Source organism: Alteromonas sp. W12 (assembly GCF_001924945.1).
Taxonomy (GTDB): domain Bacteria; phylum Pseudomonadota; class Gammaproteobacteria; order Enterobacterales; family Alteromonadaceae; genus Alteromonas; species Alteromonas macleodii.
Genome location: NZ_LQXH01000014.1, coordinates 56,893 through 114,563, shown reverse-complemented (window position 1 = coordinate 114,563; position 57,671 = coordinate 56,893). Strand labels below are relative to the sequence as shown.

Here is a 57,671-nt window from a genome sequence, read left to right as displayed (position 1 = left end):
CAAAAAACGGTTTATCTTTACGCTTTACTGCGTCTCAAACGATTTCAGTTTGATATCGCCCTGTTCATCGCCTTCTTTGAACTGTTGCAGACGAACTAACGTGTAGTTAAGTGATGGCGCAAACCAGGCAAACGTCTCACGCTTATTTGAGTCGCGAATAAGCTTAACTTTTACAGTTTCAATTTTACCGAAAGGTAAAGACAATACCTCTTCATCCACCACTTGAACGCCGTAGTGACGAAGTTCACCACGATAATTCACGAAGTGGTATTCTAGCGATGTCTTACCTTCCGCTAACTGTTTTGCAAGGTCAATACGATAAATTTGGTTATCAAATTCACCGTTCCAATCAAATGTTTCGCCATTCTCGACTGCAATTTTGCGTTGTCCCTGATGACTAAACGTTACCTTAAGCTCTTTATCAGGTCCTGTGCCAGAACGATTATAGTAGTACTCAGAGGGTACGACGGTATTATCATTAACAGTAAAAATAGAATGTTCACTGCGTTTGTCAGACAAGAAAAACTTAGACACTTTTGACGTGTAAATTAGAGAATACTGTTGGTCACCTAATTTCGAGAGCTCAATATTCGCTTCGCCTACGTCGTCACCCCATTTGTATGCGGTATAGGTTGCCTTGTAGGGCTGAAGCGGTAGCTCTGCACTATCCGTTTTTTCTGTACTAGGGTTTGCTTGCGCGGCCACTGAAAGCGATGCTGCTAACAGTGCGCCTAAAGCAAAAGGCTTAGTCGCTTGCATAACCAGATTCTGGTAATTCTTGCTCATCTAAAACTGCCTTATTGTTTCGCATCGATAATCGGCCTGCGCTAAACCAAGATAGCACAAGCGGATAGATACGACGTTCTTGTTCTTGAACACGCTCGGCCAGGTCGCTTGCTGTGTCGTCTTCAAACACAGGTACGCGGCTTTGAATGATAACAGGGCCGCCGTCGAGCTCAGGTGTAACAAAGTGCACGCTAACGCCGTGCTCCTTGTCTCCATTGTCGATAGCTCGCTGATGCGTATTCAAACCTTTGTACTTCGGCAACAAAGATGGATGAATGTTCACTAATTTTCCAGCAAAGCTGTCGACGAACTCCGGTGTTAAGATACGCATAAAGCCCGCAAGAACAACACAGTCTGCGCCAAAAGCCTCAATTTGTGCTTTGAGCGCCCCGTCATAAGACTCTCGTGAATCGAAGCCTGTATGATCTAAGCAAACCGCATTGATCCCAGCTTCCTTAGCACGTTCCAGACCATAAGCAGTAGGGCGATTACTGATCACGCCGCTGATTTCCGCGTTCAGACGACCTGCTTTTATTTCATCGATAATGGCTTGTAAATTGCTGCCATTACCTGAAATAAGTACGCATAGTTTGGTTACACTGTTACTCACGCGTTGATCTCTACTTGCTCTTCGCCATCTTTTGCTGCGATATCACCAATAACCCAAGCATTTTCACCGTGTTGTTTAAGAATGTTCAGCGCAGCATCGGTATCGCTTTCGTCAACAACGATTACAAGGCCAACACCACAGTTAAACGTGCGGTACATTTCGTGGCGAGTCACGTTACCGTTTTCTTGTAACCAAGAGAAGATTGCAGGCCATTCCCAGGTGCTTTCGTCAATAACCACTTTCGCATCTTCAGGTAGCACGCGAGGGATGTTCTCCCAAAAACCACCGCCCGTGATGTGAGAAATAGCGCTCACTTGCACTTCTTCAAGCAATGCCAATACCGATTTAACATAGATGCGAGTAGGCTCAAGAAGTTGGTCGATGATAGGCTTGCCGTTTAGGTCGGCGTTTACATCTGCACCACTAACTTCAATAATCTTCCTAACTAATGAGTAACCGTTTGAGTGAGGGCCCGATGAACCAAGTGCAATTAGTTTTTGACCTGGTTTAACGTTAGTGCCGTCAATAACCTTATCAGCTTCAACCACGCCTACGCAGAAGCCTGCAATATCGTAGTCGCCATCGTGATACATTCCAGGCATTTCGGCTGTTTCACCACCAATTAATGCACAACCTGCTTGCTCACAGCCGGCGCCAATGCCGGTAACAACCGACGCGGCTACATCAACGTCAAGCTTGCCAGTTGCGTAGTAATCTAGAAAGAATAGGGGCTCAGCACCTTGCACAATTAGGTCGTTTACGCACATTGCTACTAAGTCGATACCAACACCGTCATGACGGTTAGCATCCATAGCAACTCTTAGTTTTGTACCCACGCCGTCAGTACCTGAAACAAGTAGCGGCTTTTTATATTTAGTAGGCAGTTCACAAAGTGCACCAAAACCACCCAAGTTACCTTTTACTTCTGGTCTATGGGTTTTCTTGGTAACAGATTTAATGCGTTCAACAAGTTGATTACCTGCATCGATATCTACGCCTGCATCTTTGTAACTTAAAGAGGTTTTATTTTCGCTCACGGTTGGGCCCTGAAACTAAGAGGTAGAAAACCGCGGATTCTACCAGCAAGTCGTCACAAGTCCAATTTGTGAAGGCTATTTTATGCGCTTTTTGATCTTTTTTATTTTAGGGGTGAAATTAAACCCAATATAAAAGACAATAGAAGGCTATCTTTTGGTGAACATCTTGCTTGATAAAATGTCTCGCTCTAAAAAGTAGAGTGAATTGCGCGCGGGTTAGTCCAAGTTTACCGTATATAGGTAAGCGAGATTAACTGACGATTCGATAGGTAAGGAATTGATTTTAAGAGAGTACGGAGTGTCAATGTTAACGGCAGTAAAGCGTAACACCAATGGAACTAATTTAACGAGAGTTAGCTTGAAAGGCATTCTGGGCATTTCATTTCTTGCTGCGCTGACTTACGCCCCCTTTATAAATGCGGCTCAACGCGTTGTGGTCAACGAAGCGCAGATTCAAGTTGAAGATCAAACTCAGCGTACCCAACAAAACGCGCTTAAAAAAGCATTAAGGCAGGTTTTTGTGAAGATGTCGGGCAGCACAAGCGTGCTCGATAATGCCGGTGTTAGAGCAGCCTTATCGTCGCCTCAATCGCTACTTCGCTCCTATCGATTTGCTTTTGACAAAGGCAGGACGTATTACGTTGCGGAGTTCGATCAAGCAAAACTCAATGAACTTCTTCAGCGTGAAATGCTTCCGCTCTGGGGAGATAGACGCCCTGAAACGATAGTGTGGCTTGCGCAGGAAGACGAAAACGAAACTCGCATCATCTTAGACGAATCTCTCAATACAGAATTACAACATACGCTCAAACAAACGGCGAAAGAACGAGGCGTTCCATTAAGTTTGCCTTTAATGGACCTTACCGACAATGTAAATATTTCTACTTATGATGTGTGGGGACGATTTGTTGAGCCTTTGCGCAAAGCATCTACACGCTATAGCGTCGACAACATTATTGGTGCCAGAGTTTATCGTAATGACGCGAGTGCAATTCCTGATTTGCCGGAAAATGTTGTGCCTTCTGGCACAGTAGAATCTCTTGATAGCGTGCTAGATGAAGAAGCACAGTTTAGAGCACAAACTGATGAACAAAGTTTCGATGAGCGAAATCCGCGTGTAGATAATACGGACGCACAGCGCACTTTTTCAGATAACGTTGAGTCTGGTGCGATGAATAACGGTGTTGATGCTCAGTTAAACGACGGTTATGACGCTACAAACCAAAACTTAAATAATGCTGACGGAACCTCGGCGAAGGAGCTGGCGCAGGAAGAGAGCACAACGATGCCGTTCACCATGAACGAGTTTGCCAACTATGCGAAGCGTGCCGATGAAGGTGACTATGCACTAGACTGGGTGTTCGTTGGTGGCGGTAAGGTTAGCTATGGCAGCATATACGGTGATTCGCCCGAAGCTCTTGGCAATCAGTTAATCGATGCCTACTCAAATTACTTATCGTCGCTTTATGCCATCGTAGGAATCGAAGCGTCTGAGCGAGAAGTTATCAAGGTATCGATTGCCAATATTGGCTCGGTAAAAAGTTACGCCAGCGCTACTGACTATTTAAATAGTTTAAGTGTGATTGAAAACGCTACACTAGTAGAGCAATCTGGTTCTGTTGCCACGTACTCACTTACATTAATTGGAACGGTGGACGATTTACTTAACAGTATAAAACTAGAAAGCAAATTACGCCCCGTAACCGATTCGTACGGACAAACCGTGAAAGGACACAGTTTCTATTGGAGCAATTAATTTAGCATGCAGCTGCCTTTGCCTGTCACGCTACCTGTTGACGAAAACTTCGATAGTTTTGTCAATACGGGTAACGAAGAAGTAGTTTCAGTCCTTGAGCAGATTGCAGATGCGCTGCCACACTGGCGCGAGGCTCCTGAATTGGGGCCTTTAGCATCGCTTCAGCTGCCTTTGCTTACTTTACTAGGCAGTACCGCTATCGGTAAAAGTCACTTATTGTTTGCCACTTGTCATCAACTAGCCGAAAAATCGGTTAGTCACCTTTATTTAAATCTTAATAATTACGAAGCGTGGTCGCTCGATATTTTCGAAGGCCTAGAGAATCTTTCGTTAATCGCATTAGACAACATTCACGCGATAGCGGGCGATTTACGTTGGGAAGAAGCGTTGTTCGATTTGTTAAACCGAGTGATTGAGACTAAACAAACCATGGTACTTTGTTCTAGTCACCTAGGCCCATCTAACCCGGCTTTTGTTTTACCTGACTTGCGTTCTCGCTTGGCGTGGGGGGTTATTTATCACGTAAACCAACTGGATGACAATGGTCGTGAAGAAGCCGTGCGCTTACGTGCAGCGGAACGTGGGTTAAAGCTATCAAACCAAGCACTACAGTTTCTTTTGCACCATAGTGAACGAGACCTAAAAAGCCTCATGTCACTATTAGCCCGTTTAGACACACGCTCACTCCAAGAACAAAAACGCTTATCGGTGGGCATGGTTAAGCGCGAGCTTAACCTAAATTAGCCAAAGCGCGAGCTTAACCTAAGATAGCCAAAGCGCGAGCTTAACCTAAGTTAGCCAAAGCGCGAGCTTAACCTAAATTAGTCACAGCGTTGCTGTGTTGCCGTTTATTGTTCTTTTCTTAAACTATGAGCGCTTGATGTGGTGCTAAATTCTTCTGCTACCGTCATTAGAGTTCCATCGGAAGTAACTGAATTGTTTCCGCCGTTCTGTAGCATTAACTTATCGCTCGCAGACTGTACGTTTGGATTTGTACTAGACGCAGAGTCCCGCCAGGAAATATCGTTCGGAAGCAGATAAGGGCTTGGAAGTGACGCTTGAATAGCAGGTACATCGAGTTCGGGTAAAATTCTACTTAATACGTAATCTACGCGCATAGTAACGTTATCATCATTAACACGGTTTCTCTGAGCCCAAGTGGGAATGAAACTGCCGTCTTCCAGTGTCTCTCTTGTAAATACGCCTACATCCGCTTCTGCCTCAAGCCGGTAAAGCATCATGAAGCGCTCGAATAACATGGCGAGATCTTCTCGTTCCGTAAAGTAAGAATAGAAAGCAACCGCACCATCATCCTCAAACCAATTTGCCACTTGTAGCGCGGTATAATTTTGCTGCGTGCTTGAAGCGGTTGCACCGCCGTATCGAACTTCGGCCAAAGCATGGAGTTGTGACGACGTAAGAGGCAATGAAGTTGTTAGCCCCGTAGAAATGGGAGAGCTGTCATCATAAGACGACAGTGGGCTCGCGCTATTGCTGAGTTGTTGCCATTCGGTGTAGTCGAAAAAGTCATTGGCGTGAGCTAGCTCGTGGTATAGCAAATAGCTTAATGCTGCTTCTACGTCGCTCACGTCACGTGGAAGTCTATCTGCTACGTTCGCTGTGCTGATATTAGGGAAATAATAGGCCCCGTTTTTCACGTAGCGCCATGACGTCGTAAAATCGAGCTCACTACCAAAAACACTTCTATAATCTGGGCGAGTATTTAGCGTGTCTCGCTCTTGCGGTGTGCGCCAAAAGTTGTTGGCATCTAAGTAAATGGCACCAGTGGCAACCCAATAAAATGACGGGCGGATATCGTAAGAAATCACAATCGCGTTAGTTGCGCGTAGTAACTTAAGCATGTCATCACGGGTTGCTGAAGTTTCTAAATACGTTCTAAATGCATCGCCCATCCACGGATGCGAGACGTATGTTCTATCTAAAATATCGTCGATAGTGGGGCTTTCGGTGACTTGGCCAATCAGTGGTAGCTGAGAGAATGTACAGCTGTTTGAAACCTTATTGTTATAAACACAATCAACAAGTGCCGACGCGTAAGGGCTGTCGGCTCTATAGGGCTGCATATGCGCGCTTACCGTTTCGGGAATACTTGTCTCGTCATCTACAAAAAAGCCGCTATTGTTAATGTCGATGTTTTTCACTAGAACTTGCGCGCTATCGGTTAACACCTCGCCATTTGAGAGTGTAACGGTACTTTCTATTTCAATGATTGTGTCGTTGCTGACTCGAGGCGCTTGAAAATATATCGAATGAGAATAATCGCCTTCATCAAAGTTGAAGTTATTGACGATTGGTCCAGACGTTTGTTGCCACGTGATATTTGAGATTGTTAACCCTTGCGAGTTAACGGTGTCGACGCGAAGAGAAACTCTGCCACCTTCGGATGCCTCATGACCCAATCGTAATGCGGCAAGCGGCGCGGTACTTTCGTTCGTTTGTAACGTTATGGTGTCTGTAAGCGTTGTGCCATTTTCTAAGCTAACGTTTACGGCGATATCGAAGCTACCTGAAGAGGTAACATCAAAGCCTATAGCCTGCGTGTGAGCACTGAGAGGCTGCTGTGATATGCCTGAGACTTGCCAATCGATATCTACAATAGCGTGGCCAGTAGGCGAGGCGACAGCAAAGTCGACCGCATCGCCTACAACGGCGTTTGTAGGGCCTGAAATGCTAATGGTTGGAGGAATGGAAGGAGTGCTTGGGGCTGAACTATCGCCTGAACCAGAACCTCCACATGCTGCAAGTAACGATAATGATGCGATTACTAATGTAAATTCAGGCAAATGGCGTGTCATATTAACCCCTTGGCAGCACGTGTTTTCGCTGTGTATTACATGATCATTGTTGACCTTGCTCAAAGCGTGCTTTTTCTTCTTGCATCTCTTCTTTGAGCTTTTTAAGGCCCAAACCCAATTCACGACCACGTTTTCTAGCAAACGCACTACAGCCGACAAACATACCCGTGCATAGAATAATCTCTACCACTGCATACCAACGTTCATCAGGTACCGCGTATGCCACAGTGCATCCGTGAATGAGGTAAAACAAAACGACAAAATTGGCCCATGCGTGAGTATATGGCTTGCCTTTTAATATACCCCAGTAAGGTAACAATAAAGGTAAAATATAAAACAAGGCAATAAACAAAGGAGAGTAAGTATGCTCTTTAGTAAATGTAAATTGCCACAGTGTTATCCATACGATTAACCCGGTGTGGCTTATAAGTGCGAGATAGCGATAAAAACGCGTATCTGGTGCCATGGTAATGTCTCCGAAACAATTTGTTTTTTAATGTTCTTTATAAGGTCTACGTTTTATGCGCCAAATAACGTAACTGTTAGGCGTTGTCTGCTAGTTTTTTAGCGAACATTGCAAGTCGCTTACCCTGAGCAATGCATAGCGCTTTTTCATCTGCACTCAATTGCTCTGGTGCGCTCAAACTGTGATGAGCGACGTGTGTTACACCGTAAGGGCTGCCACCCATTGTGGTGTTGTGTAGCGCAGGCTCACTGTAAGGTAGCCCGCAAATCACCATGCCGTGATGGATAAGCGGAACCATCATGGAAAGTAATGTGGATTCCTGGCCGCCGTGCATGGAAGAAGAAGATGTAAATACACACGCAGGCTTGTCAATCAACGCGCCTTTTAACCATTGACTGCTTGTAGAATCCAGAAAGTGTTTTACTGGCGCTGCCATATTGCCGAAACGCGTAGGACTACCTAACGCTAGGGCACTGCACTGTTCGAGTTCCTGAAGGGAAACCTCGGGTACAACAGTAGATGCCGCGTCATTAGCTGCATCGCTGATACTCTTGACTGTACGTACTATCACAGGAACATCTAATGACGATACTCCTTGGGCGATGGCATCAGCTAATCGCTTTGTGCTGCCGTTGCGGCTGTAATAAAGTACGAGAACAGGTTGCACTATACAATTTCCAAAACAGATTCTGGCGGACGACCAATTCTGGCTTTCTCGCCATTTATAACAATGGGACGCTCTATCAACTTAGGCGTGTGAGCCATAGCTTCAAAAAGCGCATTATCAGACAGTGCGCTGTCACCTAAGTTAGCATCTTTATATTCTGCTTCTTTAGTACGCATCATATCTCTAACCGATCCAAGGTTAAGTTTTTTAAATATCTCTTTCAGTTCTTTTGCGTCAAGAGGGTGCTTTAGGTACTCAACAATAACAGGCGCTACACCTTGCTCTTCAAGTAGTGCTAGGGTTTGTCTGCTCTTTGAACAGCGAGGATTGTGAATAATGGTAATGTCTGTCATAAATACTCTTGTTCATGATTATATGAATTGGCGCGAACTATTGCGTTTTTGCCATAGAATATCAAGCAGTTTACCGATAACGGGTAATAAATTCGTACTATTCTTTGTTTACAGCATCGTTTCTGGAAAACGGTGCTTAAAAAGCGTGGTTGAATTTATGTTAGTGCGCGAAGTAAGAATCTGGCACTATGAAAAAATAGTCAAAGTTAGAAGGTTATATGTTGTTGTCACAGCCAAAAAGCAATGCAGGAAAAATAAAGCCTATACTCTTTCTAGTGCTGTTAGCGCTTGTTGCGTTTGCCGGTGCATATACGTATCAGCGTCTTCAACATGACTTTGAAACATTAGATGGAACTGCTTACCTTTGGCAAGATCTTGAGGGGAAGTGGGTTGTGGTAAATTACTTTGCGCCATGGTGTGCACCATGTCTACGAGAAATGCCTGAGCTCGTCACATTTAATCAGTCGCTACCTGACGATACCCGTCTTTTTGCTATTAACTACGACCTTAAAACGAAGCCTGAACTCAAAGCCATGGCTGAGAAGTTTGATATTGATTTGCCTGTTATTATAAGTTCGCCAGACACTAAACTGCCCATGCAAAAACCCCCTTATTTACCAGCAACGTTTATTCTTGGACCTGATGGGAAAATAAAGGATACGATAATGGGAGAAATTACGGCAGCGCATCTGCGTCAGCGCCTAGCTGAATTGAAAGACGCTGACGAATAGCAGGGAAGTGCGATGGTCTAGAGTCGTTGTAAACGCTCTTCTTGGTCGCGAAATTGTTTTATTCTCGCTCTGATTCTTTGTTTTTCAAGGTGATCATCGCCTGCGAAATTATACGCATATTGAAGTTCGTCAACCGCGCGGTTATAAGCACCATACAATGCATATACTTCCGCTTTGCTCTGATGCATTTGCGAGAAACGTTTCGACTTTTGATACGCCTCACTCATCAACTGATGTGCCAATTGATAATCTTTTTTAACCAGCAGGAAATCCTTAAGTAGAGACACCGCTTCTTCATATTTGTTTGCGCTTATGTAAGCATTGGCCTGGTTTAGTGCCAATACTTGATTTCTAGGGTTATGCGTAACGTGAGGTCTTAGCATTTCAACGGCTTTTAAAGGCTCACCTTGAGAAATATAGATATCTGTCATAGCGTCGAGATAAAAGAGGTTTCCTCTATCTTTTGCTATTAACTCATCCATAATGTCTTTGGCTTTTTCAATTTTTTCGGCGCGCATATAAGCAAGCGCTAAACCATATAATGACGCTTCTTTACTGCGCTGTACGTCTTGAGCCACGGCCGCTTCGAAATATTCTACAGCGTAATCAGCTTTAAACGAGTAGCGTGCCTTTATACGTGCTTTAGCCAACTCGAATTGCTTGTTAATGGGTAAGTAGCGTCTAGGATAGTCACCAGCGCGATTTCTCGCATCAGCAATACGGGTTTCGGTTAAAGGGTGAGTGAGCAGCCTTGCGGGTGGACGAGAAACCATGCGGTACTCTTCCGCCATGGTAGAAAAGAATGAAGCAGCCGCACTCGGATCGAAGCCCGCACGAGCAAGCATTGCGATACCAATTCTATCGGCTTCTTGTTCATTTGAACGGGTATAGTCGATTTGCAATTGTGCAGAGGCTGCGGTTCCCGCCTGCATGGCCGCAATTCCCGCTTCTGGGTTGGCCATAGCAATTAGCACCCCGCCGATAAGTGACGCCAAGGCTAGGGGAGATGAGCGCTGCTGCGCCTGCATACGTCGCGCTATGTGGCGTTGAGTTACGTGAGAAATTTCGTGCGCTAGCACCGAAGCCAGTTCACTTTCATTTTCAGCACGACGCATTAAACCCGTGTGAACACCAATGTGACCGCCAAAAAACGCAAATGCGTTAATGGCATCATTATTTACCCAGAAAAATTCAAAAGGAAATTTGGCGTTGTCAGCATGGACAACCAATCGGTTGCCTACATCCTGTAAATATTCATCCAGCACTGGATCTGAGATTACAGGACTTTGACCGCGCATTTGCCGCATTACGGCATCGCCTACAATCATCTCCTTATCAAGCGATATGGCGTCTGACGCAACAACACCTATTTCAGGTAACGCATTTTTATTGCTGTAATTGGCATCTTGTGCAACAGCCGTGAGACTCGATGTGAGCACGAAGGAAAGGGCAACCAAAGATGCTGAAAACTTTTTTCTCATGAACCTACAATCATTGTATACGGTTAATACTGCTTAATCCTTAGAGCGCTAAGTTGCTAAACAGTTTCAAATTTTATTTTTTTCTTATATGCATCATTTTCGAAGACACAAGGCAATATCGCCTATGCCATCTCGTTTATGACACGTCAGTTATACCAATGCGACACAAACGCATCCAGTTTATTTTTTACTGTTGTAACAACCACTCTACACATTAATGCTTATACTGTAAAAACATCATACCAGTTTGATTTTGAAAGATTCTTAAGTGCTACTTATTGCTAAGTGCTAGCGCTATCAACTATGATGCGTGTCCTATTCTTAGTAATTTCTAGGCGTTTATATGATTAGCGTTTTTGGTCGTTGGTACCGACGCAAATTTTCTGATCCTGATGCAGCAATGTTGCTTATCTTGATCCTTTTAACCACGGCAGTGTTGCTATTGTGGGGCGGGCTAATTATGCCTGTGTTGGTTGCAGCAGTGATTGCGTATTTACTCGATTGGCCAGTCTGTCGCTTGGTAAATGTCGGCGTAAGTAGAACGCTCGCCTGCGTCGTTGTAATGCTCGGCTTTATCACTATAACCATATTAACCTTAATTGGCCTTGTTCCAATTATTTCAAAGCAAAGCGTTAACTTGATTCAAGAGACGCCGCTAATATGGCAGAAAGCACAAGAATGGATATTAACGCTTCCGGACAAATATCCAGATTACGTTCAGGTATATCAAATCCATCAAATGATGGAAGGTTTAAATGACAAATTGGTTGAGGTGGGTGAAACCCTTATTTCTGCTTCGTTTAGTAATATCGCCAACTTAGCTGCGTTGCTCGTTTACGTGATCCTCGTACCGCTTATGGTGTTTTTCATGCTAAAAGATAAGCTTTTCTTTTTAGACAGCATATCTCGCTTGCTGCCTAAGGAGCGACGCTTAATTACGCAAGTTGGTCACGAAATGAACTCTCAAATTGCCAACTATATTCGCGGCAAAGTGATCGAGATTATAATTGTGGGCGCGGTGAGCTGCGTAACGTTTGTATTGATGGATTTACGTTATGCTATTTTGCTTGGCGTATTGGTGGGATTTTCAGTACTTATTCCATACATTGGTGCAGCAGTGGTTACTATACCCGTGGCCGTTGTCGCCATGTTTCAGTGGGGTATTTCACCAGAATTTTGGTATTTAATGATAGCGTACGGCATTATTCAAGCGTTAGACGGTAACTTGTTGGTACCGCTGCTATTCTCGGAAGCGGTTAGCTTGCATCCGCTTTATATAATCGTTGCAGTATTAGTGTTTGGAGGTCTTTGGGGTTTCTGGGGCGTATTTTTCGCTATTCCTCTCGCTACCCTCGTGAAGGCGGTAATTACAGCGTGGTCTAGTAACCCCGTTATTGTTCCCGAAGAGGCAAAGTAGTTATTCCCATTTGGCGAACCAGTCAGCGCCATCCAGTACGAGATTCAAAACGAGTACTGATTCAAGTAGGCGTTACAGGTAAACACTGATACGAATTGAGCAAGTATAAAAAAGCCCCGCAAACATAATGTTATCGGGGCTTTTTGAATTCTATACCGGTTTAGCTGTTTAGATAATCAAGTACTACGGTGTGGTGTTCTTTTGTTTTGAACTTGTTGAAAACGTGCTCAATAACACCGTTTTCATCCACGAGGAATGTTTGGCGATGAATGCCATCATACTCTTTACCCATGAACTTTTTAGGTCCCCACACACCAAAAGCATCGGCAACGGCGTGGTCTTCATCAGAAAGCAACGTAAAGTTTAGGTTTTCTTTTTCGATGAATTTAGGCAGGCGTTTAACTGCATCTGGGCTAATTCCTAGCACAACCACATTTTTCGCCGTTAGTTCTTCGTTTACGTCGCGTAAGCCCTGGGCTTGTACTGTGCAACCTGGCGTCATCGCTTTAGGGTAAAAATAAACCAGTACTTTTTTACCTGCGAAATCAGCTAAAGATACGGTTTCATCATTTTGGTTCTGCAATGAGAATTGTGGGGCTTTATCACCAGCTTGTAACGTTTTCATTGGGATCCTTTTTTTGTTTGTCTACAACTTTGCCTGTCACATTTAACGAAGTGAACAGGGACATTAGATCAGATTCTAGTGCGTCTACGTTTTCGTTAGAGGGGAGTGAAACAACAAATTTACAGCGCATATTGTCTTTCCCCGAAGCCTTATCTTTGAATGTGCGCTGTCTGAAAGCACTAATCATTGCATGACGTTCTGCAAAAAAACCAGTTACAGCTTTAATCAGGCCAGCTGCATCTTCACCGCTGAACTCGACATTAAAAAGATGGGCAAGGTTTTGCTTTTCGTGATGGCTAGTGCGCTTCATCATAGAAAGCAGGTCAAGGCGCTGAAATAGCGCAGGTAAAATACATTCAGCTTTTGTGATAGCGCTTTGCGTTCCTTCTATGATCATGGTCAGCGAGAACTCTTTGCCGTAAATGGCTTGCCTGCTATCTAGAATATTGCACTGAGCTTCTGATACCGTCGTTGCAATTTCGCTTAAAATGCCACTTTTGTCTGTCCCCAAGATGGTGACGATAAGTTGGTGTTTCGACATCTACTTCACTTCAATGTTAATAATGTCGGGATGTTAGCACAGAGTTTTTTTATAAGTCAGCGCCTTTTTCTTGCCTTTGAATAAGATATTGTCAAATTCTTGTCATTTTACTTGCGCTATTACTTGTGTTTAAGCACCGACATATTTACCATGTGCGCTCACATTTTTCGGAGAGATTATGTTTACTGGTAGTTACGTAGCACTCGTCACGCCGATGTTCGAAAACGGCGATATTGATTACAAGTCTTTAGAGAAACTTGTGAAGTTTCATGTAGAGCAGGGCACCCACGGTATAGTGTCGGTTGGAACTACTGGTGAGTCAGCAACGCTACCTTTTGATGAACACATCAATGTGGTCAAAGAAACCGTTGCTATGGCATCGGGAGCGATTCCGGTTATTGCCGGCAGTGGCGCAAACTCTACGGCAGAGGCTATTTTTCTTACAGAGCAATTAGGCTCTACAGGTATAGACGGTTTCCTAAGCGTAGTACCTTATTACAATAAGCCTCAACAGGCGGGTATGGTCGCGCACTTTAATGCAATTGCAGACGCTAGTGACTTACCTGTTATTCTTTACAATGTGCCAGGCCGCACCGTAGCCGACATGCTGCCTGAAACGGTGGCTAAATTAGCAACGCACAAAAATATCGTTGGTCTTAAAGACGCGACTGGCAATATTGCACGCCTTAAGGCTACTCAGCCATTGGTTCCCGATGACTTCGTTTTACTTAGCGGCGATGACGGTTCAAGCTGCGAGTTTATGTGTGAAGGCGGTCATGGCGTTATCTCCGTAACGGCTAACATAGTGCCTAAAGCAATCGCACAAATGTGTGAAGCTGCGCTAGAAAATAATTTTGATAAATGTCGCGATATCGATGAAACCATTAAGTTGCTTCATAGCGAGCTATTTATTGAACCAAATCCAGTAATGCCGAAGTGGGCATTGTATAAAATGGGCATGATGGAAAGCGCAGTTATGCGATTACCTATGGTTTTACCGGAACTATCAAGCCAAAAACGTATCGAAGAACTACTAAAAAAATACGCATTGATTTCTGGTTAATAAGGAACACAGATGAAAAGAACGCTGGCTATAGCAAGTTCAGTAGCAATGGTTGCACTTGCAGGTTGTTCAAGCCAAATAGATAGAAAGACCGCGTCTGGCAGCTACGAATACTTAAAAACTAAAGAACAAGAATCGCTAAAAGTACCTTCTGATTTAGATGCACCTGCTTTTTCTCGTGATTTTGCATTACCTGAATTAGGCCAAGAGGCCGACCCGAAGCTAGTGGGCAAATCTTTGATGATTCGTTCGCCTGCGCTTGTTTTACCATTAGTAACTGGCTCCCACATTGAAGAGGGTAAAAGCTCAGCGACTATCTGGTTTGACCAGGTTGACGATAGCCAACCGTTGAGTAGAGCAATTTGGAACTCGCTTTTAAGCTTCTTAGATGAACAAGGTATCGGTGTAGATAGCTTTAGCCCAGAAGAGAAAGTGCTGGTTACTGACTGGATGGTGATAACTAAAGAAATCGAAGGCCCATGGTATAGCTTTACAGATGAAGAAAGCGAAATCGGTCGACGTTTTGAATTCAGCTTAGACGTTAAACCTCACGGCCGTAGTGCTGCGCTTACTGTTGAATTAAAGGACTATATGCAAACATTGGGCAACGATGTGGTTGCAGAAGTCTCTTCAATGGAAGAGCGTCGCGAAGAAGTTGAGGTGTTGAACCAAGTTGTTGGTCACTATGAGTACCAAATTCAGCTAGCAGAGACACGAAGAATTGCTCGTATACGTCAGGGGATCAATACCGAGATGGGCTTTAATGCCGATGGTAATGCGGCGTATATCGTAGAAGCTAAGTATGATGTAGCGTGGCCAAGAATGCTGTTAGTACTGCGTAAGCTTGGTTTTGACGTTAAAGATTTAGATAAATCAAACGGCCTATTATTTGTCACTTACAATGGTGATCAAGGTAGTTGGTGGGATGGTTTATTCTCAAGCGATAAAGAGTTGCTAAAGAAAGGTGACTATCGTTTGAAAGTTGCAAGAGCGGGTGCAGATCGCACGTCAGTTACCTTCATGAATAATGAAAGTGTACCGTTTGAAGCAAATCAGGTTTCCGACCTTTACAGTGCATTTGCTGAGGTCATGTCAGAAGATAACCTTGATATATAACTGAGACTGAGAATGGAAAAACGCGACGAGCTTTACCGCGGTAAAGCAAAAACTGTTTATTACACTGATGATAGCGATAAACTTATTCTTCACTTTAGAAACGACACATCGGCGTTTGATGGTGAGAAGATTGAACAGCTAGAACGCAAAGGTGAAGTAAACAACAAGTTTAATCACTTTATTATGACAAAGCTTGAAGAAGCAGGCATTGCAACGCAAGTTGAGGCGCTGGTTTCTGACACTGAGTCTTTGGTTAAGAAGCTCGACATGATCCCTGTTGAGTGTGTGGTGAGAAACTTGTCTGCTGGCTCTTTAGTTCGCAGACTGGGTGTGGAAGAGGGCAAAGAGCTTAACCCACCTATTTTCGAGTTTTTCTTAAAGAATGATGCACTTCACGACCCAATGGTAAATGACTACCATATTTTATCATTTGGTTGGGCAACCGAAGCGCAAATTGCTGAAATGAAAGCATTGACCTTCAAGGTTAACAGTGTTTTGAAAGCACTCTTTGATGACGCGGGTATGTTGCTTGTAGACTATAAACTAGAGTTTGGTGTCGACAAAGATGGCAATATCGTACTAGGTGATGAGTTCACACCAGATGGCTGTCGCTTGTGGGATAAAGAAACACGTAAAAAGATGGACAAAGACCGCTTTAGACAAGGTTTGGGCTCTGTAGTCGAGACCTATATTGAAGTGGCTGAGCGCTTAGGCTTATCGCTTTAAAACTCTCATAAAGCAATAACTAATTTAAAGAGGACCTTTCGGTCCTCTTTTTCGTTTTTGGCAGTTTGACCTGTCTACGTCGTTGTAAAATATTGTCTCTTGCGTTTAAGCATTTACTTTTCGATGCATTACGGGATAAGTTAGTGTACTGCTGAGCATTTTTGCGTTTAAAACTAGGGAGATTCGGTTTGTTGAAAACCTTTGTATTGGTCGCTATTGCCATGATTGCATTTGCTGCTAATTCGCTACTTTGCCGCATGGCTCTCGCTAACACCGATATAGACCCTGCTAGTTTTACTATCATACGCTTAGCGAGCGGGGCGATAGCGTTGTTACTTTTGTCTTCTTATTTCCAACGTCGCAAAAGTGAGAGCGTGCCTTCTCAAGGCCTTTTTCATGGCCTAAAAACCAACGCCAGCGTACTCGGTGGCATTTCGTTGTTCGTTTACGCTATCTGCTTTTCATATGCCTATATTTCAATGTCCACGGGAACGGGGGCACTTTTATTATTTGGTGCCGTGCAACTCACTATGATTTCTGTAGGGTTGTTCAATGGCGAGCGATTTAAAAAATGGCAGTGGTTGGGGTTTGTGTTGGCATTTTTAGGCCTTGTTATCTTACTGTTGCCTAGCGCGGCAGCACCGCCTCTTTTAGCTGGCGCGGTTATGGTTTTGGCGGGTATGGCTTGGGGCGTCTATTCGCTTTTGGGTAAAAAAAGTAGCTCAGCCCTTTTATCTACATCGGGTAATTTTGTCTATGCCGCGTTTTTCTGTGTTCCTTTGGTTGGTGTGGTTTGCTTCGTGGGCGCAGATAATTTTGTATTAGATAGCGAGGGTGTTTATTACGCGCTTGCATCAGGGGTGTTTGCATCGGGTTGCGGATACGCTATTTGGTACAGCGCGCTTCCCCTTATCAAATCAACCACCGCCGCGACAGTGCAACTGAGCGTGCCTGTCATAGCATCGCTGATGGGGTGGATAGCGCTTGGTGAGCCACTCACAATGCAGATCCTGGTTGCTTCAATAGCTACGTTGGGTGGCATCTACTTGGTTATAAAAAAATAGCGTTTTATACGCTACGTTTAAAACAGAAAAAGCGTTATTTTCCGCCGTGGCGAAATAGTTCTATAAAGTTTAATGGGGGAGCGTTAACGCATATTTCTAGACTAAAGAGCAATATTTGAATTTTCCAACAGTGCTAACGTAGTAGATCACTAAATAATGGGAACGCAGTTATGAACGCAGAAGATCCAATAACGATAAGAAATCCAGGCAGATTGTTAACGCTAACTTATGTTATTTCGCTTTCAGTGATTGCGGTACTGTCTCTGGTTGTTCACTTCATGTTAGATGAAGTCATTTCAGAGCAGAACAATACTGGCAAAATTGTTAACGTAAGTGGTCAGCAACGCATGCTTTCGCAAAGAGCCAGTATGTTTGCGGTCGATTACTTGCAAACTGGCGCTCAAAAATCAAAAAGACTCTCTATAGCTGCGATTGAGAAAATGAAGCAAAACCATCAGTTTCTGCTAGCACCACATTTTGAAGCATTATCAAAAGGTCAACCCAGCCCACTTTCTGAAGAACTGTATAACCTCTATTTTATGCCTCCCTCTGATGTAGATAAGAAAATAAAGTTATTTGAAGGCGAGATAAGGGCCGCACTTTCAGAAAATGGTAATGTTGGCGCTGTCCAGTTTTCTAACGGAAGTTTGATGTTTTTACAACTCGCAGAAAGCGACCTGCTAACACCGTTACACAACATAGTTGGGCAATATGAAAAAGAGAGTTTGGAAAAAGTAAACGACCTTAGAAATGCACAAAACGTAGTGTTGGGCATCATTATTCTCACCATATTAGTTGAAGCGTTTTTCATATTTCGTCCAATGGTGGCAAAGGTAAGTCGTTTTGCCACTAAGCTCCAGCGAGACGCTAATTTTGATTACCTATCTGGTTTGCTAAATCGACGGGCATTTCAGATTGTTTCCCAACAAGCAATAGCGGCTAGTCACCGCTACAAGCGTTCGCTGTCGGTGGTGATGATCGATATCGATTTTTTTAAACGTATCAACGACACTCACGGCCACGACATGGGTGATAAAGCGATTAAGCACGTAGCAAAAATTTTAAAAATGTCTTCGCGTAATGCAGATTGCGTAGCGCGCATTGGCGGTGAGGAATTCGTACTTTTATTGCCTGATACCGACCGCGCAGGCGCCTTCAAGTTAGCTGAAAAGTTAAGAGATCGAATAAGTAAAAACCCTCTAGATGTGAACGGGAAGTTTATTGATATCACTGTTAGTGCGGGTGTATCTTATGTAAAAGAACATCATGACACTATTGAGTCAGCACTATCGGAAGCCGATGACGCATTATATAAAGCCAAAGAGAGCGGCAGAAATAATGTCCAACTGGCTTAACCACGCTATTGAAAGCGTGTTGCACAATGTGCGCAATTCGACCGTGTTGGATTTAGGAGTGAGTTGTGCGCACACCCCCGACTATTGTAAATGAACATGAGAGGCTAGCCGCACTCAACAAACTGAGAGTGCTCGATACCCCACCAGAAGAGCGCTTTGACCGTATTACTCGACTAGCGAGTAGCATTTTTGATTGTAGATTCGCATCGGTCACATTTGTCGATGACAGTAGGCAGTGGTTTAAGTCGGCTATTAATCTCGATATGACTGAAACAGAAAGGGATGTCGCCTTTTGTGCCCATGCTATAGCGCAGGACAAAACCTTAGTCGTTCCAGATACTCAAGAGGACCCTCGCTTCAAAAGCAATCCTTTTGTGGTTGGTCATCCTCACATTCGTTTTTACGCGGGTGTTAGGCTGATGATAGAGGGGTTTGCGGTGGGAACACTATGTGTGTCGGATAATAATCCAAAAATATTCAATTGCGTTCAAATACAGCAATTAGAGCAGCTTGCAAAACTTGTAGAGTCGGAACTACAGCGACAAGAATTCAATGATCTCTCAACTCAGTTGGAAGAGTACCAATTTAAGCTAGCTCAAACACAAAAAATCACCCGTGTGAGAAGCGCTATTTTAGAGAAAGTGGTAAATGCAGAGTCATTGCATACCGTGCTCCACGACATTGTGAATGCTATAGAGGCCGAATACACAGATCAAATTTGCAGTATCCTGCTATTAGAAGATGGCAAGCTGAAAAAGGGTGCTGCGCCTTCTTTACCCGACTTTTATAACGACGCTATCGATGGCGTTGAGTTTGGTGTAGGCAGGGGATCATGTGGAAATACAGCCGCGACGAACTTACCGACCATTGTTGAAGATATCAGTACGCACCCGTTTTGGACCGATTGGAAAGATTTAGCATTGCGCGCTGGTGTATGCTCTTGTTGGTCACAGCCAATACAAGGAGCTAATGGTGACGCTATTGGTACTTTTGCAATTTATCATAGAGAAAGAGCAGTACCGACAGCGGACGAAATGCACTTAATCGAACAGTTCGCGCATATCGCTAGCATCGCTATTGAAAGAGAGCTGGCGAATCAACTTATATGGAAGCAAGCCAACTTTGATTCTTTGACAGGACTCCCTAACCGAAACCTTATGTTGGATCACTTACAGTTAGCCATTAAGGCTGCCGATAGAGAGAGCGATAAGGTAGCGGTGATATTCTTGGACCTTGATAATTTCAAAGATATTAATGACACGCTTGGTCACGATATAGGTGATAAGCTTTTAATTGAGTGCGCCAGAAGAATAAAGCAGTGTTTGCGTTCAGATGACACCGTTTCCCGATTAGGCGGTGACGAATTTGTCATTATCCTAAACGGCATTAAAGGCCTAAGTTCTATAGAACTGGTCGTACAAAAGCTACTTGGCGAGATCGTAAAACCTTATAGTTTAGAGCTGGAACGTGTGCATACTAGCGCGAGCCTAGGTGTCACCTTATACCCGGACGACGCGAAAGATGTCAAAGGCCTGTTAAAGAATGCCGACCAAGCGATGTACGGTGCTAAAGATCTCGGTAAAAACAACTATCAGTATTATACCCACGACATGCAAACTGCAGCAATCAAGAGAATGACCTTGTTGAATGATTTGCGTTATGCAGTTAAGAACAAAGAATTGTTTATTGAGTACCAGCCAATTGCATGTTTCAGTAGCCAGAAAGTGATGAAAGCTGAAGCGTTACTTCGATGGCAGCATCCCACGAAGGGGAGAATTACACCTGATGAATTTATTCCACTTGCTGAAGAATCTGGACTTATCATTGATATCAGTAATTGGGTATTTAATGAAGTCTGTGCCAATATCAAACAATGGAAAGCCCAAAACCGTCAAGAGCTGCAGGTGAGTATTAATACGTCACCTAGCCACTACTTCAATTTAGAATCTAATATAACTCAATGGTTAAACCTGCTTTTAGACCAGAAGATCTCTGCGCGTTCTATACTTCTTGAAGTCACGGAAAACTTATTAATGGAAGCCAATGAGATGGTGTCCAAGAAGCTTTTCCAGTTTAGGCAAGCAGGCGTTGATATCGCGTTGGATGATTTTGGTACAGGTTACAGCTCTATTTCTTATTTAAAGCGCTTTCCTACAGACTTTATCAAGATTGACAGGAGCTTTGTGAAGTCGATGACTGACGTTAGCAATGATAAGGTGCTGTGCGAAGCCATTATTGTGATGGCGAATAAACTCGGAATAAAGGTAGTAGCGGAAGGTGTCGAGACACAAGAACAATACGATATTCTAAAAAGCATGGGCTGTGATTATGCGCAGGGTTATTTCATTGCAAAACCGCTCAGCAAATCAGACTTTGAGTCCTTTTGGGAGAGGCACTAGCGCAACTTTGCCGCGCTAGTGCTTAATTTAATAGGGCTTAAGACAGCGTTGCTAACGCTTTACCAGAGTATTGCTCTAGTTCGTTGGTGCGGTTTTCTTTTATTTTGTTTGCCCAGTTCGGATCTTGTAGTAGCGCTCTTCCTACAGCAACCAGATCAAATTCGCCAGCGTCTAAACGTTCAAGTAAATCATCGACTGAGCGAGTGCTGGAATCTTGCCCTTTGAATGCGCCGAAGAAGTCGTCATTGAGCCCAACTGACCCTACCGTTATGGTGGGCTTGCCAGTTAATTTTTTCGTCCAGCCTGCAAGGTTTAAATCACTGCCTTCAAATTCGTTTTCCCAATAGCGGCGCTGAGAACAATGAAAAACATCTACTCCAGCTTCACTTAGCGGCAGAAGAAACTGTTCTAGTTCTTGGGGCGTGTGCGCTAAACGAGCGGTGTAATCTTGTTGTTTCCACTGCGAATAGCGCAGTACGATCGGAAAATCGGGACCGGTTGCATCACGTATGGCTTTAATTATTTCAACCGCAAATCGTCCACGATTTTCCATGTTACCGCCCCAACTGTCAGTTCGCTGGTTTGTGCCTTCCCAGAAGAACTGGTCGATTAGATAACCATGAGCACCGTGAATCTCAATTCCATCCATACCAATAGTTTTGGCATCTGCTGCTGCTTGTGCAAAGGCAGTAATCACGGATTCAATGTGTTCAACGGTCATAGGTTCAGCGCCCTGTTTTCCTGGTTTGAATAAACCTGAAGGCCCTGCACTTGGAAGTTCAGGATAAGGCGCTTTTTCCGCTACCCTCGCCATACCCACGTGCCATAGTTGAGGCATAATTTTCCCACCGACACTGTGAACTTCATCTACCACATTTTTCCAACCGGCTAGCGCTTCATCGCCATGGAATTGAGGGATATTTGCATCCATCGTAGCTACTTTATCGTTTACTGTAGTGCCCTCGGTGATAATCAAACCTGTGCCACCTTGAGCTCGGCGTTTATAGTAACCAGCTACATCGTTGGTAGGTACGCCGTTAGGCGAAAATTGACGAGTCATGGGGGCCATAACAATTCGGTTGGTTAACGATAAGTTGCCCTTTGAGTAAGGCTTAAACAGTGCGTTAGCTGCCATTTTTTGTTCCTGATTTCTTTATTGCAATTGGAGCAGTTTGTATTTTCATCATAGAAAATGAAACGCCGCCATTATTATAGAAGTGTTAAACAAGTCATTAAGTTGGGGATTGTTGAGTCTTGATGTACAACAAAGAATAACTGGCTCTAGTATATCCTGCGTGATGTGTTGCAGGAATAACATGATGGCTACCCAACTAAAAAACTATGGTTGATTCCAGATACTACTGTCGAGTGAGGGCAAGTCAATTTTCAAATGTTGATAGTAAGCCATAAGTAAAAGTGAGCAAAGAGCTCCATATCAGAAGCTCTCTTTCAGATATGAGCAGGCTTAATCTAAAATCTCTACAATTTCCCTTGTGGCTTGAATGAGGCGTACCACTTTGTTTTCAATACGAACTGTTACTAACCCGTCTTCTCCCAAAGGCGCAATGATGCGGGCATGGTTGTAAATATCACGATCTAAACGATTTCCAACGGCTAGCTTTTTTTCCCAACCCGGCGGTAATTCACCTGTTCGTTCATACTTCTTCTCTATACCCGGAGGGAGTGATTTATCTTTATGAGGGTTAGGGTTGGCGCAAGCAGGTAAACTACCGTAAGGTAGAACAAAGAACGTGATATTTTATAAGTGACAAATGAAGGATGACAATGAGTGATATTGCATTTACCCGTGAGGAAAAAGACGCGCTAGTCGCTAAACTGCAACGATATTTTGATGATGAATTAAGCGTGGAACTTGGTCAATTTGACGGAGAATTTCTTCTGGACTTCATTAGTAAAGAAATGGGCGCATCGTTTTATAATAGAGGCGTAAACGACGCGAGAGCCGTTGTTGCATCTCGCTTACAGGTCATTGATGAAGAATTGTATGCCATCGAAAAAGTACTTTAAATTCAGAAATAAATTAAGCCTGCATTTGCAGGCTTAATCATTAGATGGCCAATCAATACCATTACGTTAGAAATGAGCTGTATTAGAGTTCCTGACGGGTAGGTCTGATGATCATTTCGTTTATGTCTACGTCGCCAGGCTGCTCTATGGCAAACGTTACTGCACGTGCAATAGCATCTGCATCGATAGCATCGTCATACATATCATCTGCCATTTGCTTTGAGTCTTTGTGAGAAATGTGGTCAGTAAGTTCTGTCGCCACTGCACCAGGTGAGATGTTGGTAGAGCGAATTTCACCATTTGACTCCCTGCGAATGCCTTCACTTATTGCTTTAACAGCGAATTTAGTTGCGCAATAAACCGTTGCTCCAGGGAACACAACATGACCTGCCACAGAGGAAAGATTGATAATATGCCCGCTTTTTTGCTCTCGCATTTGTCCTAATACAGCTGCTACTCCATACATAACGCCTTTTATGTTTACATCTATCATTTGATCCCACTCGTCAACTTTCATCTCGTCAAGCGGAGCGAGTGGCATAAGACCAGCATTGTTGACGAGCACGTCAATACGCCCATAGGCATCTATTGCCGCTTTCGCAAGCGCCTTGACTTCATCCTTTTTCGTGACATCTACCGTTTGATAAGTAGCTTGGCCACCTGAAGATTCAATTTCATCTACAAGTTTTTTAAGACGGTCTTCACGGCGGGCGCCCAACACTAATTTAGCACCTTTATCCGCAAGCATTTTCGCCGTTGCTTCTCCAAGCCCGCTACTTGCACCTGTAATGATGACAACTTTTCCAGAAACTTCGCTCATAACATTATCCTTACGTTTGATTAGTGTTAAGTTGCTACGTAAAACTATTGAAGTGGATTACTCTAACGCGCAGAAACACTGTGAGAGTGATAGTGAGAACGATGAATGAAGATTTTACAGCGGTACTTTTATTTTTAGCGGGCATTTAGCCACGCAACAACAAGGAAGAATTTCATCGTCGTCAATGAAGGCGAGGGGATCTGTGGTGTACTCAACTTCGCCTTCAATTAGCTTTGTGCGGCATGCACCACAAAAGCCTTCACGACAATGGTAGTGAATATGAACGTCCGCTGCTTCAAGGGCGTTTAAGATAGTGGAATCAGAAGGGGAAATAATCGCCCCCACATCGACAACGTCGATGCGGAGTGATTTATCGTTGCTGCTCATTAAGCTGTAGTTTTACAGCTCAAAATCAGCAAAGTCGTCTTCGCTCACGGCAGAGTCGATTTGACCAACAAGATAAGAGCTGATTTCAGACTCTTGAGGTGCCACTTGCACGTTGTCTGAATTCAAATAGTTATTCATCCATGGAAGTGGATTACTGCTTATCTCGAACGGGGTGTCTAGACCAATAGCAGACATACGTTGATTCGCAATGTACTCAACGTACTGGCAAAGAATTTCTTTATTCAAACCAATCATTGAGCCGTTTTGGAACAAGTAGTCAGCCCACTGCTTTTCTTGCTCAACAGCGTTCATGAAGATAGCGCGCGCTTCTTCTTTACACTCTTCTGCAATTTGCGCCATTTCAGGGTCATCTTTACCCTTAGCCCACAAATTAAGGATATGCTGTGTTGAAGATAAGTGCAGATTCTCGTCACGGGCAATCAAACGAATAATCTTAGAATTACCTTCCATCAGCTTCCGCTCAGCGAAAGCGAATGTGCAGGCAAAAGACACGTAGAAACGGATTGCTTCCAGTGCGTTCACCGAGTTCATGCATAGGTAAAGTTTCTTCTTAAGCTCATACATGTTGATAGTGTGTGCAACACCATTCACTGTATGTACGCCTTCACCCTGTGTCTGCCAAAGCTGAGTGGCGAAAATGAGATCATCGTAATATTTAGAAATATCAGCAGCACGTCGCTTAATTTCGTCATTCACTACGATATCTTCGAATATTTCGCTTGGGTCTGAGAACAAGTTTCTCAAAATATGGGTATACGAACGTGAGTGAATAGTCTCGAAGAAAGACCATGTTTCAACCCAAGTTTCTAACTCTGGTAGTGAAATAATAGGCAAGAACGCGATGTTCGGACTACGGCCTTGCACCGAATCTAACAGGGTTTGGTACTTAAGGTTTGAAATAAAGATGTGCTTTTCTGGGTCGGTCAATTTTTGGAAATCAACACGGTCGCGAGAAACGTCAACTTCTTCAGGGCGCCAAAAAAAGCTAATTTGCTTCTCAATAAGCTTTTCGAATATGGCATGCTTTTGCTGGTCGTAGCGTGCAACGTTTACGGGGTTACCGAAAAACATCGGCTCGATCAATGGATTAGTACTTTGCTGATTAAACGTAGTGTATTTCATGATGGCCTAACTAAAAACTTAATGATTAACGCGTATTATTGTTTGTGTTCTTGCTGCGAAACGTTAATGGCAAATGCAGTTAACTCCTTTTATGCATTTGCCATTTAAACAGGGGCGTGTTCTAAATCTTACACGCACCACCTGCACAATCATCATCTTCCTCTACAACCACTTCTTCTTGACGTGGCATAGGCTCGCTCGCTTTAGCATCGAGAGCAGATGTGTCTGACGCGCCGTCGCGAGTGTTATGATAGTAAAGTGTTTTAACGCCCAGTTTATACGTAGTAAGAAGATCCTTAAGAAGAAGCTTCATTGGTACCTTGTTACCTTCGTAACGGCTTGGATCGTAGTTGGTATTCGCTGAGATAGTTTGGTCGATAAACTTCTGCATGATACCAACAAGTTGTAGGTAACCATCGTTTGAAGGAATATCCCAAAGTAGCTCGTATTGGTCTCTTAGCGTTTCGTACTCAGGTACAACTTGCTTAAGTACACCATCTTTGCTCGACTTAATGCTGATAAAACCACGCGGTGGCTCAATGCCGTTTGTCGCGTTAGAAATCTGAGAAGACGTCTCTGACGGCATTAATGCTGACAGCGTAGAGTTACGCAAACCGTGAGTTTTGATTTCTTCACGAAGTGCATCCCAGTCGTAGTGAAGTGGTTCATTACATACGCTATCAAGATCTTTCTTATAGCTATCAATTGGCATGATGCCTTGAGAATAGGTGGTTTCGTTAAACTTAGGACACGCACCTTTTTCTTTAGCAAGATTGTTCGACGCTTTTAATAGGTAATACTGCATTGCTTCGAACGTGCGGTGAACTAGACCGTTCGCGCTGTGATCAGAATATTTAACGCCATTTTTAGCAAGGTAGTATGCAAAGTTGATAACACCAACACCCAGCGTACGACGTCCCATCGTTGCGTTATATGCAGCAGGAACTGGGTAGTCCTGGTAGTCAAGCAGGTTATCTAGCGCACGTACTGCAAGGTCAGACAACTCTTCAAACTCGTCCAGTGACTTAATCGCACCTAAGTTAAACGCTGAAAGCGTACATAGTGCAATTTCACCATTCTCATCATTAACGTGCTGAAGCGGCTTGGTAGGTAGCGCAATTTCAAGGCACAGGTTGCTCTGACGAACTGGCGCAACTTCTGGGTTAAACGGGCTGTGCGTATTACAGTGGTCAACGTTTTGTAGGTAAATACGACCTGTGCTTGCACGCTCTTGCATGAACAAGCTGAATAGCTCCATGGCTTTAATTTGCTTTTTACGGATGCTGTCGTCGTTTTCGTATTTAACGTATAGCTCTTCAAACTTCTCTTGGTCAGCAAAGAAAGCATCGTAAAGACCAGGTACGTCAGATGGGCTAAATAGTGAGATATAGCCGTCTTTCATCATGCGCTGGTACATTAGTTTGTTGAACTGAACGCCGTAATCTAGGTGACGTACACGGTTTTCTTCAACACCACGGTTGTTCTTAAGCACTAACAGTGACTCAACTTCCATATGCCAGATAGGGTAGAACAGCGTAGCAGCGCCACCACGAACACCACCTTGTGAACAGCTTTTAACGGCTGTTTGGAAGTATTTGTAGAACGGAATACAACCCGTATGGAATGCTTCACCGCCGCGAATAGGGCTACCTAGTGCGCGTATACGGCCTGCATTTACACCGATACCAGCGCGCTGGCTTACGTATTTAACAATGGCACTTGCCGTTGCATTGATTGAATCTAAGCTGTCGCCGGTTTCGATAAGTACACATGAGCTAAACTGGCGAGTAGGCGTACGTACGCCAGCCATAATAGGTGTAGGCAATGACAGCTTGAATGTTGAAGCGGCATCATAGAAGCGGCGGATGTAGTCCATACGCGTCGCTTTATCGTAATTTGCGAAAAGGCATGCCGCCACTAAGATATATAGGAACTGTGCACTTTCGTAGATTTCACCTGTAACTCGGTTTTGAACCAGGTATTTACCTTCAAGCTGTTTAACTGCAGCGTAGCTGAAGTTCATGTCTCGCCAATGGTCGATATACGAGTCCATTTCAGCAAATTCTTCAGGCGTGTAGTCTTCAAGCAAGTGCTTATCGTATTTGCCCATATCAACCATCTTACCTACATGCTCAAGTAGGGCAGGCGGCTCAAATTGACCATAGGCTTTTTTGCGAAGGTGGAAAATGGCCAAGCGCGCAGCTAGGTATTGATAATCTGGCGCATCGGTAGAAATAAGATCTGCCGCTGATTTGATCAGGGTTTCATGGATCTCGCTAGTATTGATACCATCATAAAACTGGATTTGTGCCTTGATTTCAACTTGTGAAACTGAAACGTTTTTAAGTCCTTTGGCTGCCCATGTCACGACTTTGTGGATTTTCTCTAAGTCGATGGACTCTTTTTCACCGTTGCGTTTGGTGACTAATAAGTTGTTGTTCATGTTACTGGCCGTTTGTCTGTTAGCGCTTGATGCGTGGGCTATGTTATGCCCATTTTCATTTTTAATTTATTGAGTGTGAGTGAGATTATCACCATTGGCTCACGCCAGATAACAACACACACGAAAGCGGCCTAAACCAATACCGAAAGTACAAAGTAGAGACTGCTCATTTAATTTTTTCACTGCATTTATATTTTCAGCGAGGTTGATGTCACACACTGCATATGGCATTGCCATAATCTCGTTAGCGATCTGTGCGATCCCAGAAAATCTGCATTGGGATCACGTGCTGAATTAAACACAAGATAGTGAGGTTTTAGTCTTAATGCAACCCAATATCTGGTGGTATTTCAAGCACTCAATCTGGCATGAAATTTATGTTAGTAACAACTAACTTTTTAGCGTTCTACAAGCGTAAAATATCTGGATTGCAAGCATTTTTAATAATTTCTTCGACATAAAAATTAATTTATTCTTAGAAAATAGTTTTTATATAAACACGATATATGGTGTTTAAAATATCGCCGCAACCCAATATATAGTGTTAAATTAATTTTGCGCTACTGTATATAGTAAGTAGTTAACGTCGACATTATTCGCAGAGAGATAAAAGCCTTGAGAAATTGGGTCCATGTGTAGACCTGTCATATCTCGAGGCAGCAAACCAGCATGATCGGTCATCGCCATAAGTTCAGATGGTTTGATGAACTTACTGTGATCGTGGGTGCCCTTTGGAACCAGTTTAAGGATATATTCCGCTCCCACGATCCCCATCAGATACGACTTTAGGTTTCGGTTAAGCGTAGAAAAGAAAACATGGCCACCAGGCTTAACCAACTTAGCACAGGCCAATACAACAGAAGCCGGGTCGGGTACATGCTCTAACATTTCCATACAGGTTACCACGTCGAACTGTCCCGCATTTGCTTCTGCGAATGCTTCGGCAGTTGAACATACGTAGTCAACTTTTACCCCTGATTCTAAACCGTGCAGCTTCGCTACTTCTAACGACGCTTCAGCCATATCCAAGCCGGTTACCGTCGCGCCTGCACGCGCCATAGACTCTGCTAAAATACCGCCACCACAGCCAATATCGACGACCTTTTTGTCAAACAGGCCTTCACTGTGTTGATTAATGAAGTCTAAGCGAAGTGGGTTAATAAGGTGCAATGGCTTAAATTCGCCTTCTGGATCCCACCAGCGTGAAGCGAGTTCAGAGAACTTATTGATTTCTTGTTGATCGACGTTCGTCATGAGTAAAACAATCCTTAATCTATCTCTTTTTAAGATATCGTAAATCGAGGTTGTGTTTCACTGTTTTTAAACAGAAATAGACAAATTATAAGAAGGGTCGAACGAAAAATAATCGCTTGCCTTTTAGTTGATTAATAAGCGTAATTAAGCGCTACATAATTCTGTCATCAAGTGGTACACTCGAAGCACGATTATGACCCACATAATAATAACAGTGCGCTCCCACGCCTTGTTTTCACAATGATGTGAAGCGAAGTGCTGGATAACGCAGAACAAACCAAGATAAAGGGATTAAGCAGTTTATGTCTGATAACGCTAAAGAAATCCTCCCCGTTAATATTGAGGAAGAGTTAAAGAACTCTTACCTTGATTACGCGATGAGCGTTATTGTCGGGCGAGCCTTGCCTGACGTAAGAGATGGCTTGAAGCCAGTGCACCGTCGTGTGCTGTTCGCAATGAACGAACTGAAAAACGACTTTAACAAGCCATACAAAAAATCTGCCCGTGTGGTAGGTGACGTAATTGGTAAATATCACCCTCACGGTGACTCTGCAGTTTACGACACTATTGTTCGTATGGCCCAACCGTTCTCACTTCGCTATATGCTAGTAGACGGTCAAGGTAACTTCGGATCGGTAGACGGCGACTCTGCTGCTGCGATGCGTTATACCGAAGTTCGCATGGCTAAAATTGCGCACGAGTTACTTGCCGATTTAGATAAAGAGACCGTAGATTTCGTACCTAACTACGATGGTACAGAGCATATTCCTGAAGTATTACCAACGAAGGTGCCTAACCTTCTTGTTAACGGTTCATCGGGTATCGCGGTTGGTATGGCGACGAATATTCCGCCACATAACCTCACCGAAGTAATCAACGGCTGCGTAGCGTTAATTCAAGACCCGTCTATTACCATCGACGACTTGATGACACACATTCCAGGTCCAGATTTCCCAACGGCGGCGATGATCAGCGGGCGCAAGGGAATTGAAGATGCGTATCGCACAGGTCGCGGTAAAATTTATCTTCGTGCTAAGGCGGAAATTGAAACTGACAGCAACGGTAAAGAAACCATTGTTGTTAACGAGATCCCTTACCAGGTTAACAAAGCGCGTCTTATTGAAAAGATTGCTGAACTGGTAAAAGAAAAGCGCATCGAAGGCGTTTCTGCACTGCGAGACGAGTCTGATAAAGACGGTATGCGCATTGTTATCGAAGTTAAACGCAACGAATCTGCTGAAGTCCTACTTAATCATTTATACGCGAATACCCAGCTTCAAACGGTATTCGGTATTAACATGGTTGCGCTTGATAACGGTCAGCCTAAGGTATTCAACCTTAAAGAAACGCTAGAATGCTTTATTCTTCACCGCCGTGAAGTAGTAACACGTCGTACTGTTTTTGAATTACGTAAAGCCCGTGACCGCGCTCACATTCTTGAAGGTTTGGCGATAGCGCTTGCGAACATCGACCCAATTATCGAGTTGATTAAAGCGTCACAAAGCCCAGCAGACGCCAAGAAATCGCTTGTAGCACAAGGTTGGGACTTAGGTGATGTAGCGCAAATGCTTGAGCGTGCAGGCGATGACGCTGCACGTCCTGACTGGTTAATGCCAGAATTTGGTATTCGCGACGGCAAGTACTACCTGACAGAACAGCAAGCGCAAGCTATTCTTGACCTTCGCTTACACAAGCTAACAGGTCTTGAGCACGAGAAAATTCTAGAAGAGTATAAGCAACTTCTAGAGATCATCGCAGAACTTCTTCACATCCTAAACAGCCCAGAGCGTTTGATGGAAGTGATTCAAGAAGAACTTGAAAAAGTACGTGATGAATTTGGTGATGAGCGTCGTACTGAAATTACGGCAGCAAGTCACGATATTGATATTGAAGATCTTATAGAGCAAGAAGATGTTGTAGTAACGCTTTCTCGCGAAGGTTATGTGAAATATCAAAAGCTTACAGACTACGAAGCACAGCGTCGTGGTGGCCGTGGTAAGTCAGCAACCAAGATGAAAGATGAAGATTTCATCGAAAGATTATTGGTAGCTAATACTCACGATCACATACTTTGCTTCTCAACCCGTGGTCGCTTGTACTGGTTGAAAGTATATCAGTTGCCGTTTGCTAGCCGTAACGCGCGCGGACGCCCAATTGTTAACATCCTACCGCTTGAAGAAAACGAACGTATTACTGCTATTCTTCCTATTAAAGAGTTTGAAGAAGGCAAGTTTGTACTGATGGCGACGGCAAACGGTACGGTTAAAAAGACTGACCTGAGCCTATACTCTCGACCACGTTCAAGCGGTATTATCGCCGTTAACCTGAACGAAGGTGATGAGCTGATTGGTGTTGATATCACTCACGGTGATGACGACATAATGTTGTTCTCTGATGCAGGTAAAGTGGTTCGCTTCAACGAGAAGCTTCGCGACAGCGAAACCGGTGAAGTTAAGCGTGACCCAGAGACGGGTGAAGAGCTTCTGGCACTTCGTCCTATGGGAAGAACAGCCACAGGTGTTCGCGGTATTCGTCTGCAAGATGGTCAAAAAGTGGTATCACTTATTGTTCCTAAAGGCGACGGCCCAATCCTGACAGCAACAGAGAATGGTTTCGGTAAGCGTACTCCGCTTGAAGATTACCCTGCTAAGAGCCGTGCGACACAAGGTGTTGTATCAATTAAGGTGTCTGAGCGTAATGGTAAAGTGGTTGGCGCGGTTCAAGTAGACGAAACCAATGAAATTATGCTTATTAGTGACCAAGGCACACTGGTTCGTACACGTGTAGGCGAAGTGTCAGTAGTAGGCCGTAACACACAAGGCGTTCGCTTAATACGTACAGTAGAAGGTGAGCACGTTGTAGGGTTACAACGCATTGAAGAAGTGGAAGAGTTACAAGAATTCGACGAAGACGGTAACCTAATCATTTCAGACGATGCGCCAGAACAAGCAGAAACTGCTGTTCAAGAGCAAGAGAACACCGCAGTAGACGGTGACGGCTCAACGACAGAAGAGTAGGGATAGGGCGCAGGTATTCACACTTGCGTATTATCAGTGTTCTTTCAAACAAGCGGCTTAAGCCGCTTGTTTACCTAATAGACCCGCAAAACGTTCAAAACAAAGCGAGTTAAACGGTAATTATCTACAGGTGTTGAAAAACGCGATGAAAGAGGTTTTTAATTTTAGTGCTGGCCCGGCTATGCTTCCAAAAGAAGTTATGGAAAAAGCACAATCAGAATTTACAAATTGGCGCGATCTAGGCTGCTCTGTAATGGAAGTAAGCCATCGTGGTAAAGACTTCATTGAAATAGCGGCAAAAGCTGAGCAAGATTTGCGAGATTTATTGTCCATTCCTTCCAACTACCATGTGCTGTTCACGCACGGTGGTGGGCGTGGGCAATTTGCCGCTGTACCACTCAACTTATCCAACGCTAACGATACCAGTCTTCACTTAGTCAGCGGTTCTTGGTCTAAAGGTGCCGTTGACGAAGCAAACAAATATAACCACGCCAAAGTGGTGGGTGAAGTGTCTGAAAAAGACGGCTGTCACTACGTTGCGCAGCCTCAGCTGAGCGATATTGATCAATCTGCCGCGTATTACCATTTCTGTCCAAATGAAACCGTTGATGGAATCGCTTTTGATTGGCTACCAGAGTCGGGCAAGGTTCCGCTGGTTTCTGATATGTCTTCGACTATATTGTCACAGCCGTTAGATGTAGCAAAGCATGGCGTTATATACGCTGGGGCACAAAAGAATATCGGCCCAAGCGGCTTATCAGTTGTTATTGTTCGCGAAGACCTAGTTGGCAAAGCACGTAAAGAAACGCCGTCTATCTTCGATTATGCATTAGCGGCAAAGTCTGACTCTATGTACAACACACCGCCAACGTTCTCCTGGTACTTAGCGGGGCTTGTATTTGAATGGCTTAAAGATATGGGCGGCGTTGACGCTATGGCTAAACGCAATGCTGAAAAGGCGGCGTTATTGTATTCAGCTATCGACAGCTCTGACTTCTATTCAAGTAAAGTTCACCCTGACAACCGTTCAAAAATGAACGTGCCGTTTCATTTAGCCAATGCTGAACTTGACGGATTGTTCCTTAAACAGTCACAAGAAGCAGGGTTACTTGCTCTTAAAGGGCATCGTTCAGTTGGGGGCATGCGTGCCAGTATTTATAATGCAATGCCAGTAGAGGGCATTGTTGCGCTAGTTGAATTTATGCGCGAATTTGAAAGAGTGAATGGATAAAATGGAGCAGTTAACATTAGACCCGATTGCAAAAGTATCGGGAGAGGTCAATGTACCTGGCTCAAAAAGTCTGTCTAACCGCGCACTACTACTAGCCGCGTTAGCTGAAGGTGAAACTGAATTAACTAACTTGCTTGATAGCGAAGATATTGAGCATATGCTCAATGCACTCACTAAATTAGGCATTAACTATCGCTTGAGCGAAGACAAAACGCAATGTGTCGTACAAGGTAACGGTGGCGCGTTCAACGTAGCTGAGCCCTTAGAGCTTTTCCTAGGCAATGCCGGTACCGCAATGCGACCTTTGTGCGCGGCACTTGCTGCAAGTAACGTTGATACGGTACTTACCGGTGAACCTCGCATGGAAGAGCGTCCAATTGGTGATTTAGTGGATGCGTTGCGCGAAGCTGATGCTGAAGTAACCTACCTCAAAAACGAAGGTTTCCCGCCGCTTCAAATTAAAGGTAAAACTTTAAACGGTGGCGAAATGTCGGTGGACGGCAGTGTATCTAGCCAGTTTTTAACAGCCCTTTTAATGGCTGCGCCGTTATTTTCTGGTGATGTGACTATTCGTATAAAAGGTGAGTTGGTTTCTAAACCTTATATCGATATCACGTTAGATACCATGGCGAAGTTTGGCGTTACTGTTGAAAATGATAACTACCAAACGTTCACGGTTTCTGGTGACGCTAAGTATATTGCGCCGGGTAAATTTATGGTTGAAGGCGATGCATCGTCAGCATCTTACTTCCTTGCAGCCGGTGCCATTAAAGGTGGAACGGTACGCGTAACCGGAATTGGCCAGAACAGCATTCAAGGTGACATTCGTTTTGCTGATGTACTTGAGGCCATGGGTGCAACGGTGGTTTGGAACGATGAGTATGTTGAAATAACGGGTGCGCCGCTTAAAGGCGTGAACATGGATATGAACCATATTCCAGATGCGGCCATGACCATCGCGACTACGGCATTGTTTGCTGAAGGTCCAACGACCATGACTAATATTTATAACTGGCGTGTTAAGGAAACAGACCGTCTTGCGGCTATGGCCACCGAGCTTCAAAAGTTGGGAGCGAAAGTGGAAGAAGGGCATGACTATATTAAAGTGTGGCCAACTGAGTCGCTAAAACATGCTGAGATAGACACGTATAACGACCATCGCATTGCCATGTGCTTCTCGCTTGTTGCGTTAAGCGATACGCCGGTAACAATAAACGACCCGGGCTGCACGCGCAAAACGTTCCCAGACTACTTTACCCGCTTTAAAACACTGTATAGCGCGTAAAGGCTCAAAAAATATTCCTCTTAAATAATGGTAGGCAATGCCGGTAATCGCCTTACTTGCCCCATTGATCTGAATCAGGTTTAACCTGAACTTCAATGCCGCCAATTAGAGGCGGCATTGCTTATCTCTCACTAAAGCGTATAATTGCGCGCGATTTTTAGTAATTTAAACGATGGAGCAGGTATGCATTCCACACCCGTAGTCACGGTTGACGGTCCTAGTGGTGCTGGTAAAGGTACGTTAAGTAGCTTGCTGGCAAAGAAATTAGGGTGGCACTTTCTAGATAGCGGCGCAATTTACCGCGTATTAGCAGTTGCTGCACTTCACCACGACCTTCCGTGTGATGATGAAGAATGTGTTGTTCCTCTAGCAACCGGTCTTGATGTTAGTTTCGAGACGAATGGCGATAGCACTCGCATAATCTTAGAAGGCGAAGACGTTACTGACGATATTCGCACCGAAGAAGTTGGCGCCGTGGCGTCAAAAGTTGCGGCATTACCCCGGGTTCGCGAAGCACTACTTCGCAGACAGCGTGCTTTCCAACAAGATCCTGGTCTTGTTGCCGACGGTCGCGACATGGGTACAGTGGTATTTCCCGAAGCGCCTGTAAAGATTTTCCTTACAGCAAGCGCAGAAGCCCGTGCAGAACGCCGCTATAGCCAGTTGAAAGCAAAGGGCATGGATGTTAATATTGCGCGCCTTTTAACCGATATCAAGGCAAGAGACGAGCGCGATACACAGCGTGCAGTGGCTCCTTTGGTACCGGCACAAGATGCAGTAATTATAGATTCAACGGACTTGGATATTGACCAAGTCTTTGAAAAAGCGATGGATATTATTTCCTCACGCCTTTAATGACGAGAGCTGATCGCATCCAAAGCAGTGTTGCTACAGGGAGTGGCGACTAATTTTAATAACCCCGCGTTATCCGGATAAGAAGCGTGGATATCAACTTAAAAGTTATTTGAGACTTATGACTGAAAATTTTGCACAACTTTTTGAAGAAAGCTTACAAGAACTAGAAACACGTCCTGGTTCAATTGTAAAAGGTACTGTTGTTTCTATCGACAAAGACATCGTTCTTGTTGATGCAGGCTTGAAATCAGAAAGTGCTATCCCAGCTGACCAATTCAAAAACGCTGAAGGCGAACTAGAAATCGCTATCGGTGACCAAGTAGACGTAGCACTAGATGCAGTTGAAGATGGTTTCGGTGAAACTATCCTTTCTCGCGAAAAAGCGAAGCGTCACGAAGCGTGGGTTGAGCTGGAAAAAGCTTACGAAGATAAAGCTACTATCAAAGGCGTTATCAACGGTAAAGTTAAAGGCGGTTTCACTGTTGAAGTTAACAGTGTACGCGCGTTCCTTCCTGGTTCTCTTGTTGACGTACGTCCAGTACGTGACACTACGCACCTTGAAGGCAAAGAGCTTGAATTTAAAGTTATCAAGCTTGACGCTAAGCGTAACAACGTTGTTGTTTCTCGTCGTGCAGTTATCGAAGCAGAAAGCAGCGCAGAGCGCGAAACGCTTCTTGCTAACCTTGAAGAAGGTCATGAAATCAAGGGTATCGTTAAGAACCTTACCGATTACGGTGCGTTCGTTGACCTTGGTGGCGTAGACGGTCTTCTACACATCACTGATATGGCTTGGAAGCGCGTTAAGCACCCAAGTGAAATCGTGAATGTTGGTGACGAAATCAACGTTAAAGTACTTAAGTTCGACAAAGAGAAGCAGCGCGTTTCTCTTGGCATGAAGCAAATGGGCAACGATCCATGGCAAGAAATTGCTTCTCGTTACCCAGAAGGTACTAAGATCAACGGTCAGGTTACTAACCTTACTGACTACGGCTGCTTCGTTGAAATCGAAGACGGCGTTGAAGGTCTTGTACACGTTTCTGAAATGGATTGGACCAACAAGAACATCCACCCATCTAAAGTTGTTAACCTAGGTGACACTGTAGATGTAATGGTTCTTGAAATTGACGAAGAGCGTCGTCGTATTTCTCTAGGTCTTAAGCAGTGCATTGCTAACCCTTGGGAAACATTTGCTGAGTCACACGAAAAAGGTGACAAAGTGTCTGGTAAGATCAAGTCAATCACTGACTTCGGTATCTTCATCGGTCTTGACGGCGGCATCGACGGTCTAGTTCACCTTTCTGACATCAGCTGGAACAAGTCTGGCGAAGACGCGGTTCGCGACTACAAGAAAGGCGACGAAATCTCTGCAGTTGTACTTCAAGTCGACCCAGAGCGTGAGCGTATCTCTCTTGGCGTTAAGCAAATCGAAGAAGATCCTTTCAACAAGTATCTGACAGATAACAAGAAAGGTGCTATCGTTACTGGTACAGTAACAGCAGTTGATGCGAAAGGCGTTACTGTAAACCTAGCTGAAGAAGTTGACGGCTACATCCGCGTTGCAGATCTTGCTGTAGAGCGTGTTGAAGACGCAACAGAAGTAGCAAGCGTTGGTGATAGCATCGAAGCGAAGTTCATGGGCGTTGACCGTAAGAACCGCACTGTTAACCTATCTGTTAAAGCGAAAGATCAGGCTGACGAAAAAGAAGCTATCGATAAAGTTAACCAGCAAGAAGATGTTGGTTTCGCTAACGCGATGGCAGAAGCATTTAAAGCTGCTAAAGGCGAATAATGCTTTTGTGGGTGTGCAGATGCACACCCAATTCGCGATAGCTGTTTAAACAATAATATTGACAATGAGGTTAAGCATGACCAAGTCTGAATTAATTGAACGGCTCGCGGATCAAGCGCGTCATATTCCGGCGAAGGAACTTGAGCTGGCGATAAAAGAACTTCTAGAGCAAATGGCGCAAACTCTCCAAAAGGGTGAGCGTATTGAAATTAGAGGTTTTGGCAGTTTCTCTCTTCACTACCGCGCTCCACGCGTAGGTAGAAACCCAAAAACGGGTGAGACAGTGAAACTTGACGGTAAATATGTACCGCACTTTAAGCCTGGTAAAGAGCTTCGCGAAAGGGTAGACGCCTCAATCGCATAATGCATTTTAAAAGCCGCTGAAAAGCGGCTTTTTTGTGTCTGCTGCCTTATTGTTATTTAGCAAAATTCAATAGTCTATTTCCCTTAGCTAAAATAAGGCGCTCGTTATTGCTGATATACTTTCGTTTAATTTTTGATACCTATTGACCCCAACTCGAATAGGGTTATATATTGTTCAAATAATAATAAACGGTATTCATAGAAGTAATGTCAGCCGGCGACGAACAAGCAATAATAAAACAATACCAGCCGCTCATTCGCGCGTTAATCCCTTATGAACAACAAAACAAGCTGTTAGAAGGAATTAACAAGTTTTCGAAGCGTCTACCTAGTAGTGTTCGAAAAGTAGTAAAAGAAGAGGTTGTTCGATTAACGTCGTTAACCGACGCTCCTGCTGATAACTCTGCCTTTGCTCAATTCCCCGTCATGAAATTCAAGCACTTCGGGGTTCAAATGCGCCTTGATAAAGTCGGCGCGCAGATACTCAAAAACGAAACATCACTTTATCAAGACAGATATACGGTAGGCGTGTTTGAGTCAGTAATGAACTCAGACTTCTACCAAAACCAAATAAAAAAAGAACAGTTCAAAAAAATTGTCGATGCTTTTAATGTTGAAAGCCAATCGTTTACTGATATAGATTTCGGCGATGACATCGCTATTCGCCCAAATTTTACTATTTCTTCCCCCGATTTTGAGAAAGGCCGTCATTGTTCAATCAGTTCGATGTCACACAAAGGCATTGCTCTTGAAACGAAAAGGCCACCGAACGCTTCTACTGGTGACATTATTACGTTCACTATTCCTGAAGTTAAAGGACTTACTAAAGAACCGACTGAAATAACGCTTGAACTAGAGTCGGTAAAATACAACAAGCACTTAGGAAAGTATGAGACATCGTTTGTTTTTCAAGACGACGTGGATAAAGGCTTTCTTGCAACTCTTAAACGATATGTAGCGATTACTGCTTATAAACAGCCTTTGCAGCGTGATTTAGAAATAGAACGCGCCATGCAAGAGCTAGAACGCGACCGAATACTTGAAAATAGCCCGTGGTTGCCCGTGTTTCTCGCGCCAGAGAAGAAGTCGCTTAAGCCCATTATTGCCCTGTTTACCAAAGCCAATGTCGAGCATAACGACGCCGAAAAACTATTGGCTAGCCTACAAGATAAGCCTATCTTCGCGACGTTAGTTGACGAGCTGCGCAAGTACAATGAAGCGTATGTCTTTCATGGCAACATCAAAACCAAAAATGGTAACGTTCAAATAACAGCGACGCATAGACAACTGCTGGCATTAAAACAGCTTAACGCGTTGGTTTATCTTCTTGCCAAAAGTGGCGACTTCATCTGTACCCATTGTCGACTTGATAGCGTGACGCGAGAAGATAAACAAAAAGCGTTTGCTATTCACGATATTGCCAGTAAAGAATTTGAGCAACTGGCGCAGATCTCCCATGTTCTTTACTGTAAAGACGTGTCTGCTTATCTTACTAATCTGACTCTTTCAGCAAAATGCGATTTCAAACCCTTGTCAAAAACCTTGAGGGCTAGCGGCAATAATTGGCGAATTGATTATGTAATGGAAGAGGATTTAGATAGACGTAGTGAGACACGTTACGTTATTGATAAACCTGCCTCTATTAAAGTTGGACTGCTGACATCGATTGATGCGCGGGTTGCAGATCTAAGTGCAAGCGGGATGAAGTTAATCGTTGCACCGAAAAGTGAGCTACAAAAGGAAATTCGTGTTTCAGTACCGGAACTGAAAATTAAAGGTGAAAAATATAAGGTTGTGCACTACCAAGCGGAAACAGGCGTGGTGAGGTTGTGTCTTGTTGAAGATACACGTAAGGCTAAAGTGAGCTCGAGCGTCGATCATATGGTTGAAGAAAATACCGCGTATTTCAAAGTAAGAGATATTGCGCGTATTCAACGCTCAACTCACCGTTATATCTGGGAATTGGCGGTTAGGCATATGCCGTCTTTATCGGTACTATGTGTGATGAACCGCTTTACCTTAGACAGGCTCAAAACTGTTTATCAAAGTGACGCATCTGACGATCTTTATCCTTTCTCTCGTACACAAAATATTATCCCGCTGCACGGCTTTTTTGCAGACAAAGGGCAGGCTAAGCCCAAGTCTCAAATTTTAGAGGCTATGTTCAAAGAAACATCTGAACAAGCGTTAGTAGTTCACTGCGTTAGAAAGAGCGACAGCCGCTTAGTGTATATAAAAGAACGCGACTTCCTTTTTTCTAAGTTGCGAACACAGATAAAAACTCAATTAGATGAAGAAAAAATACATCTCAGCGCCACAGATGTCACTGCTATCCGATGTCATGGTGCGATAACGCCGTTAACTAAGAAGCGTCTTGCCCAGCTATCAAAGCTAGACAAAGCCATGTATGACAAGCTCGAAACAATGCAGGCGGGTTATACACACTGTATTTTTATTACTAATATGTCAGCCCTTCACCACGATTTAGTGGTAGACAATCTTATTGCCAAACCCCAACGACAGGATCTAGAAAGCGAAGGTGCGGCTTAATGCCAGAGCCTTCTGAATGGGCAATTATCGATGCAGATTGGTATAACATCATTTCACTTACGCTTTTAGTGTTATCTCTTTTCGCATTTTGCTATTCTTGTAAATAAATCAACAAAAAAGGGTTGAGTGTTGAAAGGGATCCTAACGTTTCTTATCATTTTGGTTCTGCTCGCGATCGCGTTTGTCATTGGCTCTCAAAATGAAGCACAAGTAACAGTTAATTATTTAATTGCTCAGGCGAATCTTCGCTTATCAACGTTAATAGCGATAACACTTTCAATAGGCGTTGGTATTGGTATTTTGGTAATGCTAATGAGCTGGCTAAAATTGCGTGTTCAGCTGATGTCTGCGCAGTCTAAAATACAGAGTCTGGAACAAGAACACTAATGCTCGAACTGCTGTTTCTCCTTTTGCCTGTTGCGGCAGGTTACGGCTGGATAATGGGCCGAAATAGTGTCCGTCAAGCGCAGCGAAAGCAGTCTAGCATTCTATCTAAGCATTATTACAAGGGGCTAAACTTCCTTCTTTCAGACCAACCTGATAAAGCAGTCGATACGCTAATCAAAATGATTAACGTGAATAGCGATACAGTAGAGACGCATATCGCGATGGGGAGCTTTTTCCGTCACCGAGGCGAAATAGACCGCGCAATTAAAGTCCACCAGAATTTAGTTAGCCGTGATGAGCTCCAGCCGGCTCAACGAGAAAATGCTCTGAGGGAGCTTGGTCACGACTACACACAAGCGGGCTTTCTAGAGCGTGCTGAAAATGCTTTTCTTCAACTGCTTAACAGCGATAAACACTACCTTGTAGCTCAACAGCAACTTTTCAGTATCTACCAGACCACGAAAGAGTGGGAAAGAGCCATCGAATTAGCCGAACGTATGGTGCAGTGTCATGGTGACAATGATGATTTGTGCGAACGCCTTGCACACTTTTATTGTGAACAAGCATCGGTTGAGTTGAAGAACGATAGCCAAGGGGCGGCATTGACCTTATTACAAAAAGCGGTAAACGCCGACGAACATGCGGTTAGGCCGTGGCTTATGTTAGGTGATATAGCGCTTGATCAAAAACGCTTTACTGATGCCAACGCGTACTTTACGCAAGTGGCCGAACGCGATATCAACTGGTTCAGCGAAGCCGTACCTAGTTTGGAAAAAATTGCTGAAGAAACTGACGACTGGGAAAGTTTTCAGAAGAACTTAGAAGCACACTGGCAAGAGTGTGCTACGTCCTATTTAGCCATGGTTGATGTGCTTATGAAGCGCGGTGAAACGGCACAGGCGGCTGAGTACTTACTTGAGCAACTTCGCAAACGCCCGACTATGCGCGGCTTTAAAACCCTTATGGGGCTTTACATTGACCAGCTTTCAGATAAAACCACGGCTGATAGCTTACGCTTACTTAAAGAATTGGTGGAAAAGCAAATGTTGCAGCGCCCTAAATACCGCTGTGGCAGCTGTGGCTTTTCCGGTCGAAAATTATATTGGTTATGCCCTAGCTGTAAAAAGTGGGGCGTAGTAAAACCTATCAAAGGGCTAGACGGAGAATAAAAGAACATGCATGACCCACGCGTTATTGTTGCATTAGACTATGACAATAAAGACACTGCATTGGCGTTTGTTGATAAATTAGATTCAAGCTTGTGCAAGCTAAAAGTGGGCAAGGAGATGTTCACCTTATTTGGACCGGAATTCGTAAAAGCGCTAATCGCTAAAGGCTTTGACGTTTTCTTGGATCTTAAATTCCATGACATTCCAAATACTGTAGCGAAAGCGTGTAAAGCAGCGGCGGAGCTGGGTGTATGGATGGTAAACGTACATGCATCGGGCGGCCTACCTATGATGCAAGCAGCTAAAGAGGCGATTGCAACAAGCAGCAACCCTCAAACTAAACTTATTGCGGTTACCGTTCTTACCAGCATGGATGAAGCGCAGTTGGCAGATGTAGTAAGCGGTGTGACACCAGAGCAACAAGTGCTGCGTCTGGCGGCACTAACAGAAAAAGCGGGATTAGACGGCATTGTCTGCTCGGCACAGGAAGCCAGCGCATTACGCGAAAAACACAGCGACGATTTTCTGCTAGTTACACCAGGTATTCGCCCAGTAGGCGCAGATGCTGGTGATCAAAAGCGCGTCATGACGCCTCCCGATGCTATGAAAGCTGGCGTGAGCTATTTAGTTATGGGAAGACCTATCACTAAAGCGGAAGACCCTATTGCCGTACTGAAAGCAGTAAACGCATCAATAAACGGTTAGACTTATTTCGAATACAAAAAAGCTCGGATGTGATGTTCACATACCGAGCTTTTTTATTCCGATTTTCTTATTCAAGGGCATGGCCAGAGGCCCACCCGAGACTAATCTTTAGAAGTTATTCGCCTTTAAGCGCTACTTCAGCTGGTGTATAGGTTAGACCTAGTTCTTCACCTAGTGCGTCAACTACAGCTTTGTACGTTACCTTACCTTCGTGCACGTTTAGGCCGTTAAGCAAATGCTTGTCTTCCAGCATTGCTTTCGCTGGTCCTTTGTTAGCTAGGGCTAGACCAAATGGCAATGTGGCATTGTTAAGTGCCATCGTAGAAGTACGCGCAACGCCACCAGGCATGTTTGCAACACAGTAGTGAACTACATCGTCAACAACATATACAGGGTCTTGGTGTGTGGTCGCTTTCGATGTTTCAAAGCATCCACCTTGGTCGATAGCAACATCAACAAGCACTGAACCAGGTTTCATTGCTTTAATTTGTTCGCGAGTAAGAAGTTTCGGAGCTGCTGCACCAGGAATTAGTACCGCACCAACAACAAGGTCAGCTTTTGAAGAGTAGTGCTCGATAGCGTCAACGGTTGAGTAAACCGTTTTTACTTGTCCGTTAAAGATATCATCGATTTGACGAAGGCGAGGAAGCGAGCGGTCAAGAATAGTAACGTCAGCACCAAGGCCTAGTGCCATTTTTGCTGCGTTAGTACCAACAACACCACCACCGATAACTAGTACTTTACCTGGTGCTACACCCGGAACGCCACCAAGAAGTGTACCGCTACCGCCGTGTGCTTTTTCAAGGTAGTGCGCGCCAGCTTGAACCGACATACGGCCAGCTACTTCACTCATTGGTGCTAGTAGTGGAAGCCCACCGCGGTCGTCAGTCACTGTTTCATATGCGATACAAGTTGCACCAGACTCAACAAGCAGCTTTGTTTGCGTAGGATCAGGCGCTAAATGTAGATAGGTGTATAGTGTCTGGCCTTTACGAAGCATTTTACACTCGTTAGGCTGAGGCTCTTTAACTTTTACGATCATTTCTGCTTCAGCAAACACTTGCTCAGCCGTTGATGCAATGGCTGCGCCTGCTTCGACATACATTTCGTTAGTGAAACCTATTGCGTCACCTGCGTTCGTTTCCACTAAAACGCTGTGACCGTGGCTAACAAACTCTTTTACAGCTGCTGGCGTCAAGCCAACACGGTATTCGTGGTTCTTAATTTCTTTTGGTACACCAACTAACATGTATAGTCCTCAATCTTATAGTGAGCTTCTAAGCGGCTCTGGTTGAACTTTTGATAAATAGTGTTCGGCTTTGAAGCACGTGAACATATTTGCGGAGTATACGTGATAAAAAAACGAACTATCTGCTGAAGAATGGGCGTTTGTAGCATATAATTCTCCTAAAAGATGCTTTTAAGATATTTTATATGCTGGTAAAGACACCAAAACACCTAGACCGAATAGACAGGAATATCCTGGTACAGTTACAGAAAAACGGGCGTATATCAAACGTCGAACTTGCTAAAGAAGTGGGATTAAGTCCCAGCCCTTGTCTTGAGAGAGTTAAGAGGCTGGAGGCTCAGGGCTATATAAAAGGATATCATGCTGTCGTTGACCCAGAAAAGCTCGGCGCAGCTATGCTTGTGTTCGTAGAGATTACGTTAACGAAAACATCGGTAGATATCTTTGCAGAATTTTCTGCTGCGGTAAAACTGCATGACGATATACAAGAATGTCACCTGGTGTCCGGAGATTTTGACTTCCTTCTTAAAGCACGCGTTGCAGATATGGGAAGTTATAGGAAATTATTAGGTGATACTTTATTGCGCTTGCCCGGAGTAAGTGAGTCGCGGACGTACGTTGTGATGGAAGAAGTAAAAAGTACATCGTCGCTGCGCATTAATTTGAAGTAATGAAAGCGTGGCTCAATAGTGTGGTTTTGTGGTAGGCTGTGCAAAAATACAGTGTTTGTGTTTTATCAAAGGATTAACAGCACGCTAAAGCACAGGGTAGGGGATGGGTGTATTAATTCAGTTGTGCGCTCAGTAACTTACCAAAAAGTAAATCAATAATAATTATGTAGGAATAGCAAAGAGTTCGCTAAGCTCTTTGTTGCGGTTAGTACTGCGGTTACCGCATAGGGTAAAAAGCTATCTGCGGTAATACATGCGATGGAAATTGAAGGTTTTTTAGGGTTATGGCGCGATTAACAGGGGTTCAGCGAGTGTGGGAAGCAGGTATGATTATCGCCTGTGTTTTCGCCTTCTTCTTATTGCTGGCACTAGCATCTTTTCATCCAGGAGACCCAGGTTGGAGTCAGGCTGGATTACAACTCGACGTTCACAACTGGGTTGGAGCAACAGGGGCGTGGGTCGCTGATCTTCTGCTATTCTCATTTGGTTTTTTAGCGTATTTACTGCCTTTCGGCTCCGCCTTCTTAGGGTGGTTTCTATTCCAGCACATTAAAGAACTCGATGAATTCGATTACCTTACTATTGGTTTAAGAATTATTGGTGGGCTGTTGATGGCCCTCGGTGCAACGGGTATCGCCAGTATTAATTTTGACGACATTTACAACTTTTCAGCCGGCGGTTTTGTTGGCGACGTAATTAGTTCAGCGCTAGTGCCTTACTTCAATACCGCTGGCACAATTTTGTTACTTCTTTGTTTCTTCTGTACGGGCTTTACCTTACTAACGGGTATTAGCTGGCTCACTATTATCGACAGGTTAGGGGAAGGTACGCTGTGGTTGGGACGTAAGACTCTTTCAGCACCTCAGAGTTTGTTAGCATTTGAAATGCCGCGACTAGCCCTAGCTAACAAATCGTCTAATCAAAGTGGCGACGAAGGTGCAGAGCTAGATATTACCAGTATGCGCGCTGAACCTTTGGCTTCTACTGCACAGACAAAACCATCACAGACACAGAAAACTACGCCATCACGCAGTGAGCCTACCTTTGGCATTGACAATGTAGATGATGAACCGCCGTTTTATACCTATAACGGAGACAAGTCTGCTCAATCTAATCCCGCCGATACTGTCAACGCCGAGGAAGACGATGCGGCATCAAGTACAGATGTAGATATAGCTGAGACGAAAAAGTCGTCGTTCTCATTGTCAGGTATGCGTAGTGCGGTTACGGGTAGCTTTAAAGACAAAGTGGGTTTGGGTAAATCGAGCCAAGATGACTCAGTTCAGTCAGAAGATGATAGCAGTCAACATGAGCATAAACACCAAGCACAGCAAAGTCCGCATATTAACTTTGACGACTTAGAAGAGTTTGATGAAGACTTGCCTTACGAAACTGGAAGCAAGCCAATAACTTCTGCAAATAACAGCGCGCCATCTGTTGAAGGTAGCGAACCAAATACGGAAACGCTACAGTCGCAAACTGTTGAAACTCAGGGAGCGAGTCAAGGTGCTAACCAATCATTTACTCCTGCTGCACTAGGTGCTAAACCCGTGAAGGCGAGGGCAGGTGAAGTAGATCCTGATTTACCACCTATGCCGTCCTTTGATTTACTTGAACGTGCCGACAAACATGAAAACCCGCTTACGCCAGAAGAAATTGAAGGTATTTCTCGTTTGGTAGAGGAAAAACTGGCTGACTTTAACATTGAAGCGACGGTGGTTGGCGTGTTCCCTGGCCCTGTTATTACCCGGTTTGAGCTTGATTTAGCACCTGGGGTAAAAGTGAGCAAGATCTCAGGACTGTCGAAAGACTTAGCCCGCGCTATGTCAGCTATCTCGGTGCGTGTAGTGGAAGTTATTCCGGGTAAGTCAGTAATTGGCTTAGAACTGCCGAATAAAAAACGTGAAATGGTGCGGCTGAGCGAAGTTATTAGCTGCGATACTTTTCAGTCTAATAAATCACCATTAACCATGGTGTTGGGCGCTGATATTTCAGGTCAGCCAGTGGTGGTCGATTTAGCCAAAATGCCTCACCTTTTGGTTGCGGGTACTACAGGTTCAGGTAAATCTGTAGGTGTGAACGTTATGATTCTTAGTTTGCTTTATAAGAGCACGCCAGAAGATGTTCGCATGATCATGATTGACCCGAAAATGCTTGAGCTTTCCGTTTATGAAGGCATACCTCACTTGCTTGCTGAAGTGGTTACCGACATGAAAGAAGCCGCCAATGCCCTTCGTTGGTGCGTGGGTGAGATGGAGCGTCGTTATCGTCTAATGAGCGCTCTTGGCGTGCGTAACCTAAAAGGCTATAACGCGAAAGTAGAAGAAGCTATTGCTAATGGCACACCAATAAAGGACCCACTGTGGAAGAATGAAGAAAGTATGGATGCTGAAGCGCCTGACTTAGCCAAGCTTCCTGCTATCGTGGTAGTGGTCGATGAATTTGCCGACATGATGATGATAGTGGGCAAAAAAGTGGAAGAGCTTATCGCACGTATCGCACAGAAAGCACGTGCTGCGGGCATCCATCTTATCCTTGCCACACAGCGTCCATCTGTAGATGTTATTACAGGTCTGATCAAGGCCAACATTCCAACCCGTTGTGCATTCCAAGTTTCTAGTAAAATAGACTCAAGAACAATTCTAGACCAACAAGGCGCAGAAACTTTGCTAGGGATGGGTGACATGCTTTATCTGCCTCCTGGTAGCCCTGTGCCAACCCGTGTTCACGGTGCATTTGTGGATGATCACGAAGTACATGCTGTAGTTGCAGACTGGCAGAAACGTGGTGAGCCTGAATACATTGATGAGATCCTGAATGGCGAAGCGACGGCTGAAGTCTTACTGCCAGGCGAACAGCCTGAGGGTGAGGATCAAGAATTTGATGCCTTCTATGATGAAGCCGTGGCGTTTGTTACTGAAACACGTCGAGCTAGTGTGTCGAGTGTGCAGCGTAAGTTTAGAATTGGTTACAATCGGGCTGCGCGCTTGGTTGAACAAATGGAAATGAGTGGTGTCGTAAGTGCACAGGGGCACAACGGGAACCGTGAGGTTCTTGCACCGCCGCCCCACAAAGAATAACGAATGGATTGAATAAATGAATAAAGCAGTTTCGGTTTATTTTGTGAGTGCATTGGTAACGGCAGGTACAGCAATGACTGCTGCTAACGCTGCGGTAGAATTAGATACAACAGGTTCAACTAATGGCAAGAACAATGCTGACGAGGTAGTCAGTGCTCATGACGCTATTCAGGCTAATGCCACAGTAAACACTAGTCAGCCTAAAACTTCATCGCTTATCAATGATTCTGCGAGTACTTCACTACAGGCTTTGTTAAGCAATATGAAGCAGTTTCGTGCAAGCTTTGCGCAGACAGTAGTCGATGCACAGCAAAATGTCGTTCACGAAGCACAAGGCACGCTGACCATGACCCGCCCCAATAAGCTTCGCTGGGAAACAACGTTTCCTGATGAAACCCTTTTGGTTGCCGATGGCGAAGCGGTTTGGAATGTGGATACCTTCGTAGAGCAGGTAACAGTCCTATCTCAAGACAATGCGATTAAAGATAACCCTATTGTTTTGCTTACATCGACAGATGAAGCAACGTGGTCAAAGTTCTCTATCAGTCAATTAAATAGCGGTTCATCGGCCGTAACACCTGAAAATGGCGCGGCAGACAACATCAATGGTGTGAGCGTAACAAAAAGCTACCAAATCACGCCTAAGGAACAGGGCGGCCAAATCGCAACGCTTACATTAACCTTTAACCAAGACAGTGAACTCGCTTCGCTTAATATGCTCGATGCGCAACAGCAAATCAGCACTTTGGTGTTCAGTAATATTGAAACGCGTTTTCCAGTGCCCGCTGATACGTTCTCAGTTGATATTCCAGACAGCTTCATAATTGATGACCAGCGTTAATCAAGATTTCGCGCCCCTCGCGGCGCGAATGCGCCCGGTCACCATAGAGCAGTACAGCGGTCAAGAACACTTACTTGGCGAAGGTAAGCCTCTACGTAAAATGTTAGAGGCGGGTCACTGTCATTCTATGATTTTGTGGGGGCCGCCCGGTACCGGTAAAACTACCCTTGCTGAACTCATTGCTCAATACACCAACGCATCTGTATTGCGTATTTCTGCGGTTACCTCTGGGGTAAAAGACATCAGAGCCGCCATGGATACGGCTGAAGAAAACGCCCGTTATAACCAGCGAACCTTGTTGTTTGTTGATGAAGTACACCGATTCAACAAAAGTCAGCAGGACGCGTTTCTTCCATTTGTTGAGTCTGGCGTTGTTACCTTTATTGGCGCAACGACAGAGAATCCCTCGTTCGAATTAAATAAAGCGCTTTTATCTCGTGTACGTGTTTATGTGCTAAAGACACTCGAACACGAAGCACTGTCAGAGTTGATTGATAGAGCGCTGAGCGATACCGAAAAAGGTCTGGGTGACAGAGCCCTTGGTATTGAAGAAACAGCCAGAAACGCGCTTATTGATTTAAGTTGCGGCGACGCACGTCGTCTTCTCACCTATTTAGAGCTTGCTGCCGACTTCACCGGAGCAAACGAAATAACCGTAAGCGATGTTGAGCATGCGGTAGGCGAAAAAGTTGCTAGTTACGACAACAAAGGCGACACCTTCTACGACCTAATCTCCGCGTTTCATAAATCTGTTAGAGGCTCAGATCCAGACGCAGCCCTTTACTGGTACGCAAGAATTCTCGATGGCGGGGGAGATGCGCTGTATGTAGGAAGACGTCTACTTGCTATCGCGTCTGAAGACATTGGTAATGCAGACCCAAGAGCAATGCAGCTCTGTATTAATGCCTGGGACACGTTTCACCGAGTAGGGCCCGCAGAGGGCGAGCGCGCTATTGCGCAAGCTGCGGTATATTGTGCATTAGCTGCAAAAAGTAACGCGGTATATATGGCGTTTAACGAAGCAAAAGCATTGGCACGTAAAACCTCTGATGCACCTGTTCCCATGCATTTACGCAATGCGCCTACGTCGCTTATGAAAGAGCTCGGTCATGGCGATGGTTACCGCTATGCACACAACGAGCCGAACGCGTTTGCCGCGGGTGAGTCTTACTTTCCGGAAAGCCTTACCGGAACTCGCTTGTATAACCCTAATGAACGCGGTTTAGAGAAAGCTTTGAAAGCCAAGCGTGAATTTCTCGATTCACTTAATGCGAGAAGTAACAATAAAAGGTAAAGTTGCAGACAAGTAACTCAACTAGTTCAGATTATATGAATTAGTTAATAAAAAAATGCGCTAGGGAGTTTTCGTGCCTCAAGGGTTAGCTTTGTATTGTTTTATTGCCGCTGGCGGTGCGACCGGCGCCTGTTTACGCTATTTTGTTACCACAAGTGTTGATTCCTTATTTGGAAAACACATGCCGTTTGGTACACTAACGGTGAATGTGGTCGGGTCGTTTGCACTCGCATTACTGTACGGTTTTATCGAACGTCATGATTTAAGCGACTCTCCTTACCGAGCGCTTATCGGTGTAGGGCTATTAGGTGCCTTTACTACATTCTCAACATTTTCCGTTGAAACCTTAACTTTACTAGAAAACGGGTTGTGGCTTAAAGCCGCAGCAAATGTATTTCTTAACGTTGGCGCTTGCCTAATAGCAGGTTGGCTAGCCATTCAATTGATGAAAGGATAATTAGAAACACATGTTAGATCCAAAGTGTTTGCGAAGCGATATAGAACAAACAGCTAAGCGATTAGCTGCCCGTGGTTTTAACCTCGATGTAGCAGCTTTCAGTTCGCTTGAAGAAAAAAGAAAAACACTTCAGTCCAGAACACAGGATCTGCAAAACGAGCGTAACGTACGAAGTAAATCCATTGGTAAAGCAAAAGCGCAGGGCGAAGATATTGCACCGCTATTGGCTGAAGTGGGTAAGCTTGGTGACGAGCTTGACGCCGCTAAAGCGGAACTTAGCGAACTGTTGGAAGAAATTAACACCCTTACGCAAGGCATTCCTAATTTGCCACACGAGTCTGTACCAGCGGGTAAAGACGAAGATGACAATGTTGAGATTTCTCGATGGGGCGAACCACGCACGTTTGATTTTGAAGTTAAAGATCATGTTGATGTGGCTGAAGGCTTAAACAACGGCTTAGATTTCGCTACCGCAAGTAAGCTAACGGGAAGCCGCTTTGTAGTGATGCGCGGCGATATTGCTCGCCTAAATCGTGCAATTGCTCAGTTCATGCTAGATACCCATACACAAGAACATGGCTACCAAGAGATGTATGTGCCTTACTTGGTTAACGCTGACAGCCTTTATGGCACAGGTCAGTTGCCTAAATTTGGTGAAGACCTATTTCACACCAAGCCAGCAACTGAAGAAGGACAGGGGCTTAGCCTAATTCCAACTGCAGAAGTCCCGCTAACTAATATCGCACGCGATGAAATATTAGATGCGAAAACGCTGCCTGTGAAAATGACAGCGCATACGCCTTGCTTCCGCTCAGAGGCTGGTTCGTACGGTCGAGATACCCGTGGACTTATTCGTCAGCATCAGTTCGATAAGGTAGAACTTGTACAGTTAGTTAAGCCAGAAGAGAGCTTTGACGCGCTAGAAGCACTTACAGGACACGCAGAAGTTATTCTTCAAAAGCTAGAATTACCGTACCGCAAAGTGTTGCTTTGTACTGGTGATATGGGCTTTGGTGCATGTAAAACTTACGATCTTGAAGTATGGCTGCCTGCGCAAAATACCTATCGTGAAATTTCTTCATGTTCAAACATGTTGGACTTCCAAGCACGACGCATGCAGGCTAGATTCCGTAACCCAGAAACGAATAAAACTGAACTTCTTCACACATTGAATGGTTCTGGTTTAGCGGTAGGGCGTACGCTTGTAGCTATTTTAGAGAACAATCAGCAAGCAGACGGAAGCGTTACGATTCCAAAGGCGCTTGTGCCTTACATGGCAGGCCAAGAGGTTATCAAAGCGACTAGCGCTTAAATAAAATCTACCAGTAGATAACTCATGGCAAATTCAATCGGGTCTGTTATCTACGAACATCAAAAAAATCCGGTACCGTAAAAGGTATCGGATTTTATAATTTACCCACCTACCACCGAATCTCATACTTATTGTTAAGTAAGTTTGTATACTATTTAAGCAAACCCTTAGCATGTAATAAAATCCATATATAAACAACACCTTATAGCTCAAAAATTAAGCAAAAAAAGTTGTTTCTAAATGTAAATGGATAGCGCTTTTTGGTCATAAATCGCATATATTTCATGCGCTAAAGTCGTAATTGACACTTACAATTATATCTTATACTTTTGGCTAATGTTGCGCTCGACGTAACAAAAATGAAATGTAGATTAGCCTCTATCAACATAATGAAAATAGGTCGTATTTACATTTACTTAAAAAAAGAAAGCTTCATGGATAAACGGACTTACCTTTCAGGTACTTCTGTTTGTTCAGAAAGCCGAATTCCAGGGAACAAATATGGAAAACCGAAACACACTAAACCGATTATCTCAGGGGATAATCATAGCGCTTGGCTTAGGCGCAACGCCTTATGTCGCCGCTCAAGATTCTGCGGAACAAGACGCTGAAACAGTAGAACAGATTTCAGTTGTTGGCTCTCGTATCCGTACCGACTCTTTTGCGAACGACACACCTATCGATATTATTTCTGTAGAAGATGCTGAAGGTGAAGGCCTCAAAACACTGGGCGAATTACTTCGTACAAGTACAGCTGCGGCGGGTTCAAGCCAAATAACTGCAGCGTTAACGGTTGGTTATGTAACTGATGGCGGTACTGGTGCAGAGACTGTTGGTCTTCGCGGCCTAGGTGCAAACCGTACGCTTATTCTATTAAACGGCCGTCGTGCTGGCCCTGCGGGTACACGCGGTGCTGTATCTGCATTCGACTTGAACAGCATTCCTCTTTCAGCAATTGAGCGTGTTGAAATCTTAAAAGACGGTGCATCAGCACTGTATGGCTCAGACGCGGTAGCCGGTGTAATTAACATCATCACCAAGAAAGGTGACGAGAAGACGGTAAACGTTGATATTAGCCAGCCGATGGAATCTGGCGGTGAAGATCGCCGTATTAACATCTCTTTTGGTGAAGAGTACGCAGAAGGCTCATTCCGTGTGACTGCTGACTACCGCAAGGTGTCAATGCTTCGCCGCGGCGACCGTGACTACTTCAACTGTACTGAACGTCTACAGTTTGCTGAGGATGGTTCGCGTACCGATCCTATCGATCCGCGTACTGGCGATTACCACTGTAGCGAAACAGGTTACGGGTTATGGCTATATGGTGGTGTATCTTCAGCTTATGGCGGCAGTTTGCAGGCTGCATTTGATTACGACAACTTTTTCGCGAATAACGGATACGAAAGCATTAACGATGCTAACGTTGGCTTTACAACACCAGAAGGCTGGTATCCGGTTTCATTCAACGATAACTATGCCAGTGAAGGTTGGTGGGATCAAAATCATCCATTCTTAGGCCAGCAAACTGTTGTACCAGAAACGCAAAACGCTTCAATTTATGCTACTGGCGAATACAATCTTACTGATGATGTAGTTGTTTACGGTGAATTTATTCACAGCCGTCGTACAACAAAGACTGATGACTATCGTCAGTTCTGGACTGCGGATGTTGGTACGCTATCTACCGATGTTTTAGATGGCTTTGATGGTGATGGTTCTGTATTCCCTGTTGCGTTAACTGACCACTTTAGCTCAGAAATTCAAGTTGACTATACCCGTGGTGTTGTTGGTGCTACCGGCGATATTGGCTTCTGGACTTGGGACTTATCTTACCAGTACAGTTACAACGATGGAAAATACGAACAGGACATCATCTATAACGACGCAATGCTAATGGCCCAGTTTAATGCGGCTGACGGTGTGAGCTGCTCTGGTGAAGTAACAGAGTTTAGCGGCAACACGTGTGTAGATATCCCATGGACTGATCCTCAGTTCCTTTTCGGTAACAGAACTCCAGCACAAGAAGCGTTCTTATTTGGTCGTGATTACGGCCAAACAACTTACGACCAACAAACCCTTGAAGGTTATGTAACAGGTGACCTGTTCTCTTTACCAGCTGGTGAAGTAGGCGCAGCGTTCGGTTTCCAAATTCAAAAAGATGAAATCGAAGATACTCCTGGAGAGAATACCCTTAACGGCAACTCTTGGGGTCTTTCTGGCGCGGGCATTACAGCTGGTGACCAGTTGACTAAAGCAATTTACGCGGAAGTTAAAGTTCCACTTCTAGAAGACGTAACAGGCTTTGAAAGACTAGACCTAACTGCCTCTGGTCGTTGGAACGATGTTGATACTTATGGTTCAGACACAACGTTTAAATTAGGCTTGAACTGGTCAATCATCGATGGCGTGAGCGTTCGTGCGAGCCGCGGTACGTCTTTCCGTGCTCCAGCACTGTACGAGCTATACCTTGCAGAGCAGACTGGTTTCGCGGGTCAGCTAGCTATCGACCCATGTCTTGACTACGTAAATCAGTTCGATTCAGGTGCAATCAACGATACAGTATTTGCAAACTGTCAAGCTGAAGGTATTCCTGCGGATTACGAGCAAGGCGGAAGTTCGGCATTGCTTGTTACAAGTGGCGGTGTAGGTCGTCTTGAAGCAGAAACTTCAGTTGCAGAAGGTATCGGTCTTGTTCTAACAAGCCCTGAAGATACGTTCGCATTCTCGATTGACTATTTCAACATTGAGATTTCAAACGAGATTGACAACTTGGGTGGTGCAGACATTGTAAACCGTTGTTATAACTCTATCGATTTTGCTAACGAGCCGCTATGTGATCTGTTTACACGTAGAGACGGTTCAGACGCAAACGATTTTGGTATTGACCAGGTTAACGGCGGTTACGTAAACATTTCATATCAGCGTGTACGTGGTGTTGACTACAACTTCACTTACGATGAAGAATTCGATTGGGGTAACGTTCGTTTCCGCGTAGAACACACTATGCAGATTGAAAAGTTCGGCCTACTGTTTGAAGATTCTCCGTATAACAACGAAGTTGGTGAAAACGGTGTTCCTAAGCACGTAGGTGTTGCACGACTAACCTATGGTAGAGACGACTGGAGCGTTACGTGGACAGCAAGCTACTTTGATTCTACTAACGACTACGAGTACTACGGAAGTGAAACCAACACGACCACGCTTAATGGTGAAACGGTGACGTTTATCGATGAGACTAAATGGACGACATACCACGCGGTATCAAGCTCATTTGCTTACGAAGACTTTGACTTTACTGTTGGTGTAGCCAACTTGTTTGACGAAGAACCACCTCAGCTATCAGCAAGTGGTTTTGAGTTAGGTAACTCAGCTCTTTACTCTCAATATGACTTTATCGGTCGAAGAGTATTTGCTAACGTAAAATACAACTTCTAAAAATTTGACTTGAAGTAGTAAGCCTCCGTTAATCGGAGGCTTTTTTCATGGAGAAAATTAAAAAATGAAAGCGCGTTTGTCTTTATTGAAAACGATTATGCTGGGAAGCCTAGCTTTTTCTTGCACATCTTATGCGGACGTTCAGCAACCTATTATTGAAAGTTATGCAAAGCATGCTCAATATTTGGATATTAAAATTTCCCCCGAAGGTACCTACTTAGCTTCAACATCCCGCAGCGAAGATGGATTAATTTCCCTGACAGTTTTAGATATCAAAAAACAAGAGGTTGTGTCGATTACGCGTGGGCGCGGGAAAGAGTCGGTCAGTACATTTAACTGGCTAAATGATGATCGTCTCTTATTAACAATGGCTCGTGAAGTGGGCTCCTTTGAGCAACCGCTGCCCACAGGCGAACTTATAGCTATGAACGCTGACGGAAGTGACAGCACGATATTAACTGGCTGGCGTTCAGAAAGTGGCGATAAGCGGTTCTCTCAAATTGTTGACTATTTACCATCAGATCCTGATGCCGTTGTGGTTTACAGCGTTGATTTGACCGCGAGAGAGCCTTACCTAGATCTTTATAAGATGAAAGTAAGCAATGGGCGGAAAAGTGGTATGGGAAGAATGCCGCTACGTCGCTATGCGGGCAGTGGAGCAGGGGTTATTACTGGAACCAACGGCAACGTATTGGCGATGTTTAACTCTGACCCTAACGAAGATAATAAGCAAACGTTAATCGTTAGATCGTCTCCCGAAAGTGATTGGTATACAGCATATGAAGCCGGTGCATACGACCCATTTTTCCAACCTTTAGTTTTTTTAGCTGATAACAAAACTCTTGTTGGTTTAAGTACCATAGAAACAGATACACAAGCACTTGCTACATTTAATGTAGATACAAAAAAGCACACTGTTCTTTACGCACATGACAAAGTGGATGTTTCACCCATTGTTCACGTTCAAAATGGCCAAGTAAGAGAAGTTCAAGGGGCTTCTTTTGAATATCTGGGTATTGATTCTGTATTTTTGGACGGTGTCCAGTATAGTGAAGATCAAAAAATATTAGCAAGCTTAACAAATACCTTTAAAGGGCAAATGGTTCAAGCAACGTCTTCTACTAATGATACAAATCAAGTGATCTTTCGTGTTGGTAACGCGAATAACCCCACAGTTTTTTACTTGTTTGACAAGTCAGCACGTAAACTCGTCAAACTCGCTGATACTAGGCCCTGGCTTAAAGATCTAACGATCCCTAAGTCACAACTAATCACCTATAAAGCAAGAGACGGTCAGGAAATTTCGGCAGTTCTAACGCTTCCTGATGGAAAATCCAAAAACCTTCCTTTTGTTTTACTTCCCCATGGTGGGCCACACGGTCCTTATGATTCATTAAGTGGAATGGACAGCGATGCCAAGGTATTAGCGTCACATGGATACGCAGTACTGCAACCGAACTTCCGTGGATCGGGTGGCTATGGTCTTCCGTTTGAAAAATCGGGATTCCGTAAGTGGGGTACCACGATGATAGATGACATGACTGATGGAACAATGCACCTTGTTAAACAAGGTATAGTTGATAAAGACCGCATGTGCGTTTACGGTGGTTCATATGGTGGTTATGCTGCATTACAAAGTGTAATCCGTGAGCCTGATCTTTACCAATGTACAATTGGTTTCGTGGGTGTATACGATTTAGACATGATGCTTGAGAAAGGTGACATCCCTGAAAACCAAGCAGGCATTAACTACCTTAATCAAGTGCTGCCAACGGGTGGTGAAAGGGATTTACAGTCTCCAGTTAAAAATGTAAGCAAAATAAAAGTTCCTGTTTTCATTATTCAGGGTGAAGAGGACGTACGTGTACCTAAAGAGCATGCATTTGCCTTGCGTGCTGAGTTAGAAAAGCGCAACATGCCCTACGAGTGGATGATGAAATCAGGCGAAGGCCATGGTTTCTATAAGCCTGAGAATAACGTAGAGCGTTGGGATGCAATGATCAAGTTTTTGGATAAGCATACTCAGTAAACGGCATGCTTTACTGCAACTAGAAATTGCAAATAAAATCAAAAGGAAACGGTTAGCTACTGTTTCCTTTTTTTATTTTTAGCTTTGTTTTCTAACATTAAGGGTTACTATTAGACAGGTTAATAAATAAAAAAGAGAAGGAATACATGTGCGGATTTATACAGCGTATTACTGACTCACCAGACGTTATAGCGCTACTTGAAGAAGTCGGGCTTACACAAACCATACCGCTTTTTGTCAACGAATCTTCCACAAGCAATGTCATTAACTTTTATCCTGCGTTTGGCAAAGTGCCTGAACGACAAATTACTAATTTAATAGTATCGGGTGATAGCACCATCGATGCAACGTGGTGGTTCGACGCAAAACCTAATGGAAACACGCTTGCTGTAGGTGATAGAACAACATTTAACGCTCGAAATCTCGATAGCCCTTATTGGAGCAAGTTCATTCTTGAACGACGCGCTGTGGTTGTAGCAACTGCAGTAGGAGAGTCAAATCCACTTGGCAATGGAAAAGCGCACTATCTAATGAAACCGGTTACTGGAGCATTGCTCATTGGCGCGGTATACCGGCGGTTTAGTAACGGTTTATTTTCCTGTGCTGTAGTGACGCGCCCACCCGTAGAGGGATTTAGTCAGTATCATGAAAAATCCATTCCTTGCTTTCTTCCCCATAATGCACATGCGATAAATGCGTGGTTAGCGGCAGACACACAAGGCTCATTGAACAATGAGGTAGAATATATTTTGAATAATCCTCGTATTTATACCGATCTCGAAGTTACACGAGTAAAGACGTTTAAAAGCGCCGAGGCAATCGGTGAAGTTAACGTGTTAAAGGCTGACGAAAACCGCTGACTTTAGCT

The 57,671-nt window shown here is 44.2% G+C and carries 47 protein-coding genes; 30 read left to right on the top strand and 17 right to left on the bottom strand.

Going from position 1 to position 57,671, the window contains the following annotated elements; translation table 11 throughout:
- Nucleotides 1-24: 24 nt before the first annotated feature.
- The 3 genes from AWH61_RS19820 to purM are packed head-to-tail and all read right to left on the bottom strand — an operon-like array spanning nt 25 to nt 2,433.
- On the bottom strand, nt 25-786 hold the full coding sequence (locus AWH61_RS19820; protein WP_249922691.1) for a DUF3108 domain-containing protein: 762 nt from the start codon (nt 784-786) through the stop codon (nt 25-27).
- Nucleotides 746-1,396, bottom strand: a complete 651-nt coding sequence (gene purN, locus AWH61_RS19815; protein ID WP_014979424.1) for a phosphoribosylglycinamide formyltransferase — start codon at nt 1,394-1,396, stop codon at nt 746-748. The genes AWH61_RS19820 and purN overlap by 41 nt, the downstream gene beginning before the upstream one ends.
- Nucleotides 1,393-2,433, bottom strand: a complete 1,041-nt coding sequence (gene purM, locus AWH61_RS19810; RefSeq protein ID WP_014976688.1) for a phosphoribosylformylglycinamidine cyclo-ligase — start codon at nt 2,431-2,433, stop codon at nt 1,393-1,395. Before purM ends, purN begins: the two co-directional genes overlap by 4 nt.
- 304 nt (nt 2,434-2,737) lie before the next feature.
- Between purM and AWH61_RS19805 the strand changes: the two genes are divergently transcribed.
- Together AWH61_RS19805 and hda are read left to right on the top strand one after the other, a co-directional pair.
- A complete protein-coding gene (locus tag AWH61_RS19805; protein ID WP_075178002.1) occupies nt 2,738-4,189 on the top strand; it encodes a DUF2066 domain-containing protein in 1,452 nt (483 codons plus the stop codon).
- 6 nt (nt 4,190-4,195) lie between these two features.
- Nucleotides 4,196-4,933 (top strand): DnaA regulatory inactivator Hda, encoded by a 738-nt coding sequence (gene hda / locus AWH61_RS19800; protein ID WP_075178001.1) that lies wholly within the window; start codon nt 4,196-4,198, stop codon nt 4,931-4,933.
- Between the two features lie 104 nt (nt 4,934-5,037).
- On the opposite strand, the gene AWH61_RS19795 is transcribed toward hda, so the two are convergent.
- From AWH61_RS19795 to arsC, 4 genes are all read right to left on the bottom strand, one after another.
- A complete protein-coding gene (locus AWH61_RS19795) occupies nt 5,038-7,005 on the bottom strand; it encodes a hypothetical protein (protein WP_075178000.1) in 1,968 nt (655 codons plus the stop codon).
- A gap of 43 nt (nt 7,006-7,048) precedes the next feature.
- On the bottom strand, nt 7,049-7,471 hold the full coding sequence (locus AWH61_RS19790; RefSeq protein WP_039220793.1) for a DUF2069 domain-containing protein: 423 nt from the start codon (nt 7,469-7,471) through the stop codon (nt 7,049-7,051).
- A gap of 76 nt (nt 7,472-7,547) precedes the next feature.
- On the bottom strand, nt 7,548-8,138 hold the full coding sequence (gene wrbA / locus AWH61_RS19785) for an NAD(P)H:quinone oxidoreductase (RefSeq protein WP_075177999.1): 591 nt from the start codon (nt 8,136-8,138) through the stop codon (nt 7,548-7,550).
- A complete protein-coding gene (gene arsC, locus AWH61_RS19780) occupies nt 8,138-8,491 on the bottom strand; it encodes an arsenate reductase (glutaredoxin) (RefSeq protein WP_014949666.1) in 354 nt (117 codons plus the stop codon). Before arsC ends, wrbA begins: the two co-directional genes overlap by 1 nt.
- Nucleotides 8,492-8,709: 218 nt before the next feature.
- On the opposite strand from arsC, the gene AWH61_RS19775 reads away from it, so the two are divergent.
- Complete coding sequence (locus AWH61_RS19775) at nt 8,710-9,222, top strand: TlpA family protein disulfide reductase (protein ID WP_075177998.1); 513 nt, start codon at nt 8,710-8,712, stop codon at nt 9,220-9,222.
- Between the two features lie 17 nt (nt 9,223-9,239).
- Here AWH61_RS19775 and bepA read toward each other — a convergent pair whose 3' ends face one another.
- The gene (gene bepA / locus AWH61_RS19770; protein WP_014949664.1) at nt 9,240-10,703 is read right to left on the bottom strand and encodes a beta-barrel assembly-enhancing protease; all 1,464 of its coding nucleotides are present in this window, start codon (nt 10,701-10,703) and stop codon (nt 9,240-9,242) included.
- 343 nt (nt 10,704-11,046) lie between these two features.
- Here bepA and AWH61_RS19765 point away from each other — a divergent pair, with 343 nt between their 5' ends.
- The gene (locus tag AWH61_RS19765; protein WP_014949663.1) at nt 11,047-12,120 is read left to right on the top strand and encodes an AI-2E family transporter; all 1,074 of its coding nucleotides are present in this window, start codon (nt 11,047-11,049) and stop codon (nt 12,118-12,120) included.
- A gap of 160 nt (nt 12,121-12,280) precedes the next feature.
- Here AWH61_RS19765 and bcp read toward each other — a convergent pair whose 3' ends face one another.
- Nucleotides 12,281-12,745, bottom strand: coding sequence for a thioredoxin-dependent thiol peroxidase (gene bcp / locus AWH61_RS19760; RefSeq protein ID WP_014949662.1), 465 nt, complete (start codon nt 12,743-12,745; stop codon nt 12,281-12,283).
- Nucleotides 12,723-13,286 (bottom strand): glycine cleavage system transcriptional repressor, encoded by a 564-nt coding sequence (locus AWH61_RS19755; RefSeq protein ID WP_039234607.1) that lies wholly within the window; start codon nt 13,284-13,286, stop codon nt 12,723-12,725. The genes bcp and AWH61_RS19755 overlap by 23 nt, the downstream gene beginning before the upstream one ends.
- A 178-nt stretch (nt 13,287-13,464) precedes the next feature.
- On the opposite strand from AWH61_RS19755, the gene dapA reads away from it, so the two are divergent.
- The 6 genes from dapA (at nt 13,465) to AWH61_RS19725 (ending at nt 21,009) form a co-directional block, all read left to right on the top strand.
- Complete coding sequence (gene dapA / locus AWH61_RS19750; protein WP_014949660.1) at nt 13,465-14,349, top strand: 4-hydroxy-tetrahydrodipicolinate synthase; 885 nt, start codon at nt 13,465-13,467, stop codon at nt 14,347-14,349.
- A gap of 12 nt (nt 14,350-14,361) precedes the next feature.
- Nucleotides 14,362-15,465 carry an NlpB/DapX family lipoprotein gene (gene bamC / locus AWH61_RS19745; protein ID WP_075177997.1) on the top strand — a complete coding sequence of 368 codons (1,104 nt, stop codon included), beginning with the start codon at nt 14,362-14,364 and terminating at the stop codon, nt 15,463-15,465.
- Between the two features lie 12 nt (nt 15,466-15,477).
- Nucleotides 15,478-16,191 (top strand): phosphoribosylaminoimidazolesuccinocarboxamide synthase, encoded by a 714-nt coding sequence (purC, locus tag AWH61_RS19740; protein WP_014949658.1) that lies wholly within the window; start codon nt 15,478-15,480, stop codon nt 16,189-16,191.
- Nucleotides 16,192-16,379: 188 nt separating this feature from the next.
- Nucleotides 16,380-17,255 (top strand): DMT family transporter, encoded by an 876-nt coding sequence (locus AWH61_RS19735; RefSeq protein WP_075177996.1) that lies wholly within the window; start codon nt 16,380-16,382, stop codon nt 17,253-17,255.
- A 170-nt stretch (nt 17,256-17,425) separates the two neighbouring features.
- Nucleotides 17,426-18,610 carry a diguanylate cyclase gene (locus AWH61_RS19730; protein ID WP_014949656.1) on the top strand — a complete coding sequence of 395 codons (1,185 nt, stop codon included), beginning with the start codon at nt 17,426-17,428 and terminating at the stop codon, nt 18,608-18,610.
- Nucleotides 18,611-18,675: 65 nt separating this feature from the next.
- Nucleotides 18,676-21,009 carry a sensor domain-containing phosphodiesterase gene (locus tag AWH61_RS19725; RefSeq protein WP_075177995.1) on the top strand — a complete coding sequence of 778 codons (2,334 nt, stop codon included), beginning with the start codon at nt 18,676-18,678 and terminating at the stop codon, nt 21,007-21,009.
- 37 nt (nt 21,010-21,046) lie between these two features.
- On the opposite strand, the gene AWH61_RS19720 is transcribed toward AWH61_RS19725, so the two are convergent.
- On the bottom strand, nt 21,047-22,144 hold the full coding sequence (locus tag AWH61_RS19720) for an NADH:flavin oxidoreductase (protein WP_014949654.1): 1,098 nt from the start codon (nt 22,142-22,144) through the stop codon (nt 21,047-21,049).
- A 650-nt stretch (nt 22,145-22,794) separates the two neighbouring features.
- Here AWH61_RS19720 and AWH61_RS19710 point away from each other — a divergent pair.
- On the top strand, nt 22,795-23,037 hold the full coding sequence (locus AWH61_RS19710; RefSeq protein WP_075177993.1) for a DUF2164 domain-containing protein: 243 nt from the start codon (nt 22,795-22,797) through the stop codon (nt 23,035-23,037).
- A gap of 82 nt (nt 23,038-23,119) precedes the next feature.
- Here AWH61_RS19710 and AWH61_RS19705 read toward each other — a convergent pair whose 3' ends face one another.
- From AWH61_RS19705 to ubiG, 5 genes are all read right to left on the bottom strand, one after another.
- Nucleotides 23,120-23,857, bottom strand: coding sequence for an SDR family oxidoreductase (locus AWH61_RS19705; RefSeq protein ID WP_014949651.1), 738 nt, complete (start codon nt 23,855-23,857; stop codon nt 23,120-23,122).
- Between the two features lie 114 nt (nt 23,858-23,971).
- Nucleotides 23,972-24,244, bottom strand: coding sequence for a class I ribonucleotide reductase maintenance protein YfaE (yfaE, locus tag AWH61_RS19700; RefSeq protein ID WP_014949650.1), 273 nt, complete (start codon nt 24,242-24,244; stop codon nt 23,972-23,974).
- A 12-nt stretch (nt 24,245-24,256) separates the two neighbouring features.
- Nucleotides 24,257-25,387: a class Ia ribonucleoside-diphosphate reductase subunit beta gene (nrdB, locus tag AWH61_RS19695; RefSeq protein ID WP_014949649.1), complete on the bottom strand. Its 1,131-nt coding sequence runs from the start codon at nt 25,385-25,387 to the stop codon at nt 24,257-24,259.
- 121 nt (nt 25,388-25,508) lie between these two features.
- The gene (nrdA, locus tag AWH61_RS19690; RefSeq protein ID WP_014949648.1) at nt 25,509-27,830 is read right to left on the bottom strand and encodes a class 1a ribonucleoside-diphosphate reductase subunit alpha; all 2,322 of its coding nucleotides are present in this window, start codon (nt 27,828-27,830) and stop codon (nt 25,509-25,511) included.
- Nucleotides 27,831-28,379: 549 nt separating this feature from the next.
- Nucleotides 28,380-29,084 (bottom strand): bifunctional 2-polyprenyl-6-hydroxyphenol methylase/3-demethylubiquinol 3-O-methyltransferase UbiG, encoded by a 705-nt coding sequence (ubiG, locus tag AWH61_RS19685; RefSeq protein WP_014949647.1) that lies wholly within the window; start codon nt 29,082-29,084, stop codon nt 28,380-28,382.
- A gap of 302 nt (nt 29,085-29,386) precedes the next feature.
- Here ubiG and gyrA point away from each other — a divergent pair, with 302 nt between their 5' ends.
- The 10 genes from gyrA (at nt 29,387) to pyrF (ending at nt 42,435) form a co-directional block, all read left to right on the top strand.
- Nucleotides 29,387-32,101: a DNA topoisomerase (ATP-hydrolyzing) subunit A gene (gene gyrA / locus AWH61_RS19680; protein WP_075177992.1), complete on the top strand. Its 2,715-nt coding sequence runs from the start codon at nt 29,387-29,389 to the stop codon at nt 32,099-32,101.
- Nucleotides 32,102-32,246: 145 nt separating this feature from the next.
- Nucleotides 32,247-33,332 carry a 3-phosphoserine/phosphohydroxythreonine transaminase gene (gene serC, locus AWH61_RS19675; RefSeq protein WP_014949645.1) on the top strand — a complete coding sequence of 362 codons (1,086 nt, stop codon included), beginning with the start codon at nt 32,247-32,249 and terminating at the stop codon, nt 33,330-33,332.
- A gap of 1 nt (nt 33,333) precedes the next feature.
- The gene (gene aroA, locus AWH61_RS19670) at nt 33,334-34,617 is read left to right on the top strand and encodes a 3-phosphoshikimate 1-carboxyvinyltransferase (RefSeq protein WP_075178018.1); all 1,284 of its coding nucleotides are present in this window, start codon (nt 33,334-33,336) and stop codon (nt 34,615-34,617) included.
- 183 nt (nt 34,618-34,800) lie between these two features.
- Complete coding sequence (gene cmk / locus AWH61_RS19665) at nt 34,801-35,472, top strand: (d)CMP kinase (RefSeq protein ID WP_039227644.1); 672 nt, start codon at nt 34,801-34,803, stop codon at nt 35,470-35,472.
- Nucleotides 35,473-35,590: 118 nt separating this feature from the next.
- Complete coding sequence (rpsA, locus tag AWH61_RS19660; RefSeq protein WP_014949642.1) at nt 35,591-37,261, top strand: 30S ribosomal protein S1; 1,671 nt, start codon at nt 35,591-35,593, stop codon at nt 37,259-37,261.
- 76 nt (nt 37,262-37,337) lie between these two features.
- On the top strand, nt 37,338-37,625 hold the full coding sequence (ihfB, locus tag AWH61_RS19655) for an integration host factor subunit beta (RefSeq protein ID WP_014949641.1): 288 nt from the start codon (nt 37,338-37,340) through the stop codon (nt 37,623-37,625).
- 206 nt (nt 37,626-37,831) lie between these two features.
- Nucleotides 37,832-40,174 carry a PilZ domain-containing protein gene (locus AWH61_RS19650; protein ID WP_014949640.1) on the top strand — a complete coding sequence of 781 codons (2,343 nt, stop codon included), beginning with the start codon at nt 37,832-37,834 and terminating at the stop codon, nt 40,172-40,174.
- A 129-nt stretch (nt 40,175-40,303) separates the two neighbouring features.
- Nucleotides 40,304-40,561, top strand: a complete 258-nt coding sequence (locus AWH61_RS19645; RefSeq protein ID WP_014949639.1) for a LapA family protein — start codon at nt 40,304-40,306, stop codon at nt 40,559-40,561.
- Nucleotides 40,561-41,730 (top strand): lipopolysaccharide assembly protein LapB, encoded by a 1,170-nt coding sequence (gene lapB, locus AWH61_RS19640; protein ID WP_014949638.1) that lies wholly within the window; start codon nt 40,561-40,563, stop codon nt 41,728-41,730. Before AWH61_RS19645 ends, lapB begins: the two co-directional genes overlap by 1 nt.
- 6 nt (nt 41,731-41,736) lie before the next feature.
- Nucleotides 41,737-42,435, top strand: a complete 699-nt coding sequence (gene pyrF, locus AWH61_RS19635; RefSeq protein WP_039234640.1) for an orotidine-5'-phosphate decarboxylase — start codon at nt 41,737-41,739, stop codon at nt 42,433-42,435.
- A gap of 115 nt (nt 42,436-42,550) precedes the next feature.
- Here the strand turns inward: pyrF and ald are convergent, their stop codons facing one another.
- Nucleotides 42,551-43,684: an alanine dehydrogenase gene (ald, locus tag AWH61_RS19630; protein WP_014979403.1), complete on the bottom strand. Its 1,134-nt coding sequence runs from the start codon at nt 43,682-43,684 to the stop codon at nt 42,551-42,553.
- A gap of 185 nt (nt 43,685-43,869) precedes the next feature.
- Between ald and lrp the strand changes: the two genes are divergently transcribed.
- The 9 genes from lrp (at nt 43,870) to AWH61_RS19585 (ending at nt 57,663) form a co-directional block, all read left to right on the top strand.
- The gene (gene lrp, locus AWH61_RS19625; protein ID WP_014949635.1) at nt 43,870-44,355 is read left to right on the top strand and encodes a leucine-responsive transcriptional regulator Lrp; all 486 of its coding nucleotides are present in this window, start codon (nt 43,870-43,872) and stop codon (nt 44,353-44,355) included.
- 284 nt (nt 44,356-44,639) lie between these two features.
- Nucleotides 44,640-47,435 (top strand): DNA translocase FtsK, encoded by a 2,796-nt coding sequence (locus AWH61_RS20335; RefSeq protein WP_075177991.1) that lies wholly within the window; start codon nt 44,640-44,642, stop codon nt 47,433-47,435.
- 16 nt (nt 47,436-47,451) lie between these two features.
- The gene (gene lolA / locus AWH61_RS19615; protein WP_075177990.1) at nt 47,452-48,276 is read left to right on the top strand and encodes an outer membrane lipoprotein periplasmic chaperone LolA; all 825 of its coding nucleotides are present in this window, start codon (nt 47,452-47,454) and stop codon (nt 48,274-48,276) included.
- Nucleotides 48,263-49,570 carry a replication-associated recombination protein A gene (locus tag AWH61_RS19610; protein WP_075177989.1) on the top strand — a complete coding sequence of 436 codons (1,308 nt, stop codon included), beginning with the start codon at nt 48,263-48,265 and terminating at the stop codon, nt 49,568-49,570. The genes lolA and AWH61_RS19610 overlap by 14 nt, the downstream gene beginning before the upstream one ends.
- A 73-nt stretch (nt 49,571-49,643) precedes the next feature.
- Nucleotides 49,644-50,027 (top strand): fluoride efflux transporter CrcB, encoded by a 384-nt coding sequence (gene crcB, locus AWH61_RS19605; protein ID WP_014949631.1) that lies wholly within the window; start codon nt 49,644-49,646, stop codon nt 50,025-50,027.
- Between the two features lie 10 nt (nt 50,028-50,037).
- Nucleotides 50,038-51,339 carry a serine--tRNA ligase gene (gene serS, locus AWH61_RS19600; RefSeq protein WP_039234657.1) on the top strand — a complete coding sequence of 434 codons (1,302 nt, stop codon included), beginning with the start codon at nt 50,038-50,040 and terminating at the stop codon, nt 51,337-51,339.
- A 501-nt stretch (nt 51,340-51,840) separates the two neighbouring features.
- The gene (locus AWH61_RS19595) at nt 51,841-54,774 is read left to right on the top strand and encodes a TonB-dependent receptor domain-containing protein (RefSeq protein WP_014979398.1); all 2,934 of its coding nucleotides are present in this window, start codon (nt 51,841-51,843) and stop codon (nt 54,772-54,774) included.
- A gap of 64 nt (nt 54,775-54,838) precedes the next feature.
- The gene (locus AWH61_RS19590) at nt 54,839-56,803 is read left to right on the top strand and encodes an alpha/beta hydrolase family protein (RefSeq protein ID WP_075177988.1); all 1,965 of its coding nucleotides are present in this window, start codon (nt 54,839-54,841) and stop codon (nt 56,801-56,803) included.
- Nucleotides 56,804-56,949: 146 nt separating this feature from the next.
- Complete coding sequence (locus tag AWH61_RS19585; protein ID WP_075177987.1) at nt 56,950-57,663, top strand: SOS response-associated peptidase family protein; 714 nt, start codon at nt 56,950-56,952, stop codon at nt 57,661-57,663.
- Nucleotides 57,664-57,671: the final 8 nt, after the last annotated feature.

Coding starts and splice junctions, on each gene's coding strand:
- AWH61_RS19795 (WP_075178000.1), bottom strand. CDS start 7,005: ATGACACGCCATTTGCCTGAATTTACATTAGTAATCGCATCATTATCG.
- serC (WP_014949645.1), top strand. CDS start 32,247: ATGAAAGAGGTTTTTAATTTTAGTGCTGGCCCGGCTATGCTTCCAAAA.
- AWH61_RS19720 (WP_014949654.1), bottom strand. CDS start 22,144: ATGGCAGCTAACGCACTGTTTAAGCCTTACTCAAAGGGCAACTTATCG.
- AWH61_RS19585 (WP_075177987.1), top strand. CDS start 56,950: ATGTGCGGATTTATACAGCGTATTACTGACTCACCAGACGTTATAGCG.
- ubiG (WP_014949647.1), bottom strand. CDS start 29,084: ATGACGAACGTCGATCAACAAGAAATCAATAAGTTCTCTGAACTCGCT.
- arsC (WP_014949666.1), bottom strand. CDS start 8,491: ATGACAGACATTACCATTATTCACAATCCTCGCTGTTCAAAGAGCAGA.
- lolA (WP_075177990.1), top strand. CDS start 47,452: ATGAATAAAGCAGTTTCGGTTTATTTTGTGAGTGCATTGGTAACGGCA.
- gyrA (WP_075177992.1), top strand. CDS start 29,387: ATGTCTGATAACGCTAAAGAAATCCTCCCCGTTAATATTGAGGAAGAG.
- AWH61_RS19705 (WP_014949651.1), bottom strand. CDS start 23,857: ATGAGCGAAGTTTCTGGAAAAGTTGTCATCATTACAGGTGCAAGTAGC.
- ald (WP_014979403.1), bottom strand. CDS start 43,684: ATGTTAGTTGGTGTACCAAAAGAAATTAAGAACCACGAATACCGTGTT.
- AWH61_RS19650 (WP_014949640.1), top strand. CDS start 37,832: ATGTCAGCCGGCGACGAACAAGCAATAATAAAACAATACCAGCCGCTC.
- nrdA (WP_014949648.1), bottom strand. CDS start 27,830: ATGAACAACAACTTATTAGTCACCAAACGCAACGGTGAAAAAGAGTCC.
- hda (WP_075178001.1), top strand. CDS start 4,196: ATGCAGCTGCCTTTGCCTGTCACGCTACCTGTTGACGAAAACTTCGAT.
- AWH61_RS19590 (WP_075177988.1), top strand. CDS start 54,839: ATGAAAGCGCGTTTGTCTTTATTGAAAACGATTATGCTGGGAAGCCTA.
- AWH61_RS20335 (WP_075177991.1), top strand. CDS start 44,640: ATGGCGCGATTAACAGGGGTTCAGCGAGTGTGGGAAGCAGGTATGATT.
- lapB (WP_014949638.1), top strand. CDS start 40,561: ATGCTCGAACTGCTGTTTCTCCTTTTGCCTGTTGCGGCAGGTTACGGC.
- aroA (WP_075178018.1), top strand. CDS start 33,334: ATGGAGCAGTTAACATTAGACCCGATTGCAAAAGTATCGGGAGAGGTC.
- AWH61_RS19710 (WP_075177993.1), top strand. CDS start 22,795: ATGAGTGATATTGCATTTACCCGTGAGGAAAAAGACGCGCTAGTCGCT.
- AWH61_RS19755 (WP_039234607.1), bottom strand. CDS start 13,286: ATGTCGAAACACCAACTTATCGTCACCATCTTGGGGACAGACAAAAGT.
- ihfB (WP_014949641.1), top strand. CDS start 37,338: ATGACCAAGTCTGAATTAATTGAACGGCTCGCGGATCAAGCGCGTCAT.
- nrdB (WP_014949649.1), bottom strand. CDS start 25,387: ATGAAATACACTACGTTTAATCAGCAAAGTACTAATCCATTGATCGAG.
- yfaE (WP_014949650.1), bottom strand. CDS start 24,244: ATGAGCAGCAACGATAAATCACTCCGCATCGACGTTGTCGATGTGGGG.
- AWH61_RS19610 (WP_075177989.1), top strand. CDS start 48,263: ATGACCAGCGTTAATCAAGATTTCGCGCCCCTCGCGGCGCGAATGCGC.
- bamC (WP_075177997.1), top strand. CDS start 14,362: ATGAAAAGAACGCTGGCTATAGCAAGTTCAGTAGCAATGGTTGCACTT.
- AWH61_RS19765 (WP_014949663.1), top strand. CDS start 11,047: ATGATTAGCGTTTTTGGTCGTTGGTACCGACGCAAATTTTCTGATCCT.
- dapA (WP_014949660.1), top strand. CDS start 13,465: ATGTTTACTGGTAGTTACGTAGCACTCGTCACGCCGATGTTCGAAAAC.
- pyrF (WP_039234640.1), top strand. CDS start 41,737: ATGCATGACCCACGCGTTATTGTTGCATTAGACTATGACAATAAAGAC.
- rpsA (WP_014949642.1), top strand. CDS start 35,591: ATGACTGAAAATTTTGCACAACTTTTTGAAGAAAGCTTACAAGAACTA.
- purC (WP_014949658.1), top strand. CDS start 15,478: ATGGAAAAACGCGACGAGCTTTACCGCGGTAAAGCAAAAACTGTTTAT.
- serS (WP_039234657.1), top strand. CDS start 50,038: ATGTTAGATCCAAAGTGTTTGCGAAGCGATATAGAACAAACAGCTAAG.
- lrp (WP_014949635.1), top strand. CDS start 43,870: ATGCTGGTAAAGACACCAAAACACCTAGACCGAATAGACAGGAATATC.
- AWH61_RS19790 (WP_039220793.1), bottom strand. CDS start 7,471: ATGGCACCAGATACGCGTTTTTATCGCTATCTCGCACTTATAAGCCAC.
- AWH61_RS19775 (WP_075177998.1), top strand. CDS start 8,710: ATGTTGTTGTCACAGCCAAAAAGCAATGCAGGAAAAATAAAGCCTATA.
- AWH61_RS19595 (WP_014979398.1), top strand. CDS start 51,841: ATGGAAAACCGAAACACACTAAACCGATTATCTCAGGGGATAATCATA.
- bepA (WP_014949664.1), bottom strand. CDS start 10,703: ATGAGAAAAAAGTTTTCAGCATCTTTGGTTGCCCTTTCCTTCGTGCTC.
- AWH61_RS19730 (WP_014949656.1), top strand. CDS start 17,426: ATGAACGCAGAAGATCCAATAACGATAAGAAATCCAGGCAGATTGTTA.
- bcp (WP_014949662.1), bottom strand. CDS start 12,745: ATGAAAACGTTACAAGCTGGTGATAAAGCCCCACAATTCTCATTGCAG.
- cmk (WP_039227644.1), top strand. CDS start 34,801: ATGCATTCCACACCCGTAGTCACGGTTGACGGTCCTAGTGGTGCTGGT.
- AWH61_RS19820 (WP_249922691.1), bottom strand. CDS start 786: ATGAGCAAGAATTACCAGAATCTGGTTATGCAAGCGACTAAGCCTTTT.
- AWH61_RS19805 (WP_075178002.1), top strand. CDS start 2,738: ATGTTAACGGCAGTAAAGCGTAACACCAATGGAACTAATTTAACGAGA.